This window comes from Streptomyces sp. NPDC007164 (assembly GCF_040634135.1).
GTDB classification, from domain to species: domain Bacteria; phylum Actinomycetota; class Actinomycetes; order Streptomycetales; family Streptomycetaceae; genus Streptomyces; species Streptomyces sanglieri.
This window is the reverse complement of record NZ_JBEYFB010000015.1, coordinates 57,672-115,342: the sequence shown is the minus strand read 5'-3', so window position 1 is coordinate 115,342 and position 57,671 is coordinate 57,672. Positions and strand designations below refer to the sequence as shown.

46 protein-coding genes and 2 pseudogenes (2 of these 48 cut by a window edge) are annotated in these 57,671 nt (G+C 70.9%); 34 read left to right on the top strand and 14 right to left on the bottom strand.

Annotation, left to right across the window (positions count from 1 at the left end; genetic code table 11):
* Window positions 1-196 carry the start of an EamA family transporter gene (locus ABZ622_RS20530; protein WP_360545052.1) on the bottom strand. 671 nt of this gene lie to the left of the window's left edge, so only the first 196 of its 867 coding nucleotides appear in the window; the start codon lies at window positions 194-196; the stop codon falls past the left edge of the window.
* A 62-nt stretch (window positions 197-258) separates the two neighbouring features.
* On the opposite strand from ABZ622_RS20530, the gene ABZ622_RS20525 reads away from it, so the two are divergent.
* From ABZ622_RS20525 to ABZ622_RS20500, 6 genes are all read left to right on the top strand, one after another.
* The gene (locus ABZ622_RS20525; protein WP_360545050.1) at window positions 259-1,113 is read left to right on the top strand and encodes a MurR/RpiR family transcriptional regulator; all 855 of its coding nucleotides are present in this window, start codon (window positions 259-261) and stop codon (window positions 1,111-1,113) included.
* Between the two features lie 276 nt (window positions 1,114-1,389).
* On the top strand, window positions 1,390-2,343 hold the full coding sequence (locus tag ABZ622_RS20520; protein ID WP_360545048.1) for an ABC transporter substrate-binding protein: 954 nt from the start codon (window positions 1,390-1,392) through the stop codon (window positions 2,341-2,343).
* A 1-nt stretch (window position 2,344) separates the two neighbouring features.
* The gene (locus ABZ622_RS20515) at window positions 2,345-3,331 is read left to right on the top strand and encodes an amino acid ABC transporter permease (RefSeq protein WP_360545046.1); all 987 of its coding nucleotides are present in this window, start codon (window positions 2,345-2,347) and stop codon (window positions 3,329-3,331) included.
* Entirely contained in the window at window positions 3,328-4,098 is a 771-nt protein-coding gene (locus ABZ622_RS20510) for an amino acid ABC transporter ATP-binding protein (RefSeq protein WP_360545044.1), read from the top strand. The genes ABZ622_RS20515 and ABZ622_RS20510 overlap by 4 nt, the downstream gene beginning before the upstream one ends.
* Complete coding sequence (locus ABZ622_RS20505; RefSeq protein ID WP_360545042.1) at window positions 4,098-5,348, top strand: M20/M25/M40 family metallo-hydrolase; 1,251 nt, start codon at window positions 4,098-4,100, stop codon at window positions 5,346-5,348. Before ABZ622_RS20510 ends, ABZ622_RS20505 begins: the two co-directional genes overlap by 1 nt.
* Before the next feature lie 28 nt (window positions 5,349-5,376).
* Window positions 5,377-6,276 carry a MurR/RpiR family transcriptional regulator gene (locus ABZ622_RS20500; RefSeq protein WP_360545040.1) on the top strand — a complete coding sequence of 300 codons (900 nt, stop codon included), beginning with the start codon at window positions 5,377-5,379 and terminating at the stop codon, window positions 6,274-6,276.
* A gap of 40 nt (window positions 6,277-6,316) precedes the next feature.
* Here ABZ622_RS20500 and ABZ622_RS20495 read toward each other — a convergent pair whose 3' ends face one another.
* From ABZ622_RS20495 to ABZ622_RS20480, 4 genes and pseudogenes are all read right to left on the bottom strand, one after another.
* Entirely contained in the window at window positions 6,317-7,537 is a 1,221-nt protein-coding gene (locus tag ABZ622_RS20495) for an MFS transporter (protein ID WP_360545038.1), read from the bottom strand.
* Between the two features lie 50 nt (window positions 7,538-7,587).
* Window positions 7,588-7,730 (bottom strand): annotated as a pseudogene (locus ABZ622_RS20490) (diadenosine tetraphosphate hydrolase); the annotation flags it as partial.
* A gap of 37 nt (window positions 7,731-7,767) precedes the next feature.
* Window positions 7,768-8,643, bottom strand: a complete 876-nt coding sequence (locus ABZ622_RS20485; RefSeq protein ID WP_360545036.1) for a phosphotransferase — start codon at window positions 8,641-8,643, stop codon at window positions 7,768-7,770.
* 30 nt (window positions 8,644-8,673) lie between these two features.
* Complete coding sequence (locus tag ABZ622_RS20480) at window positions 8,674-10,521, bottom strand: serine hydrolase (protein WP_360545034.1); 1,848 nt, start codon at window positions 10,519-10,521, stop codon at window positions 8,674-8,676.
* Between the two features lie 182 nt (window positions 10,522-10,703).
* Between ABZ622_RS20480 and ABZ622_RS20475 the strand changes: the two genes are divergently transcribed.
* Genes ABZ622_RS20475 through ABZ622_RS20465 form a run of 3 tightly spaced genes read left to right on the top strand, consistent with a single transcriptional unit; the run spans window position 10,704 to window position 14,527 of the window.
* Entirely contained in the window at window positions 10,704-11,813 is a 1,110-nt protein-coding gene (locus tag ABZ622_RS20475; protein ID WP_360545032.1) for a nitronate monooxygenase family protein, read from the top strand.
* Window positions 11,810-13,360: an acyl-CoA synthetase gene (locus tag ABZ622_RS20470; protein WP_360545030.1), complete on the top strand. Its 1,551-nt coding sequence runs from the start codon at window positions 11,810-11,812 to the stop codon at window positions 13,358-13,360. Before ABZ622_RS20475 ends, ABZ622_RS20470 begins: the two co-directional genes overlap by 4 nt.
* A gap of 60 nt (window positions 13,361-13,420) precedes the next feature.
* Window positions 13,421-14,527 carry an ionic transporter y4hA gene (locus ABZ622_RS20465; protein WP_360545028.1) on the top strand — a complete coding sequence of 369 codons (1,107 nt, stop codon included), beginning with the start codon at window positions 13,421-13,423 and terminating at the stop codon, window positions 14,525-14,527.
* Window positions 14,528-14,568: 41 nt separating this feature from the next.
* Here ABZ622_RS20465 and ABZ622_RS20460 read toward each other — a convergent pair whose 3' ends face one another.
* Entirely contained in the window at window positions 14,569-16,986 is a 2,418-nt protein-coding gene (locus ABZ622_RS20460) for a penicillin acylase family protein (protein WP_360545026.1), read from the bottom strand.
* Between the two features lie 150 nt (window positions 16,987-17,136).
* Here ABZ622_RS20460 and ABZ622_RS20455 point away from each other — a divergent pair, with 150 nt between their 5' ends.
* Complete coding sequence (locus tag ABZ622_RS20455) at window positions 17,137-18,636, top strand: acyl-CoA synthetase (protein WP_360545024.1); 1,500 nt, start codon at window positions 17,137-17,139, stop codon at window positions 18,634-18,636.
* Between the two features lie 61 nt (window positions 18,637-18,697).
* On the opposite strand, the gene paaK is transcribed toward ABZ622_RS20455, so the two are convergent.
* Window positions 18,698-20,005, bottom strand: coding sequence for a phenylacetate--CoA ligase PaaK (gene paaK / locus ABZ622_RS20450; RefSeq protein WP_360545022.1), 1,308 nt, complete (start codon window positions 20,003-20,005; stop codon window positions 18,698-18,700).
* 172 nt (window positions 20,006-20,177) lie between these two features.
* Here paaK and ABZ622_RS20445 point away from each other — a divergent pair, with 172 nt between their 5' ends.
* Window positions 20,178-21,695, top strand: coding sequence for an alpha/beta hydrolase (locus tag ABZ622_RS20445; RefSeq protein WP_360545020.1), 1,518 nt, complete (start codon window positions 20,178-20,180; stop codon window positions 21,693-21,695).
* A 26-nt stretch (window positions 21,696-21,721) separates the two neighbouring features.
* On the opposite strand, the gene ABZ622_RS20440 is transcribed toward ABZ622_RS20445, so the two are convergent.
* Complete coding sequence (locus ABZ622_RS20440) at window positions 21,722-23,350, bottom strand: FAD-dependent monooxygenase (protein ID WP_360545018.1); 1,629 nt, start codon at window positions 23,348-23,350, stop codon at window positions 21,722-21,724.
* Between the two features lie 268 nt (window positions 23,351-23,618).
* Between ABZ622_RS20440 and ABZ622_RS20435 the strand changes: the two genes are divergently transcribed.
* The 7 genes from ABZ622_RS20435 (at window position 23,619) to ABZ622_RS20405 (ending at window position 28,924) form a co-directional block, all read left to right on the top strand.
* Entirely contained in the window at window positions 23,619-24,740 is a 1,122-nt protein-coding gene (locus ABZ622_RS20435) for a SchA/CurD-like domain-containing protein (RefSeq protein ID WP_360545016.1), read from the top strand.
* A gap of 76 nt (window positions 24,741-24,816) precedes the next feature.
* Entirely contained in the window at window positions 24,817-25,251 is a 435-nt protein-coding gene (locus tag ABZ622_RS20430) for a cupin domain-containing protein (RefSeq protein WP_360545014.1), read from the top strand.
* Window positions 25,248-26,516 carry a beta-ketoacyl-[acyl-carrier-protein] synthase family protein gene (locus ABZ622_RS20425; RefSeq protein ID WP_360545012.1) on the top strand — a complete coding sequence of 423 codons (1,269 nt, stop codon included), beginning with the start codon at window positions 25,248-25,250 and terminating at the stop codon, window positions 26,514-26,516. Before ABZ622_RS20430 ends, ABZ622_RS20425 begins: the two co-directional genes overlap by 4 nt.
* Window positions 26,513-27,763 carry a ketosynthase chain-length factor gene (locus tag ABZ622_RS20420; protein WP_360545010.1) on the top strand — a complete coding sequence of 417 codons (1,251 nt, stop codon included), beginning with the start codon at window positions 26,513-26,515 and terminating at the stop codon, window positions 27,761-27,763. The genes ABZ622_RS20425 and ABZ622_RS20420 overlap by 4 nt, the downstream gene beginning before the upstream one ends.
* 15 nt (window positions 27,764-27,778) lie before the next feature.
* Window positions 27,779-28,036, top strand: coding sequence for an acyl carrier protein (locus tag ABZ622_RS20415; RefSeq protein ID WP_360545008.1), 258 nt, complete (start codon window positions 27,779-27,781; stop codon window positions 28,034-28,036).
* 1 nt (window position 28,037) lies between these two features.
* Window positions 28,038-28,517 carry an SRPBCC family protein gene (locus ABZ622_RS20410; protein ID WP_266918450.1) on the top strand — a complete coding sequence of 160 codons (480 nt, stop codon included), beginning with the start codon at window positions 28,038-28,040 and terminating at the stop codon, window positions 28,515-28,517.
* A gap of 74 nt (window positions 28,518-28,591) precedes the next feature.
* The gene (locus tag ABZ622_RS20405) at window positions 28,592-28,924 is read left to right on the top strand and encodes a TcmI family type II polyketide cyclase (protein WP_360545006.1); all 333 of its coding nucleotides are present in this window, start codon (window positions 28,592-28,594) and stop codon (window positions 28,922-28,924) included.
* Window positions 28,925-28,995: 71 nt separating this feature from the next.
* Here ABZ622_RS20405 and ABZ622_RS20400 read toward each other — a convergent pair whose 3' ends face one another.
* The 3 genes from ABZ622_RS20400 to ABZ622_RS20390 form a co-directional block, all read right to left on the bottom strand.
* Window positions 28,996-30,072: a methyltransferase gene (locus tag ABZ622_RS20400; RefSeq protein WP_360545004.1), complete on the bottom strand. Its 1,077-nt coding sequence runs from the start codon at window positions 30,070-30,072 to the stop codon at window positions 28,996-28,998.
* Between the two features lie 35 nt (window positions 30,073-30,107).
* Window positions 30,108-31,175: a right-handed parallel beta-helix repeat-containing protein gene (locus ABZ622_RS20395; RefSeq protein ID WP_360545002.1), complete on the bottom strand. Its 1,068-nt coding sequence runs from the start codon at window positions 31,173-31,175 to the stop codon at window positions 30,108-30,110.
* Between the two features lie 136 nt (window positions 31,176-31,311).
* Window positions 31,312-32,940: an acyl-CoA synthetase gene (locus tag ABZ622_RS20390; protein WP_360545000.1), complete on the bottom strand. Its 1,629-nt coding sequence runs from the start codon at window positions 32,938-32,940 to the stop codon at window positions 31,312-31,314.
* 166 nt (window positions 32,941-33,106) lie between these two features.
* Here ABZ622_RS20390 and ABZ622_RS20385 point away from each other — a divergent pair, with 166 nt between their 5' ends.
* From ABZ622_RS20385 to ABZ622_RS20355, 7 genes and pseudogenes are all read left to right on the top strand, one after another.
* Window positions 33,107-33,907, top strand: a complete 801-nt coding sequence (locus ABZ622_RS20385; RefSeq protein WP_266918456.1) for a crotonase/enoyl-CoA hydratase family protein — start codon at window positions 33,107-33,109, stop codon at window positions 33,905-33,907.
* 15 nt (window positions 33,908-33,922) lie between these two features.
* Window positions 33,923-34,867 (top strand): OB-fold domain-containing protein, encoded by a 945-nt coding sequence (locus tag ABZ622_RS20380; RefSeq protein ID WP_360544998.1) that lies wholly within the window; start codon window positions 33,923-33,925, stop codon window positions 34,865-34,867.
* Window positions 34,868-35,923, top strand: a complete 1,056-nt coding sequence (locus ABZ622_RS20375) for a thiolase domain-containing protein (RefSeq protein WP_360544996.1) — start codon at window positions 34,868-34,870, stop codon at window positions 35,921-35,923. It begins immediately after the preceding gene.
* Window positions 35,913-37,079: a thiolase domain-containing protein gene (locus tag ABZ622_RS20370; protein ID WP_360544994.1), complete on the top strand. Its 1,167-nt coding sequence runs from the start codon at window positions 35,913-35,915 to the stop codon at window positions 37,077-37,079. Before ABZ622_RS20375 ends, ABZ622_RS20370 begins: the two co-directional genes overlap by 11 nt.
* 102 nt (window positions 37,080-37,181) lie before the next feature.
* Window positions 37,182-37,423 (top strand): annotated as a pseudogene (locus ABZ622_RS20365) (DUF397 domain-containing protein).
* 326 nt (window positions 37,424-37,749) lie between these two features.
* The gene (locus ABZ622_RS20360) at window positions 37,750-38,250 is read left to right on the top strand and encodes a hypothetical protein (RefSeq protein ID WP_018550733.1); all 501 of its coding nucleotides are present in this window, start codon (window positions 37,750-37,752) and stop codon (window positions 38,248-38,250) included.
* Window positions 38,251-38,399: 149 nt separating this feature from the next.
* Window positions 38,400-40,793 (top strand): glycoside hydrolase family 95 protein, encoded by a 2,394-nt coding sequence (locus ABZ622_RS20355; protein WP_360544992.1) that lies wholly within the window; start codon window positions 38,400-38,402, stop codon window positions 40,791-40,793.
* Here the strand turns inward: ABZ622_RS20355 and ABZ622_RS20350 are convergent.
* Window positions 40,769-42,982: a terpene synthase family protein gene (locus ABZ622_RS20350; RefSeq protein ID WP_360544990.1), complete on the bottom strand. Its 2,214-nt coding sequence runs from the start codon at window positions 42,980-42,982 to the stop codon at window positions 40,769-40,771. The two genes, ABZ622_RS20355 and ABZ622_RS20350, sit on opposite strands and share 25 nt — an antisense overlap.
* Window positions 42,983-43,367: 385 nt before the next feature.
* Here ABZ622_RS20350 and ABZ622_RS20345 point away from each other — a divergent pair, with 385 nt between their 5' ends.
* Together ABZ622_RS20345 and ABZ622_RS20340 are read left to right on the top strand one after the other, a co-directional pair.
* Complete coding sequence (locus ABZ622_RS20345; protein WP_360544988.1) at window positions 43,368-44,699, top strand: N-acetylmuramoyl-L-alanine amidase; 1,332 nt, start codon at window positions 43,368-43,370, stop codon at window positions 44,697-44,699.
* Between the two features lie 68 nt (window positions 44,700-44,767).
* Complete coding sequence (locus ABZ622_RS20340; RefSeq protein ID WP_360544986.1) at window positions 44,768-45,037, top strand: hypothetical protein; 270 nt, start codon at window positions 44,768-44,770, stop codon at window positions 45,035-45,037.
* A gap of 56 nt (window positions 45,038-45,093) precedes the next feature.
* Here ABZ622_RS20340 and ABZ622_RS20335 read toward each other — a convergent pair whose 3' ends face one another.
* Window positions 45,094-46,281, bottom strand: coding sequence for an ROK family transcriptional regulator (locus ABZ622_RS20335; protein ID WP_360544984.1), 1,188 nt, complete (start codon window positions 46,279-46,281; stop codon window positions 45,094-45,096).
* A gap of 165 nt (window positions 46,282-46,446) precedes the next feature.
* Between ABZ622_RS20335 and ABZ622_RS20330 the strand changes: the two genes are divergently transcribed.
* The 6 genes from ABZ622_RS20330 to ABZ622_RS20305 all read left to right on the top strand — a co-directional run bounded on the left by ABZ622_RS20330 (window position 46,447) and on the right by ABZ622_RS20305 (window position 55,193).
* Window positions 46,447-47,931, top strand: coding sequence for a sugar ABC transporter ATP-binding protein (locus ABZ622_RS20330; protein WP_360544983.1), 1,485 nt, complete (start codon window positions 46,447-46,449; stop codon window positions 47,929-47,931).
* A complete protein-coding gene (locus ABZ622_RS20325; protein WP_360544981.1) occupies window positions 47,928-48,941 on the top strand; it encodes an ABC transporter permease in 1,014 nt (337 codons plus the stop codon). Before ABZ622_RS20330 ends, ABZ622_RS20325 begins: the two co-directional genes overlap by 4 nt.
* Complete coding sequence (locus ABZ622_RS20320) at window positions 48,938-49,945, top strand: ABC transporter permease (protein WP_360544979.1); 1,008 nt, start codon at window positions 48,938-48,940, stop codon at window positions 49,943-49,945. Before ABZ622_RS20325 ends, ABZ622_RS20320 begins: the two co-directional genes overlap by 4 nt.
* On the top strand, window positions 49,942-51,156 hold the full coding sequence (locus ABZ622_RS20315; RefSeq protein WP_360544977.1) for an ABC transporter substrate-binding protein: 1,215 nt from the start codon (window positions 49,942-49,944) through the stop codon (window positions 51,154-51,156). The genes ABZ622_RS20320 and ABZ622_RS20315 overlap by 4 nt, the downstream gene beginning before the upstream one ends.
* Window positions 51,153-52,025 (top strand): sugar phosphate isomerase/epimerase, encoded by an 873-nt coding sequence (locus ABZ622_RS20310; protein ID WP_360544975.1) that lies wholly within the window; start codon window positions 51,153-51,155, stop codon window positions 52,023-52,025. The genes ABZ622_RS20315 and ABZ622_RS20310 overlap by 4 nt, the downstream gene beginning before the upstream one ends.
* Before the next feature lie 72 nt (window positions 52,026-52,097).
* A complete protein-coding gene (locus ABZ622_RS20305) occupies window positions 52,098-55,193 on the top strand; it encodes a ThuA domain-containing protein (RefSeq protein WP_360544973.1) in 3,096 nt (1,031 codons plus the stop codon).
* Window positions 55,194-55,261: 68 nt separating this feature from the next.
* Here ABZ622_RS20305 and ABZ622_RS20300 read toward each other — a convergent pair whose 3' ends face one another.
* Entirely contained in the window at window positions 55,262-56,398 is a 1,137-nt protein-coding gene (locus ABZ622_RS20300; RefSeq protein WP_266918481.1) for an aminoglycoside phosphotransferase family protein, read from the bottom strand.
* Between the two features lie 231 nt (window positions 56,399-56,629).
* On the opposite strand from ABZ622_RS20300, the gene ABZ622_RS20295 reads away from it, so the two are divergent.
* Window positions 56,630-57,671 carry the 5' portion of a hypothetical protein gene (locus ABZ622_RS20295; protein WP_360544970.1) on the top strand. It continues 458 nt past the right edge of the window, so 1,042 of the gene's 1,500 nt are visible here — the first part of the coding sequence; it begins with the start codon at window positions 56,630-56,632; its stop codon lies off the right edge, out of view.

The following is a 57,671-nucleotide window of genomic DNA, read 5'->3' as shown; positions in this document are numbered from 1 at the left end:
GCCAGGCTCCGGCCTCGGGTATCGGTGTGAAACAGACCATGACCGCCGCGCAGCCGGTGTACGCGAGGTTGATGAGGGTGAAACCGACGAGTTTGTCGGTGATGCGATGGGCCATCGCGTTCCACAGGGCATGTAGAACGGCGGCAGTGAGCACGGCTGCGGGTACGGCCGTGCCCGCAGGGAGGAACGAAGGCATGACGAAAGGACTCCAGGCGGCAGCAGACTATCTGGAATGAGGTTCCGCGCTACTCTAATCACATGGAACAAAATTCCGCCGACGAGTACCGGCTCGGCGCTCACGTACGGGCCAAGCTGCCGGAGCTCCGCGAGACCGAGGCCCGCGTCGCCCAGGTGATCCTCGACCAGGGGGCCGACCTCGTCCGGCTCAGCGTCAGTGACGTCGCCGCCCTGGCCGGCACGGCACCGTCATCAGTCGTCCGTGCCTGCCAACGCCTCGGCTACCGTGGCTACCAGGAACTGAAGATCGCGGCGGCGCGCCAGAGCCCCACCCGGGCACCGTCGCCGGACCCCCATGGCGACCCGGCCGCCCGCGCCCTGGCCGACACGATCCACGCCTCCCGTGAAGCCCTCGACGACCTCGCCACCACGCTGACCGCCGACCGGCTGCTCGCCGCGGCCACCGCGCTGGATGCCGCGCCCCGCATCGTGGTCGCGGCGGCCGGCCTCTCCGCGGCCGTGGCCGCCGACGCCGCCTACCGCCTGCGTGCCCTCGGGTGCGTCGTCGACGCCCCTGCCGACCCGCTTACCGCCCAGCTCGCCGCCGCCCAACTGCCCTCGGGTGCGGTCTGCCTGGCCATCAGCCACACCGGCGCCACCCGCAGTACGGTCGACACCGCTCGCCGGGCCCGCCGCGCGGGCGCCGAGACCATCGGCCTCACCAGCTACGCACAGTCGCCCCTGAGCGAGACCTGCACGCACACTCTCGTCGCCGGGGGGCAGGACCTCGTCTTCGGGCTGGAGACCACGGCCAGCCGGATCGCCCACCTCGTCACGGTCGACGCGCTCACCCAGACCCTGCTCACCCTTCGCGCGACCACGGCGGAACAGGCCCTCCGGCTCTCCGCCGACGTCACCGCCGACCACACGTACTGACCTGGGCGGCCGGCCGTGGGTGCCGCATGTCGCACGCGTTACATATGCGCCTGGCGGTCGGCATTCTGAAACGAGTCTCCGGTGCGGGGTGTGTCGCGAGGGTCGCGCCAAAGGTCACGGATTCCATCGATAGTGGATCGTTTCGCCACCGGAGTCGACTGTTATCGACCTGTTATGCGCATTACAGTGTGGCCAAAATGAACCCTGCGTGTAACGTGCGGGCATCTGGTCGGCGGTTGAACCAACCGCACGGCAGTTCCGCGAGAGGGGTCCGTCTTGCCTACCCGCCCAGTCCGCCGCGCAGTAGCGGCCACCGCACTGCTGATCGCAGCGTCCACGGCGCTGTCCGCATGCGGAAAGGACCGCGCCGTCGACGACGCCGCCTCCACCGGCGATGTCGCCGTCGCGGGTGTGCACGTCACCCGCGACGCGAAACTCCACGCCGCCCTGCCCCCGGCCATCAGGTCCAGCGGTACGGTCCGGGTGGCCACCGACGTACCGTATGCACCGTTCGTCATGTTCAAGGCCGAGGGGCGGCCCGAGCTCACCGGGCTCGACCATGACCTCGGCCAGGCGCTCGGTGCCAAGCTGGGGGTGCGATTCGCCTTCACGGCACAGAAGTTCGACGGCATCGTGCCCGGCATCCAGGCCGGCAAGTTCGACGCGGTCATGTCGGCCATGACCGACACCAGGGAGCGCCAGCGCGTCCTGGACTTCGTGGACTACTCCGTATCGGGCTCGGGGATCCTCGTGGCCAAGGGAAACCCGGACCGGATCGCACGGCTCGACGATCTCTGCGGCAAGAAGGTCGCCACCCAGGCGGCCAGTCACCAGCTGGAAGTGCTGAAGAAGCACCAGTCCACGTGCGCCGAAGCGGGCCGGGACGCCGTCTCCATCCAGACGTTCCCGAAGGATTCCGACGCCCAACTGGCCCTGCGCTCAGGGAAGGTGGTCGCCGATCTGGTGACGAAGCCCGGCGCCGGCTGGTCGGCGAAGACCGCCGACGGCGGCCGTGCCTTCGAGGTCGTCGAGGATCCCGCCGCGGGCGGCGGCTACGAGGCGACACCCAACGGCATCGGTGTCAGCAAACAGCTTCCCGGGCTGACCGACGCGATCCAGAAGGCCCTGCAGGCACTCATCGACGACGGCACGCTCGGCAAGATCTGCGACAAGTACGGCGCCGCCTCCATCGCCGTCAAGCAGGCCACCAGGAACGCGGCGGTGTCCTGACATGGCCGCCCTCACACCCGCCGGGGCCGTACGCGGCGCCCCAGCCACCGCAGCGCCTGCCCGGCAGAGCCTCACCGTCGTACCGATCCGGCACTGGGGCCGATGGCTGGCCGCCGCGGCAGCCCTCACCGCCCTCGTCGGCCTGACCGGCTCCCTCGCCGGGAACAAGAACCTGCACTGGGACATCGTCGGGCACTACGCCTTCGCCGACCTCGTCTTCGACGGCCTGGCCACCACTCTGTGGCTCACCGCGGCAGCCATGGCCGCCGGCCTCGGACTGGGCGTACTGGTGGCCGTGATGCGCCTGTCGTCCAACCCGGTACTCCGCGCCCTGGCCCATGTGTTCGTCTCGGTCTTCCGCGGCACCCCGCTCCTGGTCCAGATCATCTTCTGGGGATACGCGGGTGCCCTCTACAAACACATCCTGATCGGCATCCCGTTCACCCACATCACGTTCCTGGACCTGGACACCAACACGGTGCTCACCCCCGCCGTCGCCGCGCTCCTGGCGCTGGGACTGAACGAGGCCGCGTACGCGAGCGAGATCGTCCGAGCGGGCATCCAGTCCGTCGACGCGGGACAGGCGGAGGCCGCCCAGTCGCTCGGCATGCGCCCGGCCCTGACCACCCGGCGCATCGTGCTGCCCCAGGCCATGCGGGTCATCATCCCTCCGCTGGGGAACGAGACGATCAACATGCTCAAGATGACCGCGCTGGTCTCGGTGATCTCCGCCCACGACCTGATGTCCAACATCCAGGACGTGTACGCCCAGAACTACCAGGTCATCCCCATGCTCATGGTCGCCGGCATCTGGTACCTGATCCTCGTCACGGCACTGGGCCTGCCGCAGTCCTGGCTGGAGCGCCGCTACGGCCGTGGCACCGCACCCGCCACCCCTGCCGCCGGGCCGCTGCGACGCCTCGTCACGGGCGCCGCACTCCGGATCTCCCGGACCGCCCCCGCCGCAACGACCGACACGAAGGGATGACTGTGGAAACGCCGATGGTGCACGCCGAGGGCGTGCGCAAACACTTCGGGAAGGTCTCCGTGCTCCGGGGCGTCGACCTGACCGTCGAACGCGGGCGCGTCTGCTGCCTGCTGGGCCCCTCCGGCTCGGGGAAATCCACGTTCCTGCGCTGCATCAACCATCTGGAGAAGATCGACGGAGGCAGCCTCTCCGTCGACGGCGCCCCGGTCGGCTACCGGCAGCAGGGCGACCGGCTGTACGAGCTGAAGGAACGCGAGATCGCCCGCGCCCGCCGCGACATCGGGATGGTGTTCCAGCGGTTCAATCTCTTCCCGCACATGACAGCGCTGGAGAACGTCATGGAGGCGCCCGTGAAGGTCGCGGGCGTCACCAGGGCCGAGGCACGTGCCGACGCCCTGCGGCTGCTGGACCGGGTCGGCCTCGCCGACCGTACCGAGCGCTATCCGGCCCAGCTGTCCGGCGGCCAGCAGCAACGCGTCGCGATCGCCAGAGCGCTCGCGATGAAGCCCAAACTGATGCTCTTCGACGAACCGACGTCGGCCCTGGACCCGGAACTGGTCGGGGAAGTGCTCGACGTCATGCGGCAGTTGGCCGCGGAAGGGATGACGATGGTCGTCGTCACGCACGAGATCGGATTCGCCCGGGAGGTCGCGGACACGGCCGTCTTCATGGACGGCGGTGTCGTGGTCGAGGCCGGTGACCCCCGGCAGGTACTCGGCGATCCCCGGCAGGAACGCACCCGCACCTTCCTGTCGAAGGTCCTGTGATGCCCGAAGCACGGCAGCGGGATACGGCGGCCCTGCTGCTCTCCGACGCCCTCGCCCTCCAGCCCCGCTACCTGGCGGACCTGGAACATCTGGTGTCCATCGACTCCGGTTCGTACAGCCCCGAGGGGGTCAACCGGGTCGCGACATGGACCGGGCGTCGCCTGACCGGCCTGGGGTTCGAGGTGGACCGGAAGCCCGTCGCCGTGCCCGGCAGGGACATGCGCTTCGGCGACCTGGTGGTGGGGCGGCTGCCCGGCCGGATCCCTGCAGAACAGGGCGGACGGCGCATCCTTCTCGCCGGACACCTGGACACCGTCTTCGACGACGGGACGGCGGCGCGACGCCCCTTCACCCGTGACGGCCCGCTCGCCCACGGCCCCGGAGTCAGCGACGACAAGGGCGGCCTGCTGGCCGGCCTCACCGCCGTGGAGATCCTGCTGCGCCGCGGGCTGAAGGACTTCGCGGAGATCGTCTTCCTGGCCACCCCCGACGAGGAGATCGGCTCACCGGCCAGCCGCCGGGTGACCGCTGAGCTCGCCTCGGCCGTCGACTACGGGCTCGGCCTGGAGTGCGCCCGGGAGAACGGCGACCTCGTCATCGCCCGCAAGGGGGTGGCGGGCTTCCTGATCACCGTCACGGGACGGGCCGCCCACGCCGGCATCGAACCGGAACGAGGAGCCAACGCCGCACTGGCCGCCGCTCATCTGTTCATCGCCTGCCAGGAGATGAACGGACGGTGGGACGGCGTCACGGTCAATGTGGGGATGATCCGGGCCGGCAGCCGTGTCAACATCGTCTGCCCCGAGGCCGAGTTGCACGTGGAGGTGCGGTCCTCGACCCAATCGGGCATCCAGCGCGCCCGGCAGGCCATCGTCGTGGCCGCCGCCCAGCTGTCCGTACCGGGCACCCGGGCCACGGTGCGGCAGACGGAAACCTGCCCGGCCATGGAGGACACCCCGGCGGCCCGCGCCGTGTTCGCCCGCGCCCGGGAGGCCGGGGCGGAGCTCGGCCTCGACCTGGGGGCCGCCGCCACCGGTGGCGTCGGCGACGCCAACACCATCGCCGGAGCAGGGGTGCCGACGCTCGACGGCCTCGGCCCGGTCGGCGGCGGTGACCACAGCCCGGAGGAGTGGCTGGACGTGACGACGGTCCCGCACCGGGTCGCCCTGCTCGCGGCACTGATCACGGCTCTCGGCTCCACGACGGCAGCCGGCCCGGATGCCCGGAGCACGCCGGTCCACGTAATCTGAACCCCTTCAGAAAGGTGGCACCCGGCCCATGTCCTCACTCGCCGAAGAGATCCGGCAGCGGTTCGGTGACCTCAGCCCCGCCGAACGCAAGGTGGCCCGGGTGCTGCTCGCCGGCTACCCGTCGGCCGGTTTCGAGACGGTGGCCACGCTCGCCGAACGTGCCGCGGTGAGCGCGCCCACGGTGATCCGCTTCGTCAACCGGCTCGGCTACAAGGGCTTCCCCGACTTCCAGGCGGCGCTGCGCGGAGAACTGGAGGAACGCAGCGCCTCACCTCTGCGGCTCTACAGCACACGGGGATACGGCGCCGCGCCACCCGGCGCACCGGACGAGGACGGGCGGGACCCGGCGCACCCCGAGGGCGGACAGGACGTGTTCAGCTCCGAGGTCGCCCGCACGCTGCGGGAACTGCCGCCCCACGACGTGCAGGCGGCGATCTCCCTGCTCTGCCACCCCAAGCGCCGCGTCATCCTGGCCGGCGGCCGGTTCACACATCTGCTGGCGCAGTACCTGGGGCTGCACCTGATGCAACTGCGTGGCGACGTGGTCATCCTGCCGGACCGCGACGTGGAGCGGACCGCGGTCCTGGCGGGTCTCGGGCGGCAGGACGTCCTCGTGGTCTTCGACTACCGGCGCTACGAACCGGACAAGGTCGTCATCGCCGAGCTGGCAGCACAGTGCGGGAGCAAGGTCGTTCTGTTCACCGACGCCTGGCTCTCGCCGGTGACCAGCCTCGCCGACGTCGTCCTGCCCAGCCATGTCGCCGCGCCGTCGCCGTACGACAGCATGGTCCCGACGCTGGCCACCGTCGAGACGGTGCTCGCCGGGGTGCTCGGGCAGCTCGGCGAACAGGGACGCAACCACCTGGAGCACAGCGAGGACGTGTCCCGCCGGGCAGGCATCCAGCCGGACGACTCCGGGCCGCTCTGAGAGGGCGGTTGCGCCGTCCCGCACACGCCTTCCCGCACGTTCAGACGCGATTGACGCGGTACACGTCCCGTACGCAGAGGTTGAGGACCGTGGTGGCCACGATGGCACCGGCACAGATCAGGAGTACGGTCCGGTCGGCCCAGGCATGCGCGGCGAGGGCGGTGACGAGGTAGCCGAGAGGGATGGCGATCCGCTCCCCGACACCGTTGAACGAGCTCATCCGGCCGAGTTCCTCCTGGGGCACGTGCTGCTGGAGCGCGGTGTTCCACGCCACGATGGCGACGTCCAGCCCGACGCCCGCGAGTAGGGCGGCGAGCAGCACCCAGGGCAGGGCCAGCCCGAAGCCCAGTGCCGCCGGTGGCAGACAGAGCCCGGCGCCGGTGATTACGGCGACGGCCAGCAGCCGGTACGGCCTCCAGCGCAGGCACACTACTGTCCCCGCCAGCAGCCCGAAGGCGAACGCGCCCTGGACGAGCCCCCAGGAACGCGCCCCCGAGTAGTGCTCGGCAGCGATCACGGGACCAAGAAGCTGGAAACCGGCCAGCCACGCGGCGACCACCACCGTCCCGGCGGCGGTGTACGTCCACAGCCAGGTGCGGGACCGGAAGCCGGACCAACCGGCGCGCAGGTCGGCCAGGGCGCTGCTCGTCGTGACCGGTGCGCTCAGCCGCAGGCCGAGCAACAGGAGCGCCGCGATCAGGAAGGAGAGCGCATCCCAGGACAGGGCCCAGGCCGGTCCGCCGACGGCGACGATCAGCCCCGCGACGACGGGGCCGAGCACCTTGACCGCGTTGCCGGGAAGCCGGAGCAGCGCAACGGCCTGTTGCAGATGCTCCGCGGCGACCACCTGCCCCACCGCACCCACCGCGGCCGGTGCTGTGAAGGCCACGGCGATCCCCGACACGAATCCGCACGCGGCGATCGCGGCGGTCGTCGCATGGTGTGTGGCCACCAGCGCCGCGAGCACCCCCTGAGCGCTCGCGGCCAGGAGATTGCCCAGGAACAGGATCCGGCTGCGCGAGATCCGGTCCGCGAGAACGCCGCCCACGAGGGTGAAGACGATCGTCGGGACGGAATTCGTGGCCAGCACGACACCGAGCGAGCCCGCTCCACCGCCCTGCCCGATCACCGCGTAGGCGAGCGCGAGGGGCGCCATCGCGGAACCGGACGCCGAGACGAGGTTGGCGAGCACGAACCGCCGGAAGGCGGGAACCCGCAAGGGGGCCAGACGGGTCACGGCCGGCCGGGCGGTGCTCTTCACATCTCTCCCGCGACCGGTGCGCCGGTGGCGGCCGGGCCGGTGGTCCGCCGGTCGTCGACCAGGAGCACCGAGTACCCCGGCAGGAACTGCACGTCCCCGATCACCGCGAACCGCGAACCCGGCCGACGCGGACGGTCGGGTTCGCGCCTCTCAGCGCAGTGCCTGTTCGATCGGTCCGCCGGTTCGAAGTCATTGCGGGAACCTACCTCGGTCCCTGTGGCGCGCCTCCGTCAGAGACGTCGCTCGGCCAGATCCAGCCAGTGCTCCACGTCGCCCGGTGCGAAGTGCCGGATGGCCCAGTCGGTCATCCGCAGACTCATATGGGCCCAACAGGGGCGCAGAACGTCTTCGGGCAGAGCGTCCAGGATGTCGTCGAGGCGGCGGACGACCCCCGGCGCCTGCTCCCGCGCGTGCAGCCCGAAGCGCAGGGTGACCAGGTCGAACCGGCGGTCTCCCCGCCCGGCGCCGTCCCAGTCGATGACCCCGGTGACCGTGCCGTTCACGGCCAGCAGATTGCCATGGTGAAAGTCCTGGTGCACGACGTCGTCCCCGGCCAGGCGGGGAGGGCGACCGGCACCGACCGACCTGATCCGGCGCTCCAGGGCAGCACTGCGCCGACTGTGCCGACGCGGCGGCCCGTGAAGGCAGTAGCCGGGGCCGTCGTCGAGCAGATACAGGTTCATCGAAGGGATGTCGCCGTGCCCGGCCAGCAGCCCCGACTGCGACTCGTTGAGGGCGAGTGCCTGATCCAGACCGCGGTGGTCCAGCAGCTCCGGCGGTGCGCCCGGAAGGAGTTGCTGGACCAGAACCACCGCACCGTCCACCTGGAGCGCCAGCTCTGTCGAGGGACAGGGATACCCCCGGCCGCGCAGCACCTCGCACACCGCCAGGGGCCCCGCCCGCAGCGCGTCGAGCCGGGTGTCCGGCCGCCACTTCAGTACGGACCGGTGGCCGTCGGGCCACCGGACGTATGCGGCCCCCACCTCGCCGCCCGGACAGGGGCCCTCGACCACCAGCCGTACGCCTGTCCGGGCGTGCACGGCGTCCGTCATGCGGTCGGCGTCCAGGCGCTCGGCGCGCATCCAGCTCTCAGGTGACGTGGTCATCGGGACATTGTCCGGCACGGCCCGTGCGGCTCAGTCCGCCGACGCCGTCCAGCCGAGCGCCTCGATGCGCGCGGTGTCGCCGGACCGGCTCTCGTCGAAGAGTGTCCGGTTTCCGTCCTCGACCCGGACGGCATCCACGTACGCCCCTCGCCCGACGTACAGCTGGTCCGTCGTGTACCGCCACCTCAGCCGGACCTCCTTGCCGCGCCAGGCGGCGAGGTCCGCGTCGAGGCGGTGCCATACCCGGCCGGACCAGCCGGAGACCGCGCCGGTGGGGTGCGGATCGGGCGCGGGGCGGGGTTTCTCCGACGTCGGGACGGTGGTGAACGGGACCGGCTGCCAACTCGCCCCGGCGTCCGCCGACGCCTCCAGGAACAGGGAGTCGGAGCCGGGCTCGGTGTCCCACCACAGGGCCGAGCTCAGCCGGCCGTGCGAGGAGGTGAGGCGCAGCGGCGGCAGTGTGAGCGTGGCCGAGGCGGCGCTCGCCATGCCCGAGAACCAAGCCGTACGGCCACGGGCGGGGCGGACCGCGACGGCGCGCGCCATCTGATTCGCGGTGGCGACGCGCGGGGCGCTGCCGGAGCGCCAGCTGCGCACGGGGTGAACCGAGTTGCCGAGGACGATCAGGAACGAGTCGGTCGTCGGGTCCAGTACGAGACTGGTGCCGGTGAAGCCGGTGTGGCCCGCGGTGCGCGGGGTGGCCATCGCACCCATGTACCAGTGCTGGTAGAGCTCGAAGCCGAGACCGTGCTCATCGCCGGGGAACGCGGTGTTGAAATCGGTGAACAGCAGGTCGACCGATTCGGCGGAGAGGATTCGCGCGCGGCCGTAGACCCCGCCGTTGAGCAGCGTACGGGCGAGGATCGCCAGGTCCCAGGCGCAGGAGAAGACTCCGGCGTGGCCCGCGACCCCGTCCAGGCTGTACGCGTTCTCGTCGTGCACCTCGCCCCAGACCAGTCCGCGGTCCAGCCCGGACCAGGGCTGCCGGGCGTCCTCGGTCGCGGCGATCTTCGGCTTCCAGGAGGCCGGCGGGTTGTACCGGGTGCGGTGCATCCCGAGCGGTGCGGTGATCTGCTCACGGAGCAGGACGTCCTGCGTGCGGCCGGTGATCTTCTCCAGGACCAGTTGCAGCGAGATCAGGTTGAGGTCGGAGTAGAGGTACACCGTGCCCGGCGGACTGGCGGGCACCTCGTCCCACAGCAGTCGCAGTTTCCCCTCCCGGGTCGGTGCCTTGTACAGCGGGATCCAGGCGCGGAAACCGGATGTGTGCGTGAGCAGTTGACGGATCGTGATGTCCTGCTTGCCGCCGCCCGCGAAATCGGGCAGGTACGAGGCGACCTTCGCCTCCAGGGCCAGCGTTCCGCGCTCGATCTGCTGCACGGCCAGGATCGAGGTGAACAGCTTCGACACCGAAGCCAGGTCGAAGACGGTGTCCTCGGCCATGGGGATCTGCTGGTCCGGCGGGAACTCCACGCCGGTGTCCGACTTCTCGTCGTACGCCGCATAGCGCACGGCCTTGCCGATCGGCCGGTGCAGGGCCACCGTGCCGCCCCGTCCGGCGAGCAGCACCGCTCCCGCGTACCAGGGGTGCTTCGGGGAGGCGGAGAGGAACTTCTCCGCGTCCGTGACCAATTGGTCCAGGGGCTCCTGGAGCAGCCCGGCGCGTTCGGCCGGACCGCGCCGCAGCGTCGGCCTGCCGTGTCCCGACGCGGAACCCCCGGCTCCTGTGCTCATGTCCGACGCCCCCGCCCCCGACTCCATGGCCGACGCCTGCTCCGCGAACGGAATCGGCGCCAGGGCGAGTGCCCCGCCCAGGGCCAGCATCCCACCGCCCAGCCTCCGTCGGCTGATCCCTCTGCCCGCCGCGTCCTCGGTCATCCGGAACCCCTTCTCACTGCGCGAAAGTAACTTTCGAAAATTCGTCCGGCAATGAAACTTCCTGCCGCCGCAGAGATTACTGTCACCCCTGCCGTCACGGAGGACCCCTGCGCCACAAAGAATCTGACACTGCATCAGAAAATCTCTTCCCTCAAGTGACCGGCTGCGGCATCCTGCGCCCCATGGAGACGGAGCTGAGCAAGAAACTGGGAGTCGAGCACGCCATCTTCGGCTTCACGCCGTTCCCCGCGGTGGCCGCGGCCATCACCCGGGCCGGCGGATTCGGCGTACTCGGCGCGGTCCGCTACACCGCCCCCGACGACCTCGCGCGCGACCTCGACTGGATGCAGGAGCACACCGACGGCAAGCCGTACGGCCTCGACGTCGTCATGCCCGCGAAGAAGGTGGAGGGGGTGACCGAGGCCGATGTCGAGGCGATGATCCCGGCCGGCCACCGGCAGTTCGTCCAGGACACCCTCGCCAAGCACGGCGTGCCGGAACTCGCCGAGGGCGAGGCGTCCGGCTGGCGCATCACCGGCTGGATGGAGGAGGTCGCGCGCAACCAGCTCGATGTCGCCTTCGACTATCCCATCAGGCTCCTCGCCAACGCCCTCGGGTCACCGCCCGCCGATGTCGTCCGGCGCGCCCATGACCGGGGCGTGCTCGTCGCCGCCCTGGCCGGGAGCGCCAGGCACGCCCGCCACCACGCCGACGCGGGCATCGACATCGTCGTCGCCCAGGGCTACGAGGCGGGCGGCCACACCGGCGAGATCGCGTCCATGGTCCTGGTCCCGGACGTGGTCGACGCCGTCGGACCACTGCCCGTCCTCGCCGCCGGCGGAATCGGCAGCGGCGAGCAGATCGCCGCCGGACTGGCCCTCGGCGCCCAGGGCGTCTGGCTCGGCTCCCTCTGGCTGACCGTCGAGGAGGCCGACCTGCACTCCCGCGCGCTGACCCGCAAACTCCTCGCCGCCGGCTCCGGCGACACCGTCCGCTCCCGCGCCCTCACCGGCAAGCCCGCACGCCAGCTCCGTACCGAATGGACCGACGCCTGGGACGACCCGGCCGGGCCCGGCACCCTGCCCATGCCGCTCCAGGGGCTGCTGGTGGCCGAGGCCGTGTCACGCATCCAGAAGTACGAGACCGGCGCACTGCTCGGCACCCCCGTCGGCCAGATCGTCGGCCGGATGAACAGCGAACGCAGCGTGCAGGCCGTCTTCGACGACCTGACCCGCGGCTTCGAGCGAGCCGTGGACCGGATCAACCGCATCGCCGGACGGAGCGCCTCATGAGTCAGCCGCCCAACGGCTTCTGGGCCCAGGCCACCGCCGACCCCGGACGCACCGTCCTGATCGCACCCGACGGCGAGCACTGGACGGCGGGCCGGCTGCACGCCGCCGCGAACCGCCTCGTCCACGGACTGCGGGCAGCCGGGCTGCGAAAGGGCGACGCGTTCGCGGTCGTGCTGCCCAACGGCGTCGAATTCTTCACCGCCTACCTCGCCGCCTCCCAGGCCGGCCTCTACCTGGTCCCCGTCAACCACCACTTCGTCGGCCCCGAGATCGCCTGGATCGTCGCCGACTCCGGCGCCAAGGTGCTCATCGCCCACGAGCGGTTCGCACCGGCCGCCACCGAGGCCGCCGACGAGGCGGGACTGCCGGCGAGCCACCGCTTCGCCGTGGGCGCGGTCGGCGGCTTCCGCCCGTACGCCGAACTGCTCGAAGGGCAGCCCGGAGAAGCCCCCCGGGACCGCACCCTGGGCTGGGTCATGAACTACACCTCGGGCACCACGGGCCGCCCGCGCGGCATCCGCCGTCCGCTCTCCGGCAGGCTCCCCGAGGAGAGCCACCTCGGCGGATTCCTCGGCATCTTCGGCATCAAACCGTTCGACGACAACGTCCACCTGGTCTGCTCGCCGCTCTACCACACGGCCGTTCTGCAGTTCGCGGGCGCGTCCCTGCACATCGGGCACCCGCTGGTCCTGATGGACCGGTGGACACCCGAGGAGATGCTGCGGCTCATCGACACCCACCGCTGCACCCACACCCACATGGTCCCGACCCAGTTCCACCGCCTCCTCGCCCTCCCCGACGAGGTGAAACGGCGGTACGACGTCACGGCCATGCGGCACGCCATCCACGGCGCCGCACCCTGCCCCGACCATGTCAAGCGCGCCATGATCGACTGGTGGGGGAGATGCGTCGAGGAGTACTACGCGGCCAGCGAGGGCGGCGGCGCCTTCGCCACCGCCGAGGACTGGCTGAAGAAGCCGGGCACCGTCGGCCGGGCCTGGCCCATCAGTGAACTCGCCGTCTTCGACGACGACGGCAACCGGCTGCCGCCCGGCGAGCTCGGCACCGTCTACCTGAAGATGAACACCGGCGGCTTCAGCTACCACAAGGACGAGACCAAGACGAAGAAGAACCGCATCGGCGACTTCTTCACCGTCGGCGACCTCGGCATCCTCGACGAGGACGGCTACCTCTTCCTCCGCGACCGCAAGATCGACATGATCATCTCCGGCGGGGTCAACATCTACCCCGCCGAGATCGAGGGCGCCCTGCTCGGACACCCCGCCGTCGCCGATGTCGCCGTCTTCGGCATCCCGCACCCCGACTGGGGCGAGGAGGTCAAGGCAGTCGTCGAACCGGCGGCGGGACACGAGGCGGGGGAGGAGCTCGCCGCCGCGGTCCTGCGCCACTGCGAACAGCGTCTCGCCGGATACAAGCGCCCCAGAAGCATCGACTTCATCGATGTGATGCCCCGTGACCCCAACGGCAAGCTCTACAAGCGGCGGCTGCGCGACCCGTACTGGGAGGGCCACTCCCGGGCCGTGTGAGCCGCCGTCCGGCCGCCGCCCGACGAGCGCCCCCGTACCGGCTCTGGCAGGGTGTGGCCCATGAACGCGAGCGCTACGGTCCGGTCACTGGCGACCCGGTGGACGGTGGTCGTGCCGGTCGTCGCCGCGCTCGCGCTGGTCTTCAGCTGGGGCCGGGAACTGCCGGCGTTCGCCGTCGCCGTGGTCGCGCTCTGCCTCGCGGGCGCCGTCCTGGCCGCCGTGCACCACGCCGAGGTCATCGCCCACCGGGTCGGCGAACCGTTCGGCTCGCTCGTCCTGGCCGTCGCCGTCACCGTCATCGAAGTGGCCCTCATCGTCACCCTGATGGTGGGAGGCGGCCCCAAGACGTCCGCGCTCGCCCGCGACACCGTCTTCGCCGCGGTGATGATCACCTGCAACGGCATCGTCGGGCTGTCCCTGCTGGTCGGCGCCGTCCGCTCCCGCGTCGTCGTCTTCAACGCCGAGGGCTCCGGGGCCGCCCTCGCGACCGTCGCCACCCTCGCCACGCTCAGCCTGGTCCTGCCGACCTTCACGGTCGGCAAACCCGGCCCCGAATTCTCCACCGCCCAACTGACCTTCGCCGCCGTCGCCTCACTCCTGCTGTACGGGCTGTTCGTCGCCGTACAGACGGTGCGGCACCGCGAGTACTTCCTGCCCCTCACCCCCGAGGGCGAGCTCAAACCCGACGAACACCGCGCGACACTGCCCGGCCGGGGCGCCACCGCGCTGAGTCTGGTGATGCTGCTGGTCGCGCTGGTCGCGGTCGTCGGTGACGCCAAGTCCGTCTCGCCGACCATCGAGTCGGGGGTGGAGGCGGCCGGAATGCCCCAGGCGGTGGTCGGTGTCGTGATCGCACTGCTGGTGCTGCTGCCGGAGACCCTGGCGGCGGTACGGGCCGCCCGCCGCGACCGGGTCCAGACCAGTCTCAACCTCGCCCTCGGCTCGGCGATGGCGAGCATCGGCCTGACCATCCCGGCCATCGCTCTCGCCTCGATCTGGCTCGACGGACCGCTCCACCTCGGCCTCGGCGCCACCCATATGGTGCTGCTCGCCCTCACCGTGATGGTGGGCGCGCTGACCGTCGTACCGGGACGGGCCACCCTGCTCCAGGGCGGCGTCCATCTGTCGATCTTCGCCGCGTTCGTCTTCCTCGCGATCAGCCCCTGACCGCCCGCCGGACGGACAGGGGCCGATCGCGCCGCGAGGAACTACCGGCGTTGGTGGACCCGTACGACCCGCAGCGCGGGCGAACGCAGGATGTCCCGCTCGCAGAACCGGGACGTCACCCACCGCTCCGCCGAGTACAGCCCGGTCTGGTCGCTGTAGTGCGCCGATCCCGGGTCGGAGGACTGGGAGTACGTGAGCAGGGTGCGCGCGACCGGGCACCCGCTGCCGTCCCAGCCGACCGCCTGGATGTAGCTGGAACCGGCCGACACCTCCCGGTAGCCACCGGAGGCCGCGTCCCACAGCGGCTCCGTCTTGTTCCAGATGCCGAGCGACTCCGTACCGCCACCGATCGGGATGCGCCTCCCGTTCCGCTCCACCGACTGGTGCCGGCCCAGCGGGGCGTCCAGTGCGATCCCGGCCGCCCGCAGTTCGGCCACCGTGTCGGCGAGCGCCGTGGCGACGCCGGGCGCCGAGGTGTTCAGCGTGTTCGGCGTCCCGACCGGATCGGCGGGGGAGAAGGGCACCTTCCACAGCTCGGCCCCCGCGACCGCGGCCGTCGCCCGGCGCCAGAACCGGTCGAAGAGCAGCGCGCCCCGGCTGCCGGTGTCGACCTTCCGGTCCCAGCGCCGCAGCACGTCGCACGCCGCCGACACGTCGACCGCCCCGCCGTCACTGCCGACCGCGCTGCCACCGGGCAGCGCCGCACAGGCCGCCGCCAGGTCCCCGGCGGCCAGATCACCGGCCGGTGCGCGGTTCGCGAACTGCTGGTGCTGCAGATCGGCCACGGTCAGCCGGCCCTTCGCCGCCATCGCGGACACGTCCTCGATGGCGCCCCGGGTCCGCAGCGAGCGCTGCGTGCCGATCGTGCCGAACACCCGCTCGTAGCCGGTCAGCGGCGCGGCCGCGTTCGTGAGCCAGGCACTGTCGTTGGAGTTCTCCACGTACGGGGCGTCCTTCACGGTGGGCATCCGGCCCGGACCGAAGATGCCCGGCTGCACCGCGTCCCGGTCCGACCCCGGCGCGCAGCCGCTCCGCGAACCGTCCAGCACCGCCAGCCCGGACGAGGGATACGTCGCCCTGCCCAGCGCGGTGGAACAACGCTCCGCGAGCTCGTCCGTGATCCTCGGCAGCACCTGCGACTGCGAGAAGAACGAGTGCCCGGACGAGTCGGCGGCGATGGTGTTCACCCACGGCAGCCCCTGGGTACGGCGCAGTGCCGCCGCGATGTCCGCGGTGCTGCGCGCCAGGCTGAAGCCGAGACCGGCGTCCGCGAACCGCAGATTCACCGAGTTCGGGTCGTTGAGCGCGTACACGGTCGTCGCCGTCCAGGGCAACGGCAGCCCGGCACCGAGCGAGGTGACCACCGGCCCGTAACGGGTCGACCACTGGGTGCGGGTCACGGCCCCGCCGCCCTTCACCGGGACCGAGACCGTCCGCTTCGTCATCCGCTCGGGCCTGCCATCCACCAGATACACGGTCGGATCGGCCGGATCGAGGGTGAGCTGATGGAGATTGAGCGGCACCCCGGTGGCGACGGTGTGGCTCCACGCGATGTTCGCGTTGTGCCCGATCGACATGGTCGGTGCGCCGAGCAGTGAACCGCCCGAGACGTTCAGCTCGCCGGGAATCGTCTGCTGGGACTGCCAGAACCGCCGCCCGCCCTGCCACGGGTAGTGCGGATTGCCCAGCAGCAGACCCCGCCCGTTCGCCGTCGTGTCACCGCGGAACGCGACCGCGTTGGAGCCCATGTCCGCGTTCTGCGTCGACAGCAGCCGCCGGGCCGCCTCCGCCACGTCACCCGGCGACGGGACCTCGGGCACCTGTGCCGGCCCGGTGGGCGGCCGGGCTCCGGTGATGCCGTCGATGCCGCGCCCCTGACCGCCGAGCACCGAGAGCGCGTAGCCGCGCGCCACCACGTCCAGCGCCGTCACCGGCCGCACCCAGTCGGCGCCCCGGCAGGCCGGGTCCTCGATCCGGTTCTGTGCCAGCCACGCGTTGTAGCCGGCCGCCCAGCCGCGCTCCAGCTCCCTGACGTCATGGCTCTGACCCGCCGGAGCGGGCGTCTTCAGCAGCTTCTCCAGGGTGTGGCTCTCGCGGACCGAGCGGAAGTACAGATCGCTGGAGAGGTTCTTCGTCGCGGAGGACAGCGAACCGTCCGCAGCCGCGTCCGGACCGAAGTACCGGGACCGCTCGCCGCGCAGGGTCACGAAGCCGTCGGCGAGGTTGCACACCTGGTCGGCGGCCTGGGCCCAGCCATTGCCGAAGCCCAGGCTCGCGTAGTCCTTCGCCACGATGTGCGGGATGCCGTACTCGGTGTACCGGATGGTGGCGGACAGCCCGCCACTCGACGGACGGTGGGAGCGCGGGCCGTCGGCCGCGGCGGGCGGCAGCGACGCCGAAACGGTGAACAGCGCGAGGCCCGATATCGCGAGAAGTCTCAGACGGTTGCGGAGAGGCAACGGATCTCCCAACTGCGCGGGTGTGAAAGGCGGTTGCCCGAGGATTCGGACCGCCACGCGCCACTCAGCCAGCACCCGGGCACCCCTGTCAACATCCACACCGCCATCAGGACCCTTGACCCCCGGGTTCCGGCCGCACAGGATCACGCCATGACAGGTGTACGGAGCAGCACAGTCGACGGAGTCGTGGCCCGCAGTGCCCGGCGCACCCCCGACCGCATCGCCCTGCGGTACGCGGACAGGTCATGGACGTACGCGGAACTCGACGCGGCCGTCAGCACCGCAGCCGCCGTCCTCGGCGGCGAGCACGGACTGCGCCCCGGCGACCGGGTCGCCTGCTACGCGCACAACTCCGACGCGTATCTGATCGGCTACCTCGGCTGCGCCCGCGCGGGCCTGGTCCACGTGCCGGTCAACCAGAACCTCACCGGCGACGACCTGATGTACATCCTCGAACAGTCGGGCAGCGCCCTCGTCCTCACCGACCCGGACCTCGCCGAACGGATTCCGGCCGCGTTCCCCGTACGCCCGCTGCGCAACGCACCGGACTCCCTGCTGGCCGCGACCGCCGTCCCGCGCCCCTTCGTCCCGGAACGCGAACCGGGCGCGGCGGACCTCGTCCAGCTGCTCTACACCTCGGGCACCACCGCCCTGCCCAAGGGCGCGATGATGACCCACGGCGCACTGGTGCACGAGTACGTCAGCGCGATCACGGCGCTCGACCTGCGGGCCACCGACCGGCCCGTCCACTCGCTGCCGCTCTACCACTCCGCGCAGATGCACGTCTTCCTGCTGCCCTACCTCGCGGTCGGGGCGCAGAACACCATCCTCGACGCACCCGACGCGGACCGGATCTTCGACCTTGTCGAGACCGGGCAGGCGGACAGCGTCTTCGCCCCGCCGACCGTCTGGATCGGCATCTCCCGGCACCCCGGCTTCGCCACCCGGGAACTCGGCGGTCTGCGCAAGGCGTACTACGGCGCGTCGATCATGCCCGTACCCGTGCTGGAGCGGCTCCGCGAACGACTGCCCGCGCTCGCCTTCTACAACTGCTTCGGACAGAGCGAGATCGGCCCGCTCGCCACCGTCCTGGGACCGGACGAGCACGAGGGCCGGATGGACTCCTGCGGCAGGCCCGTGCTCTTCGTCGAGGCCCGGGTCGTCGACGAGGACGGCAAGGAGGTCCCGGACGGCACGGCCGGCGAAGTGGTCTACCGCTCACCCCAGTTGTGCGAGGGCTACTGGGACAAGCCCGAGGAGACCGCCGAGGCCTTCCGCGACGGCTGGTTCCACTCCGGCGACCTCGCGGTGCGCGACGCCGACGGCTTCCTCACCGTCGTCGACCGGGTCAAGGACGTCATCAACTCCGGTGGCGTCCTGGTCGCCTCCCGGCAGGTCGAGGACGCCCTCTACACCCACCCCGCCGTCGCCGAGGCCGCCGTCGTCGGACTGCCCGACGAGCGCTGGATCGAGGCCGTCACCGCCGTCGTGGTGCTGCGCGGCGACGCGACCGCGGCCGAACTCATCGACCACGCCCGCGAACGGCTCGCCCACTTCAAGGCCCCGAAGAAGGTCCTCTTCGTGGACGAACTGCCGCGCAACGCCAGCGGGAAGATCCTCAAGCGGGAGCTGCGCGACCGGTTCGCGTAGGGCGTCGGCCGCCTTCGGGTCCGGGGCGGTCGGCGAAGGAGCGGCGGGCAGGTCCGGCCCGTCACTCCGGGGCCCCGGCCCCGTCCCCGCCGCGCTCGTCCACGATCCGCCGGAACTTGCCGACCGAGCGCTCCAGCGTCTCCGGATCGACGATCTCGACCCCGACCGACACCCCGATCCCGTCCTTGACGGCCGCCGTGATCGACGCCGCGGCCGCCGCCCGCTGATCCGGGGTGGCCTCCGCGCGCGCCTCCGCCCGTACCGTCAGCGCGTCGAGACGGCCCTCGCGGGTCAGCCGCAGCTGGAAATGCGGCGCCACCCCCGGGGTGCGCAGCACGATCTCCTCGATCTGTGTCGGAAAGAGATTCACACCGCGCAGGATCACCAGATCGTCGCTGCGCCCGGTCACCTTCTCCATCCGCCGGAACACCCGGGCCGTGCCCGGCAGCAGCCGGGTCAGGTCGCGCGTCCGGTAACGGATCACCGGCATGGCCTCCTTGGTCAGCGAGGTGAAGACCAGCTCGCCCTCCTCTCCCTCGGGCAGCACCTCGCCGGTGAACGGGTCGACGATCTCCGGATAGAAATGGTCCTCCCAGATGTGCAGCCCGTCCTTCGTCTCGACGCACTCCTGCGCCACACCCGGCCCCATCACCTCCGAGAGCCCGTAGATGTCGACCGCGTCGATCGCGAACCGCTCCTCGATCTCGCGCCGCATCTCCTGCGTCCACGGCTCGGCACCGAAGATCCCGACCTTCAGGGAGGTCGAGCGCGGATCGACACCCTGCCGTTCGAACTCGTCCAGGAGGGTCAGCATGTACGACGGGGTCACCATGATGATCTCGGGGCGGAAGTCCTGGATCAGCTGGACCTGGCGGGCGGTCATGCCCCCCGAGGCGGGGATGACCGTGCAGCCGAGCCGTTCCGCCCCGTAGTGCGCGCCCAGTCCGCCGGTGAACAGCCCGTACCCGTACGCGACATGCACCTTCTGCCCGGGGCGCCCCCCGGCGGCCCGGATGGAACGGGCCACCACGTCGGCCCAGGTGTCCAGGTCCCGCCGGGTGTAGCCGACGACGGTCGGACGGCCCGTCGTCCCGCTGGACGCGTGGATCCGGCTCACCTGTTCCTCGGGGACGGCGAACATGCCGAAGGGGTAGTTGTCCCGCAGGTCGGCCTTGGTCGTGAAGGGGAAGCGGGCGAGATCGGCGAGCGTACGGCAGTCGTCCGGGCGCAGCCCGGCCCTGTCGAACGCCGCCCGGTAGTGGCCGACGTTCTCGTACGCGTGGTGCAGGGTGGCCCGCAGCCGCTCCAGCTGGAGTGCCGCCAGTTCGTCCCGGCCCAGCCGTTCCGCCTCGTCCAGCAGGGACGTCATCGGGATCTCCCTCTTCCGAGCAGGCGACCGATCATTCGGTCGATCTTTCGGTAGCAGTAATTCAGTATGTTCCGTCCGATGGCAAGAGGGGCGACGCAGCTGATCCACATCGCGGCTTCGCTCATACCGAACACGGCTGCGCCGCCCCTCGGGCGCTGTTTGGATGGCGGGCATGCCGATCTTCCACGCACACGACGGGACCGAACTCGCCTACCGCCTTCTGGGAAAGGGCGCACCGCTGATCTGTCTGCCCGGCGGACCGATGAGGGCCGGTGCGTACCTGGGAGACCTCGGCGGACTCTCCGCCCACCGGCAGCTCGTGGTGCTCGATCTGCGCGGCAGCGGAGACTCCGCGACACCCGAGGACCCGACGAGCTACCGCTGCGACCGGCTGACCGAAGACATCGAGGCGCTGCGGAAACACCTCGGCGAGGAGCGCGTCGACCTGCTCGCCCACTCCGCGTCCGGGAACCTCGCCGCGCTGTACGCGGCCCGGCATCCACAGCGGCTGCGCACGCTCACACTCGTCACCCCCGGCACCCGGGCCGTGGGCATCACGGTCACCGACGGAGACTGGCGCGAAGCGAGCGAACTCCGCCGCGGTGAACCGTGGTTCGCCGACGCGCACGCCGCCCTGGACGACTTCCTCGCGGGCCGCTCCCCGGACCGCGCCGCCGTCGCGCCGTTCGCCTACGGGCGCTGGGACGAGACCGCCCGGGCCCACGCCGCGACGGGTCCCGGACAGACCAACTCCGCTGCCGCGCCCGTGTTCTACCAGGACGGCGTCTTCGACCCGGCCGCCACGAACGCCGCCCTGGCGGCGGTCACCGCACCGGTCCTCGTCCTCGCCGGGGAGTACGACGCGGGACCGACTCCGGACCGGGCCGCCGAACTGGTCGCGCTCTTCCGGGACGCCGAATTCGTCGTGCAGCGCGGCGCCGCGCACTTTCCCTGGCTGGACGACCCGGGTGCCTTCGTCCGTACGGTGGCGGCCTTCCTCGATCCGGAAGTGCACAGTGTGCAGGCCGGCGGCACCAGACTCGCCCATCGGGTGTGGGGGGATCCGTCCGCGCCACCCGTCGTGCTCGCCCACGGTCGCTGCGGCGACAGCCGCACCTGGATCCCGATCGCCGAACGCCTCGCGGCCGAACACCGGGTGTACGCCTTCGACTTCCGCGGCCACGGGCTCAGCGACTGGCCCGGCCGCTACTCCTTCGAGCTGTTCCGGGACGACCTGCACGCCTTCCTGGAGGCCCGCAACCTGGCCGGAGCCACCGTGATCGGGCATTCCATGGGCGCCGCTGCCGCCTGTCTGCTCGCCGAACGGGAACCCGGGCTGATCGGCAGGCTCGTCCTGGAGGAGATGCCGCCGCCGTTCCCGCTCGATCCGCCGCGCGACTGCGCCGAACGGCCCGACGGGGAACTCGACTTCGACTGGCCGGTGGTGCCGTCGACCGACGCCCAGCTGAACGCGCCGGATCCCGACTGGTCGGAACGGCTCGGCGCGATCACCGCCCCGACCCTCGTCATCGGCGGCGGCCCCACCAGCCGGATCGCCCAGGAAAGGCTGATCTGGATGGCGGGGCGCATACCGGACGGCCGGTTCGTCACCATCGACGCCGGACACCTCGTACATACCGACCGGCCGGAAGAATTCCTCGCGGAGCTACGGGCGTTCGGCCTGTCCTGAGTGTGCCGCGGGCGCCGGCGACGGGGTCAGACGCGGTGCAGCAGGGCGGTCAGGACCTCGTGGAGGGTGCTCTCGGCATCCGCCGCGGGGCCCGTCGACCGCCAGGCCACGAAACCGTCGGGACGCACCAGCACGGCACCCTGCGCCGTCGTCCCGTGGAGCTCGGCCCAGTCCGCGCCGTTCTCCGGCTCCAGATCGGCGCCCGGGCCGATTCCGTACGCCTGGAGCCGTACTTGGAGCCGGTCGGCGACCCGCGCGGCCGCCCGCCGCCACGCCACGTCCGCACCGTCGGTGAGCAGCACCGGCGTCTGCTCGTACAGATCCAGTGTGGACTTGCGCTCGCCGCCCTGATGGACCCACAGATGCGGCGCGCGACTACCCGGTTCACCGTTCAACTGCACTCCCTGCGGCACCACCTGCTGCTCGGGATCGGTGCCCAGCACCGCGCCGCGGACATAGCGGTAGCCCAACGCCACACTGAGCATGCCGCCCTGCTTCCCGCCGCCCACGCCCGGCGCCGCCGAGTACCCCGGGTGGCTGTGCTCGCCGGAGCGCGCCGAGGCCCGTGCGCTCGTCGCCCGCGCCACCGGCAGCCGCTCCGCCTCGTAGGTGTCCAGCAGGCCGGGGCCCGCCTCGCCCTTCAGCACGGTGGCGAGCTTCCATGCCAGGTTGTGCGCGTCCTGGATGCCGGTGTTGGAGCCGAACGCCCCGGTGGGCGACATCTCGTGCGCCGAGTCACCGGCGAGGAAGACCCGGCCGGAGGAGTACCGCTCGGCGACCCGCTCCGCGGCGTGCCACGGCGCCTTCCCGGTGATCTCGATGTCGATGTCCGCGGCGCCGACCGCGGTACGGATGTGCTCGGCACACCGCTCGTCGGTGAAGTCCTCCAGCGTTTCGCCGAGTTGGGGATGCCACGGCGCGTGGAAGACCCACTCCTTCTTGTTGTCGACCGGCAACAGGGCACCGTCCGCTGCGGGGTTGGTGAGATAGCAGACGATGAACCGCCGGTCGCCCAGCACATCGGCGAGCTGCCGGGAGCGGAAGGTGATGCTGACGTTGTGGAACAGGTCGCCGGGGCCCGTACGGTCGATGCGCAGCTGCTCACGGATGGGACTGCGCGGCCCGTCCGCCGCGATGAGGTAGTCCGCGCGCACACTGATGTGCTCGCCGGTCTCCCGGTTCTTCAGCGCCGCGTCCACCCCTGCCGGGTCCTGGTCGAAGCTCTGCATCTCGGTGGAGAACCGCAGGTCACCGCCCTGCTCCCGGGCCTGCTTCAGCAGCACCGGCTCCAGGTCGTTCTGGCTGCACAGGCACCAGCCGGTCGGGCTGAACCGGGCGATCCCGCCACCCGGGTCGATCTCCTTGAACAGCCACTCCTGGTCGTCACCGGTGAGCGAACCGGCTTGCAGGATGCCGTGGTTGTCGGCGAGGACCGACGCCGCCCGCCGGATGCCCGCCTCGGCGCCCGCCGTACGGAACACCTCCATCGTGCGGACGTTGTTGCCGCGGCCTCGCGGGTGTGTCGAGGTGGCCCGGTGCTTCTCGACCAGCAAATGCTCGATACCGAGCCGGCCGAGGAATAGCGAGGCGGACAGGCCCACCAGGGAGCCGCCCACGATGAGGACCGGTACGCGAATGTCGACGTTCTCGTTCATCAGTTGCTCCAGCTCGGACGCCGTTCGGATGCATTGTTCAATGCCCTGGTGAGAGCGGTTCGGACGCCCGCTCACCTGAACGGTTCATAAATCTCGCGCCACCCGGACCAGCGTTTCACGATCGGTCACGGAGACGACGCCCGCGGTCATGGGGGGCGGACCAATCACATCCGCCGGGAGAGTCCCCGCTCCGAATCCACTCGCCAACCGACGGTTGACGGTTTGCCACCCGGCTCGACCACGAAACCGTCTCGAAGGAGATCGAAAGATGACCACCACCCTCTCGGAACGGATCTCCCAGTCCGCCTTCGACGGTTCCCGCCTGCGTGTCGTGCTGCTGCTGGACCTCTACGACGGGGCCCAGAAGGAGTTCCTGGAAGCGTACGAGCACCTGCGCAATCAGGTGGCATCCGTCCCCGGGCACATCAGCGACCAGCTGTGCCAGTCCATCGAGAACCCTTCCCAGTGGCTGATCACCAGCGAGTGGGACAGCGCGCCCCCGTTCCTCGCCTGGGTGAACAGCGAGGAGCACGTGGCGACCGTCCAGCCGCTGCACAACTGCGTGCGTGACACCCGGTCGCTGCGCTTCAGCGTGCTGCGGGAGACCGGGAGGGCCTTCGAGGTGGCGCCCGAGCCGGCCAAGGGCCGCCTCCAGGCGTCCCCGCGCCTGGGCGACGGGGTGGTGCGCCACGCGCTCACCTTCACCGTCAAGCCGGGCACCGAGGACATCGTGGCGAAGATCCTCGCCGACTACGACTCCCCCAACGCACGGGTCGACGAGGACACCCGACTGCGCCGCACCTCGCTCTTCATGCACGGAAACCGCGTCGTGCGGGCCGTCGAGGTCGAGGGCGACCTGCTCGCCGCACTGCGTCACGTCGCCCGGCAGCCCGAGGTCAGGGCCGTCGAGGAGGCGATCAACCCGTATCTGGAGCAGGACCGGGACCTCAGCGACCCGGACTCCGCCCGGATGTTCTTCACCCGGGCGGCGCTCCCCACCGTCCACCACGTCACCGCCGGCCGGCACAAGGCCGAGGACGTCCGCCGGCACGCGCTCTTCTACCAGGCCAAGGAGGGCTGCGGCATGGCACTCGCCCGGCTCCTGGCCGAGCACGACGAGGAGGCGGCCGACGACCCGGCGAGCATCATCGACAGCAGCACCATCTTCCAGCGTGACGACGTCGTCGTCCGCCTGCTCGAAGCGGTCGAACCCATCGACGCGCAGCCCGCCCAGGCGGTGGGCATCGACGGCGCCGGCAAGGTGGCCAGGCTCGGGCGTCTCCTCGACGGCGGCAACAACGCCGTGCCCACGGACGAGCAGGGCATCTCGCGCTTCCTGGAGCGGTCCGAGATGACCCTGATCACAGATCGGCGGGCCAAGGAGTCCTGAACCGCGCATCCGCACCCTGGGGGGTTCTCGCTCAACCCGTCATTACAACGCGCAATGCGCCAGGAGGAAAGCAGTCATGACCATGCACCGGCCACGCATCGTGGACCTCAGTGAGACGCAGCCCAACCGCAGGCGTGGAGGAGACCTCCGCGCCATGCTCACCCCGACGGCGGTGGGAGCCACCAGTGGCTTCATGGGGCTGGCGATCGTTCAGCCCGGCGACCGCATCGGCGAGCACTACCACCCGTACTCCGAGGAGTTCGTGTACGTCGTGAACGGGCTGCTGGAAGTGGATCTGGACGGTGAACCGCACCGGATGCGGCCCGACCAGGGCCTGCTGATCCCTCCCCATGTACGTCACCGATTCCGCAACGTGGGCGATGTCGAGGCCCGCATGGTCTTCCACCTCGGCCCGCTCGCCCCGCGCCCGGAGCTCGGCCACGTCGACACCGAGCACACCGAATGCGCCGACCGCGTCGCACCTCCGGAACGAACGGAGGCCGCCTCATGACCCGCCGCGTGGCGGTCACCGGCGTCGGCGTCGTCGCCCCGGGCGGCATCGGCGCGCCGGCCTTCTGGGACCTCCTCGCGAACGGACGCACCGCGACCCGGGGCATCACACTCTTCGACCCGGCCGGCTTCCGCTCCCGGATCGCCGCCGAGTGCGACTTCGACCCGGCGGCGCACGGGCTGGACACCGACACCGTCGAGCGGTCGGACCGCTACATCCAGTTCGCGATGGTGGCGGCCAGGGAGGCCCTCGGTGACGCGGGCCTCGACCCGGAGAAGGTGGACCCCTGGCGCATGGGGGTGTCGCTGGGCACCGCCGTCGGCGGCACCACCCGGCTGGAGCACGACTACGTCGCGGTCAGCGAGCGCGGTGCGCGCTGGGACGTCGACCACCTGCCCGCCGGTCCGCACCTGGAGCGGGCCTTCTCACCCAGCTCGCTCGCCTCGGCGGTCGCCGAGCAGGTCGGTGCGCACGGCCCGGTGCAGACCGTCTCCACGGGCTGCACCTCCGGCCTGGACGCGATCGGGTACGCCTTCCAGTCCATCGAGGAGGGCCGCGTCGATGTGTGCATCGCCGGGGCGTCCGACTCACCGATCACCCCGATCACCGTGGCGTGCTTCGACGCGATCAAGGCCACCTCGGCGAACAACGACGACGCGGAGCACGCCTCCCGGCCGTTCGACGCGCGCCGCGACGGCTTCGTGATGGGCGAGGGCGGGGCGGTCCTCGTCCTGGAGGAGCTGGAACACGCCCGGGCCCGCGGCGCCACCGTGTACTGCGAGATCGCGGGCTACGCCACCTTCGGCAACGCCTACCACATGACCGGGCTGACCGCGGAGGGCCTGGAGATGGCCGAGGCGATCAACCGGGCGCTGGGCCACGCCCGCATGGACGGCTCCCAGATCGACTACGTCAACGCGCACGGCTCGGGCACCAAGCAGAACGACCGGCACGAGACGGCCGCCGTGAAGCGGGCACTGGGCGCCCACGCCTTCGACATCCCGATGAGTTCGATCAAATCCATGGTCGGCCACTCGCTGGGGGCGATCGGGGCGATAGAAATCGCGGCCTGCGTGCTCGCCCTGGAGCACCAGACCGTGCCGCCCACAGCGAACTACGAGAGCCCCGACCCCGAGTGCGACCTCGACTACGTGCCCCGCACCGCACGCCCGATGAAGCTGCGCAGCGTCCTCTCGGTGGGCAGCGGTTTCGGCGGCTTCCAGTCCGCGGTAGCCCTGACCCGAACAGGTGGGAGGACACCATGAAAACCCGCAAAGCCCGGCGCACCGTCGTCACCGGCATCGGTGTGGTCGCCCCCAACGGCAACAACACCGAGGCCTTCTGGAAGCGGACGCACGAAGGAATGAGCGTCCTGGACCGGGTCACCCGCGAGGGCTGCGAGCACCTGCCCCTGCGGGTCGCGGGCGAGGTGCGGGGATTTGAGGCGGTCGAGCTGATCGAGGAGCGCTTCCTCGTCCAGACCGACAAGTTCACGCACTTCGCGATGGCCGCGGCGGACATCGCACTGGACGACGCCCGGCTCGGCCGCGCCGACTACGAGAACACGCCCTTCGACATCGGCGTGGTCACCGCGGCCGGGTCCGGCGGCGGCGAATTCGGCCAGCGGGAACTCCAGCGGCTGTGGGGACAGGGCTCCACCTATGTGGGCCCCTACCAGTCGATCGCCTGGTTCTACGCGGCCAGCACCGGCCAGATCTCGATCCGCGGCGGCTTCAAGGGGCCGTGCGCGGTCGTGGCCAGCGACGAGGCCGGCGGTCTGGACGCACTGGCGCACGCCGCCCGTTCGATCCGCGGCGGCACCGAGGCGGTGGTGGTCGGCGCGGCGGAGGCCCCGCTGGCGCCCTACTCGGTCGTCTGCCAGCTCGGGTACGAGGACCTGAGCACCGTCGAGGATCCCACCCGCGCCTACCGGCCGTTCACCTCGGACGCCTGCGGCTTCGTGCCGGCCGAGGGCGGCGCCATGCTGGTGGTCGAGGAGGAGCAGTCGGCGCGCCGGCGCGGCGCCAAGGTGCGGGCCGAACTCGCCGGGCACGCCGCCACGTTCACCGGAGCGTCCAGGTGGGAGGAGTCCCGGGAGGGCCTCGCCCAGGCGATCATCGGCGCCCTGCGGGAGGCCGACTGCGCGCCGGACGAGATCGACGTCGTCTTCGCGGACGCCCTCGGCGTACCCGCGGCCGACCGCGCCGAGGCGCTGGCGATCGCCGATGCGCTCGGTGCGCACGGCAAGCGGGTGCCGGTGACGGCGCCCAAGACCGGGATCGGCCGGGCCTACTGCGGTGCGCCGGTGCTCGACACGGCCGCCGCGGTGCTCTCCATGGAGAACGCGCTCATACCGCCCACACCGAACGTCTTCGAGGTGTGCCACGACCTCGATGTCGTCACCGGCTGTGCCCGCCCCGCCGAACTGCGGACGGCGCTGGTGCTCAGCCGCGGGCTCATGGGCTCGAACGCGGCGATCGTGCTGCGGTGCTCCACCGACCCCCGAACGTGAGAAGGAGAAGTCCTCATGACCGACCGACTGACCTACACGGAACTCGCCGTCCTGATGAAGAAGGGCGCCGGAGTCACCGTCGACCCGCGCGACATGGAGCAGCGGCCCGCATCGGCCTTCGACGAGTACGGCCTGGACTCGCTGGGCCTGCTCGGCATCGTCGGTGTGCTGGAGAACCGGCACGGCCGGGCGCTGCCGGCCGACGCCGACCGCTGCAAGACCCCCCAGGAATTTCTCGACCTCGTCAACAACAGCCTCATGACAGGAGCCTGACGTGCCCGGACACACCGAGAACGAAATCACCATCGCCGCCCCCCTGGACCTGGTCTGGGACGTGACGAACGATCTGGAGAACTGGCCGCGGCTGTTCAGCGAGTACGCCGCCGTCGAGATCATCGAGCGGGACGGCGACAGCACCACCTTCCGTCTGACGATGCACCCCGACGAGAACGACAAGGTGTGGAGCTGGGTCTCCGAGCGGACCGTGGACCGTGGTGGTCGCACGGTCCGCGCCCGTCGTGTCGAGCCCGGTCCGTTCCAGCACATGAACATCCGTTGGGAGTACTCGGAGGTGCCCGGCGGCACCAGGATGCACTGGACCCAGGACTTCGCGATGCGTCCCGACGCCCCCGTCGACGACGCCTGGATGACCGACAACATCAACCGCAACTCCAAGGTCCAGATGGAGCTGATCCGGGACAAGATCGAGCAGCGCGACCGGGAGCGCCGCACCGCCCCGGTCGGGGCCAACTGACCCGCCGTCCGCCGACGGCCCGCCACCCCGCCCCCGGGCCGGGTGGCGGGCCGGAACCAGAAAGGCATCTCCCGATGCACCACGCTCTGATCGTCGCCCGGATGGCACCGGGTTCGGCGCCGGACATCGCCGAACTGTTCGCGGCCTCCGACAGCGGCGAACTGCCCCACCTCGTCGGTGTGACCAGGCGCAAGCTGTTCCAGTTCGGCGACGTGTATCTGCATCTGATCGAGTCGGAGCAGCCGCCGGGCCCCGAGATCGCGAAGGTGACCCAGCACCCCGAGTTCAAGGACATCAGCGAACAGCTCACCGCCTACGTCAGCGCGTACGACCCGCAGACCTGGCGGAGTCCCAAGGACGCCATGGCCCATGAGTTCTACCGGTGGGAGCGCGGCACCCCCGCTTGAGACGGACGATCGCCCCGGGTCCGGCCCATCGGCCGGACCCGGGGCGATTCGCGTGCCCGGGGGAGGGACGGTCAGTCGGGGACCACGCACTCGAAGGCGTGCAGGTAGGGATTGACCGCGACGATGTCGCCGATCAGCAGCCCGGCGTCCGAGATCCGGGTGACCAGGCTGTCCCTGGTGTGCTTGGCGCCGCCGACGTTCAGGAGCAGCAGCAGGTCCATCGCGGTGGTGAACCGCATCGAGGGGGTGTCGTCGACGAGGTTCTCGATCACGACGACCCTGGCGCCCGGGCGGGCCGCCGCGACGATGTTGCGCAGCGTCCGGCGGGTGCTCTCGTCGTCCCACTCCAGGATGTTCTTGATGATGTAGAGATCGGCCTCGACGGGGATGGCCTCGCGGCAGTCCCCGGCGACGATCCGGGTCCGGTCCACGAGCGCGCCCTCGTCCCGCAGCCGCGCGTCGGCCCGGGCCACCACGCCCGGCAGGTCCATCAGCGTGCCGTGCAGCGACGGGTGCTTCTCCAGCAGGCTCGCCAGTACGTGCCCCTGGCCGCCGCCGATGTCGGCGACCGCGGACACCCCGGTGAGGTCGAGGAGTTCGGCGACGTCCAGCGCGGACTGCATGCTGGAGGTGGTCATCGCGCGGTTGAACACCTGCGCGGACTCGTGGGCGTCCTGGTGGAGGTAGTCGAAGAACCCCTTGCCGTGCACGTCCGCGAAGACGCTCCTGCCGGTGCGTACGGCGTCGTCGAGGCGGGGCCAGACGTCCCAGGTCCAGGGCTCGGTGCACCACAGCGAGATGTAGCGCAGGCTGTTGGGGTCGTCCTCGCGCAGCAGGCGCGACATCTCCGTGTGGGCGAACTCCCCGTCCGGGGTCTCGGTGAAGATCCCGTAGCAGGACAGGGCGCGCAGCAGCCGCCGCAGCGGCACCGGCTCGGCCTTCACCAGTGCCGCGAGCTCCTGCGCGGTGGCGGGCGTCTCGCCCAGCGCGTCGGCGACGCCCAGACGGGCGGCGGCGCGCACGGCGGCGGCCCGGGCCGCGCCGAAGACCAGTTCACGCAGTTGCATGGCCGGCTGCGGGGGAGTGACGGGGTGCGGGAGGGCGGCGTGTACGGGGGAGGGAGTGGGGTTGGGGCTCACAGTGGTCATGCTGTTTCGCTTCTCCTCGTGCGGGGGTGCACCGCTCAGCACATGCCGGTCGGTGCGGACTTGGCGCAGACGTTGTCGGTGAAGGAGTTGCCCTTGCCGGTGTCTCCATTGGCGAGGTCGGCCGGCTTGTTGCCGAGCGCGACATTGCCGCTGATGGTGTTGCCGGTGTTCTTCGTGCCCACGAAGCTCTTGAACAGGACGACACCGCCGGACATCGGGCTGGTGCCGGAGTTGTCGCGGATCGTGTTCGAGCGCACCTTGGTGTCCGCTGCGCCGGTGAGCACGATGCCGGTGCCCTGGAGGGCCGGCAGCCGTTCGGTCTTGGCACAGGACTTGTTGTTGCCGGTGATCTCGTTGGACTCGATCGTCATGGCGCCGGCCTGCGGCTTTCCTTCGTCGCCCACGACGAATACACCGGTGCAGTTGCCGGTGAGGCTGTTGTCGTGGACCGACATGTTCCGCACCCGCCTGGCGGTGAATCCGATCCGGTTGTCGGTCAGTGTGTTGTCCCGGAGCTCCGTGCCCCGGGTGTCGGTGGCGCCGCCCTCCGCGTCGACGGTGTTCGCCACGAAGATGCCCGCGTCGCCGTTGGCGCGGGCGGTGTTGCCGATGAACGCGCCGCGGGTGGAGCGCTCCTGGGCGATGCCCCAGACACCGTTGTGTTCGGAGGTCACCTGCCGGACGGTCAGGTGGTCGGTCCAGGAGGCCCAGACGCCGTTCTTCTTGAATCCGGTGACGGTCAGCGACTCGATGTGGACGCCGTCCACGGTCTTGCCCGCCCGGCCCTGGACGCAGATTCCGTTGCCGGCCTTCGCGCAGGCGTCGGCGGCCCGCGCGTCGGGCTCCGGAGGCCGGACGACGGTCCGGCCGCCGGAGCCGCGCAGGGTCACGTCGGGCTTGGTGACCAGCACGCTCTCCCGGTACGTGCCGGGCAGCACCACAACGGTGTCACCCGGCTGGGCGGCGTCCACCGCCTTCTGGATCGATTCGCCCGGGTGGACCATGTGCGCGGTCTCGGCGGAGGCGGAGTGGATGGCCAGGCCGAGACCCGCGGCAGAGACGACCGCGACAGGGACCAGGATCTTGATGGTTCGTTTCTTCATGAGCCGAAGCTATGGGCGATCTCCCCCGGTTGCCACATAGGGTGAGCGGATGGGTTCGGGGCGTGGCCGAATGGGTTACGCGGGCTCCGCCGCGCGGTGACCGGGCCGGGTCCGGCCGTGCGGGTGTTCCCGGCTCTCACGCCCCGGGTTCGCGCCGCGGTGCGACGACCGAGCGGGCCCACCGGTAGTCGGCCTTGCCGCTCGGTGAGCGCTGGATCCGGCGGGCGATCACCAGCCGGCGGGGGATCTTGTAGCCCGCCAGCCGGGTCCGGCAGTGGGCCTGGAGGTCGTCGAGTGAGGGCTCGGCCGCCCCCTCGCGCAGCTGCACCACCGCCGCGACACGGTTGCCCCACCGTTCGTCGGGCACCGCGGCGACCAGCACGTCGTACACGTCCGGATGGGCCTTCAGCGCCTGCTCGACCTCCTCGGGGTACACCTTCTCGCCCCCGGTGTTGATGCACTGCGAGCCGCGGCCGAGGACCGTGACGATCCCGTCCTCGTCGACCGTCGCCATGTCACCGAGCAGGACCCATCGCTCCTCGCCCCGGCTGAAGAAGGTCTCCGCGGTCTTCTGCGGGTCGTTGTAGTACCCGAGCGGTACGTGCCCGCGCTGGGCGATCCGCCCCGGCGCACCCGGCGCCACCGGCTCGTACGTCGCCGGATCCACCACCGCCGTACGGGAATTGACCTGGAGCCGGAATCCGTTCTCCGGGCCCGAGTCGGCCGTCGCCGTGCCGTTGAACCCGGACTCCGAGGAGCCGAAGTTGTTCAGCAGCATCACCGTCGGCACCAGTTCCTGGAACTCCGCGCGCACCGAGTCGGACATGATCGCGCCCGAACTGGACACCGAGAACATCGACGAGCAGTCGGTGCCCTTCAGCGGGCCCTTCAGCGCGTCGATGAGCGGCCGCAGCATCGCGTCGCCCACCAGCGACACGCTGGTGACCTTCTCCTTCTCGATCGTACGGAGCACCTCGTGCGGCACGAACTTGCGGTGGACCACGACCCGCTGCCCGAAGTTGAAGCCGATGAAGGCGGTGAGCGTCGAGGTGCCGTGCATCAGCGGGGGAGTGGGGAAGAAGGTGATCCCGTCACCGCCCGCGGCGACCCGCTCGGCGAGCTCCTGCGGTGACTTCACCGCCTCGCCGGTCGGCGCGCCCCCGCCGAGGCCGGAGAAGAAGAGGTCCTCCTGGCGCCACATCACACCCTTGGGCATTCCGGTGGTGCCGCCGGTGTAGATGATGAACTGGTCGTCGGCCGACCGCGGCGGGAACCCGCGCTCCGGGCTGCCGGCCGCCTCCGCATCCGTGAAGGCGACCGCGTCCGGACCGCGGACACCCGCCTCCGGAACCCCCACCCGTACGAGATGACGCAGGCCCGGCGCCTTCGGCGCGGCGGCCGCGACCCGCTCGTCGAACTCGGCGTCGAAGACCAGCGCGGCGAGATCCGCGTCACGGTAGAGGTAGATCAACTCCTCTTCCACGTAACGGTAGTTCACATTGACCGGAACGATGCGGGCCTTCAGACAGGCCAGCACGGTCTGGAGGTACTCCACCCCGTTGTAGAGGTGCAGCCCCAGATGCTCGCCCGGGGTGATGCCCGCCTCGATCAGGTGGTGGGCCAGGCGGTTGGCCGCCGCGTCCAGCTCCGCGTACGTCAGCCGTCGCTCCGCCCCCGTGCCGGGATGGTCGAGGTAGACGAGCGCCTCGCGTTCCGGGACCGCGTCGACGACCGACTCGAACAGGTCGGCAAGGTTGTACTCCACCGTTCCTCCTGACCCCGGAAGCTGACTGGCTCGGCGGTCATTAGAGCGCCGGGAGACGCAACTGGGAAGGGTGCCGTCGAAGAAATCTGACTAGCTGTCAGAAAACTATTGAACTGGGCCACCGCCTACTGCAACCTGTTCTAGGTCTTTAGACGGGAGGCGGACAATGGGTGGTACGGAACACCTCGCCGTGCGGCGCGAGGGCGCCACACTGGTGCTCACCCTGAACCGGCCGGAGGCGAAGAACGCCCTGTCGCTGCCGATGCTGGTCGGGCTATACGACGGCTGGCTGGCGGCGGACGAGGATGACACGATCCGCTCGGTGATCCTCACCGGCGCGGGCGGCTGCTTCTGCGCGGGCATGGACCTCAAGGCCCTGGCGGGCAAGGGAATGGAGGGCGAGCAGTACCGGGACCGGATGACCGCCGACCCCGATCTGCACTGGAAGGCGATGCTGCGCCACCACCGCCCCCGCAAACCGGTCATCGCCGCCGTGGAGGGCCACTGCGTCGCGGGCGGCACCGAGATCCTCCAGGGCACCGACATCCGGATCGCCGGAGCGGGCGCCACCTTCGGGCTCTTCGAGGTGCGGCGCGGCCTCTTCCCCATCGGCGGTTCCACGGTCCGGCTGCCGCGCCAGATCGCCCGCACGCACGCGCTCGAAATGCTTCTCACCGGACGCCCGTACAGCGCCGGGGAAGCGGCCGGCATCGGACTGATCGGCCGGGTCGTCCCGGACGGCACCGCACTGGAGGAGGCCCTCGCCGTCGCCGAACGGATCAACGCCTGCGGACCGCTCGCCGTCGAGGCCGTCAAGGCCTCCGTGTACGAGACCGCCGAGATGACCGAGACCGAGGGGCTGGCCGCCGAACTCAAGCGCGGCTGGCCGGTGTTCGCGACCGAAGACGCCAAGGAAGGCGCCCGCGCCTTCGCCGAGAAGCGCCCGCCCGTCTACCGGCGCACCTGAGCCCAGGAGGCAACCGTGCCCGAAGCCCTCAGCGCACCGCTGGTGGTCGAATTCCCCTTCACCCGCTCCCTGGGCCCCGTACAGAGCGCCTTCCTCACCGGACTGCGCGAACGCACCGTCCTCGGGGTCCGCACCGCAGAGGGAAAGGTCCTGGTCCCGCCCGTCGAGTACGACCCCGTCACCGCCGAGGAGCTCCGCGAACTGACCGAGGTCGCCACCACCGGCACCGTCACCACCTGGGCCTGGAACCCCGCACCCCGCCCCGCCCAGCCCCTCGCCACCCCCTTCGCCTGGGTCCTGGTCCGCCTCGACGGCGCCGACACCGCGCTGCTGCACGCCCTCGACGCACCCGGCCCCAAGACGGTGCGCACCGGCATGCGGGTACGGATCCGCTGGGCCCCCGAACGGACCGGCGCGATCACCGACATCGCCTGCTTCGAACCGTACGACGGCGACGGCACCGGGCGATCCGCCCCGCACGACGGCGAGTTCACCGACCCCGTCACCGGCATCGTCACCCCCGCCCGGCTCGACTACCGCTACACCCCCGGCCGCGCCCAGAGCGCGTACCTCGACGCGCTCGGCGGGCAGCGGATCGTCGGCGAACGCTGCCCGTCCTGCCACAAGGTGTACGTACCGCCCCGCGGCGCCTGCCCCACCTGCGGGGTCGCCACCACCGAACAGGTCGAGGTCGGCCCGCGCGGCACCGTCACCACCTTCTGCATCGTCAACATCAAGGCGAAATCCCTCGACATCGAAGTCCCCTACGTCTACGCGCACATCGCGCTCGACGGCGCGGACCTCGCACTCCACGCCCGCATCGGCGGCATCCCGTACGACCAGGTGCGCATGGGCCTGCGCGTCGAACCCGTCTGGACCGAGAGCGGGCGGCACCCCGACCACTACCGGCCGACCGGCGAACCGGACGCCGACTACGACGCGTACAAGGAGCTGCTGTAAATGCGAGACACGGCGATCGTCGCCTTCGCGCAGACCGACCACGTGCGCCACACCGACGAGCTCTCCGAAGTCGAGATGCTGATGCCCGTCCTCCACCGGGTCCTCGACGCGACCGGGCTCAAGGCCAGCGACATCGGCTTCACCTGCTCCGGCTCCAGCGACTACCTCGCGGGCCGCGCCTTCTCCTTCACCATGGCACTCGACGGCGTCGGCGCGTACCCGCCGATCTCCGAGTCTCATGTGGAGATGGACGGCGCCTGGGCGCTGTACGAGGCCTGGGTGAAGATCCAGACGGGGCAGGCGGACACCGCGCTCGTCTACTCCTACGGAAAGTCCTCGCCCGGCGAGGTCCGCGACGTCCTCACCCGCCAGCTCGACCCGTACTACGCCGGCCCGCTCTGGCCGGACTCCGTGGCGCTCGCCGCCCTCCAGGCCCGGGCGCTGATCGACGCGGGCGACACGGACGAGGCAGCCCTCGCCGCGATCGCCCACCGCAGCCGCGCCGCCGCGGCGGACAACCCGCACGCCCAGCTCAGGGAACCGGTCCCGGCCGGCGAATACGTCGTGCAGCCGCTGCGCACCGGCGACTGCCCGCCGGTCGGCGACGGCGCGGCCGCCGTGATCCTCGCCGCCGGTGACACCGCACGGGCCCTGTGCCCCCGCCCCGCCTGGATCCGCGGCATCGACCACCGCATCGAGGCGCACTCCCTCGGGGTGCGGGAGCTGACCGAATCACCGTCCACCCGGCTCGCCGCGACCCGCGCCGGGGTCTTCGAACGGCCCGTGGACACCGCCGAGCTGCACGCCCCGTTCACCTCCCAGGAGGTGGTGCTGCGCAAGGCACTCCGGCTCGACGACAGCGTCCACGTCAACCCGTCCGGCGGCGCGCTCGCCGCCAACCCCGTCATGGCCGCCGGGCTGATCCGCCTCGGCGAGGCCGCTGCCCGCATCCACCGCGGCGAGTCCGACCGGGCCCTCGCCCACGCCACCTCCGGGCCCTGCCTGCAGCAGAACCTGGTCGCCGTCCTCGAAGGGGAGAGCGCTCATGTCCAGTGAGCCCGTGGCCGTCGTCGGCATCGGCCAGACGAAGCACGTGTCCGCACGCCGGGACGTGTCCATCGCGGGACTCGTCCGCGAGGCCGCCGTCCGAGCCCTGGAGGACGCGGCCCTGACCTGGGCGGACATCGACGCCGTCGTCATCGGCAAGGCACCCGACTTCTTCGAGGGCCTGATGATGCCGGAGCTGTACCTCGCCGACGCCCTCGGCGCGGTCGGCAAACCGATGCTCCGGGTGCACACCGCGGGCTCCGTCGGCGGCTCCACCGCACTCGTCGCCGCCAACCTGGTCTCCGCCCGGGTGCACCGCACCGTCCTCACGCTCGCCTTCGAGAAGCAGTCCGAGTCCAACGCCATGTGGGGGCTCTCGCTGCCCATCCCGTTCCAGCAGCCGCTGCTCGCCGGAGCGGGCGGCTTCTTCGCCCCGCATGTACGGGCCTACATGCGCCGCACCGGCGCGCCCGACACGGTCGGCTCCCTCGTCGCGTACAAGGACCGCCGCAACGCGCTGAAGAATCCGTACGCGCACATCCACGACCCGGACATCACCCTGGAGAAGGTCCGGGCGGCACCGATGCTCTGGGACCCGATCCGCTACTCGGAGACCTGCCCGTCCTCCGACGGGGCCTGCGCGATGATCCTCACCGACCGTGCCGGAGCGGGTCGTTCGCCGTACCCGCCCGCCTGGATGCACGGCGGCGCGATGCGCAGCGAGCCGACGCTCTTCGCGGGGAAGGACTTCGTCTCGCCGCGGGCGGGCCGGGACTGCGCCGCCGATGTGTACCGGCAGGCGGGCATCGGCGACCCGCGACGAGAGATCGACGCGGTGGAGATGTACGTGCCCTTCTCCTGGTACGAGCCGATGTGGCTGGAGAACCTCGGCTTCGCCGACGAGGGAGAGGGCTGGAAGCTCACCGAGTCCGGCGTCACCGAACTCGACGGCGACCTGCCGGTGAACCCGTCGGGCGGAGTGCTCTCCACCAATCCCATCGGCGCCTCCGGCATGATCCGCTTCGCCGAAGCCGCGTTGCAGGTGCGGGGACGGGCCGGTGAACACCAGGTCGCGGGGGCCCGGAAGGCGCTCGGCCACGCGTACGGGGGCGGGGCGCAGTTCTTCTCCATGTGGCTGGTCGGAGCCGAGCCGCCCAGCAGCTGACACCGCGCGGTCCCGGGCCGCCGGGAGCCCCCTTCGCGCCCTGTCCGCGACCGCCGGGGGTGACTACCCTTTGGCCCGGGACGACAAGTGGGAGGAGCCGACGTGGCGGAGCGCACCACGACCCAGCAGCCCTTCGCGGGCTGGGACAAGCCGGATCTCGATCTCAGCAACGCGCAGTGGAGATCGGGCAGTCAGGGCGCGGGGGACGTCCAGATCGCCTTCGTCGAGGGATTCATCGCGATGCGCAACGCCGGGAAGCCGGCAGCCCGTCGATCGTCTTCACGCCGGCCGAATGGCGCGCCTTCGTGGTGAACGCCCGCGACGGCGAGTTCGACCTCACCTGAGGGCGCCCCGTGCGGTGATCCGGTGGCCGGCCGCGATCACCCGATCGGCGGTACGGCGGTACGGAACGCCACCGACGGGATCGCACACCGTGGGCGGTGTGGGCGCTGAGAGTGACGCGAACCCTGCCGCGCGGACCCCGGCCGGAGCCGGACCCCGGCCGCCAGGTCTTCACGACCGTGCCCGGGGGTGCCGTGCCGGCGGGCATCGGGCTACTCACCGGCCCGACGACCTGGTCGTCGCGTGCGGCGGGGCCGCGCACCGGCCGGCGCCCGGGCCTGCGCGGACCCGGCTCCGCAAGGTGAGCCCGGACACGTAACATGTCTGCATGTCCTTCCTCCGCCGCCGTAGCGCCGCCACACCCGCGGGCCCCGACTTCGACGTCCTGGCCATGGACCCGGGGGACTGGCCCGGAAACCTCGGCGCCGGTCTGCTGCCCGCGCCCGACGGAAGCTGTCAGGGTGTCTTCCTGCGCTACGACCTGTTCGGCGGACGCGGCCCCGCGATGATCATCGGCAACCTCCCGGAGGGCTCGCCCGCCCGCGAGACCGAGGAGGGCCAGGTCCCGTTCGAGGTCGCCCAGCTGCTGCTCGCGCTGGAGAACGACGAGCCGGTCGAGGTCACCGGCACGGAGGACATGCCCGTGATGCAGGGCGACAACCTGCTGATCGTGCGCCGCGTCAAGCTCTCCGAGAGCCGGATCTCCTGCGTCCAGTTCGACCGCAGCGACGGTGTGCTCGTCACCATCGCCAGCTGGGACCGGCCGATCACCGACGATCTGTACACCCTGCTCAAGCCCCTGCCCGCCGAGTTGTTCCAGCAGGGCTGAACCCGCCCCTCCCGCAGGCCGTCCGCACATTCCGGGCGGCTGCGGGGCGCGTATCCCGAGATCCGTCCAAGTGCTCGCGGCCTCCGTCCAAGAGGCCGCTTTGTCATGCTCCTTGTCGGGTCAGTCGTCGGACCTTTACCGTCGGCCGCATGACATCCGGGATCACGCGACGTACCACCGTGAAGACAGCGATAGGGGCAACCGGTGCGCTGGCACTGGGAGTCCCGGCCCTTTCCGGCACGGCTGCTGCTGCCGGTACCTCCGATGAATCATCGGGAGCCGCCCCCTCGAAGAGACAGGCGGGACCGGCGCTCCGGTACGACGCGCCCGCCGCGGACTGGGAGCGCGAGTCGCTGCCCATCGGCGGTGGCGCCCTCGGCGCGAGCGTGTTCGGGACGCTCGCCTCCGAGCGGCTCACCTTCAACGAGAAGACCCTGTGGACCGGTGGCCCCGGCTCCGCCCAGGGCTACGACTTCGGGAACTGGACCGCTCCCCGACCCGGCGCCCTCGCCGGAGTGCGGCAGCGTCTCGACAGCGAGGGCGCGCTCGGCCCGGATGCCGTCGCCGCCGAACTGGGCCAGGCCCGGCGCGGCTACGGCGCCTACCAGGTCTTCGGCGACCTGAGACTGGATCTGCCGGACGCCCCGGCCGCCCCCGATGCCTCCTACCGCCGCACCCTCGACCTGCGCAACGCCCTCGCCGCCGTTACGTACACCCACCAACAGGTCGTCCACACGCGGGAGTTCTTCGTCTCCCATCCGGGCAGGGTGATCGCGGCGCGCCTCGCCGCCGACCGTCCGGGGCAGGTGTCCTTCACCCTGCGCCACACCTCGCCCCGCGACGACTGCACCGTCACCGCCGACCGGGACCGGCTCACCGTACGCGGCGCACTGAAGGACAACGGTCTGCGCTTCGAGGCCCAGATCCGTGTCCGGACCAGTGGCGGCACCGTCACCGCGGGCACGGACGGCACCCTCACCGTCACCGGCGCCGACAGCGCCTGGTTCTTCCTCGCCGCGGGCACCGACTACGCCGACAGCCACCCCGCCTACCGCGGCGCCGACCCGCACACCGCGGTCACCGCCGCCGTGGACCTGGCAGCCCGGACCTCCTACGAGAAGGTCCGCGACGCCCACGTACGCGACCACCGCGCCCTCTTCGACCGGGTCGCCCTCGACATCGGCCAGGAACTGCCCGACCTGCCCACCGACCAGCTGCTCGCCGGCTACACGGGCGGAACGAGCCCCACCGACCGGGCCCTGGAAGCGCTGTTCTTCCAGTACGGCCGCTACCTGCTGATCGCCTCCTCGCGGGCCGGGTCACTGCCCGCCAACCTCCAGGGGGTGTGGAACAACTCGACCACCCCGCCCTGGTCGGCCGACTACCACAGCAACATCAATCTGCAGATGAACTACTGGCTCGCCGAGGTCACCAACCTCGCCGAGACCACCGCGCCGTACGACCGGTACATCGAGGCGATGCGCGCCCCCGGCCGCAGGACGGCGAAGGAGATGTTCGGGACCGCCGGCTGGGTGGTGCACAACGAGACCAACCCGTACGGCTTCACCGGCGTCCACGACTGGTCCACCGCCTTCTGGTTCCCGGAGGCCGCCGCCTGGCTCACCCAGCAGATGTACGAGCACTACCGGTTCGGCGGCTCCACCGACTACCTGCGCTCCACCGCCTACCCGGCGATGAAGGAGGCGGCCGAATTCTGGCTCGCCAATCTGCGCACCGACCCGCGCGACGGACTGCTCGTCGTCACCCCCAGCTACTCTCCCGAGCACGGCGACTTCACCGCCGGTGCCGCGATGTCCCAGCAGATCGTGCACGACCTCCTCACCAACACCCTGGAGGCCGCCCGCACCCTCGGCGACTCACCGGCCTTCCGCGGCCGGCTGGAGACGGCCCTGGCCCGGCTCGACCCCGGACTGCGGATCGGGTCGTGGGGCCAGCTCCAGGAGTGGAAGACCGACCGGGACGACCCGGGCGACACCCACCGCCATGTCTCGCACCTCTTCGCCCTCCACCCCGGCCGCCAGATCGAACCCGGCAGCGCATGGGCACGGGCGGCCGAGGTCTCCCTCGGGGCGCGCGGCGACGGCGGCACCGGCTGGTCCAAGGCCTGGAAGATCAACTTCTGGGCGCGGCTGCGCGACGGCGACCACGCCCACCGGATGCTCGCCGAACAGCTGAAGAGCTCCACCCTGCCCAACCTCTGGGACACCCACCCGCCCTTCCAGATCGACGGCAACTTCGGCGCCACCTCGGGCATCGCCGAAATGCTGCTGCAGAGCCAGCACGACACCGTCGACATCCTGCCCGCGCTCCCGTCGGCCTGGCCGGACGGATCGGTGCGCGGGCTGCGTGCCAGGGGAGGCTTCACCGTCGACATCGAATGGGCCGCCGGGCAGGCCCGCCGTGTGCTGATCACGGCGAGCCGTACCCGCGAAGTGACCGTCCGCAGCACGCTGTTCGCGAGCGGCGAGAAGGTCTTCAAGGCCCGCGCGGGCAGCCGCTACACCCTGGTCGCCGAGGGCTGAGCGAACAGCGCGGTCACCCGCGCCGCCGAGACACCGAGCCCCGTGGGACCGCTGATGTGCCACGGGGTTCCGGTGCCGCGCAGCAGATCCTGCTCGCGGTAGCGCCGGCAGTCCCGGTGCCAGATCAGGATGCCCGCGAGCCAGTGCTTGAGCTCCAGCACGTACCCCGCCAGCACCTCCCGCGCCTGAGCGTCCAGATCGAAGTCGTCGTAGAGCACCGGGAGTTCCTGCTCGGCGACGTGCAGGAACTGCCTCAGCCGCGACTTCATCAGGTCGTACACGATCGCCACCCCGGTCGGATAGTCCACCCCGAAGAAGTTCTGCACGACCAGGACGCCGTTGTGCACCTCACCCTCGAACTCGATCTCCTTCTGGTACGAGAACAGGTCGTTGAGCAGACAGGCGTAGTCCGCCGCCGCGTTCTCCAGGGAGCGCAGCGGTCCGCTGTGGTAGATCTCCGGCGGAACCTTCCTGCCGTGACCGAGCCGGCACAGGCTCATCGTGAGGTCGGAGCCGAACGTCATGCGCCGCATCTCGACGTAGTCCACCGGGTCAGGGATACGGTTCTGCACCTGGTTCGCCAGCTCCCACACCCAGCTGGCGGTCATGTCCTCGACCGCCTTCCGGAACGCCCGGCGCCCGCTCGCGTCCATCGGCGCCGAGGTACGCGCCCAGAGATCACCGAGCCCCCGTTCCAGGGCGTTGACCGGCTCGGGCGTCCCGGATCCGTCCAGGGGCATGAACAGCGACAGGCGTTCATTGGCCAGTTTGGCCCCCGCCAGATCGCGGGCCCGCCCGTGCACCACCGGGAACCAGTCGTCGCCGTACGTCCCCCAGGTCAGCCACTGCGAGGACAGGTCCAGCTCCTCGGGAGTCGCGTCCGGGTGCAGCCCCGCCGCGCACAGCGGCAGATCGGTCGCGAGCAGCCGTCCCTCGTCCCAGATGTGCGAACCGGGCACCCCCGGCTGTGCCTCCAGGATGCCCATCCGGCCCGCCCAGTCGACGATGCGGACCCGCGCCCCGTCCAGATGCGGACTGAGTGTCGTGCCGAAGGGCAGCTCGAAGTCGGGCAGCAGCGACGGGCCGACGTGCTGGTAGGGCAGATGGGTGTGGCTGCGCAGCCGGGCCGTCTCCGACCGCGGTGTGAACCGGATCGACGCCGCGGCCATCCCGAAGCCGGTGGTGGCCGCCTCGACCGCGCCGTCGTTCATATAGCGGCTGGAGCGCAGGTGCCACTCGTGGCCGCCGGACTGCCAGTCCTGCAGACCCTTCACGTACGCGAGGACCGCCGCGGTCTGCGCCGGGTCGAGTCCCTTCGCCGCGCAGAGCGGCCCGAGTTCGGTGAGCGCGGTGTTCTCGAACTGCTGGAGACGGGAGGTCAGCAGATCGTTCACCGCGTCGGCGGCCTCCTGCGTGGAACAGCCGAGGAAGTGTTCCAGGACGAGCACACCGTTGCTGTTCTCGCCCTCCTCCTCCACCTCCCGCTGGTACGAGAAGAGGTCGTTGCGCAGATGCACACCGTCGGAGAAGGCGTCCCGCAGCACCCGCAGCGCACGCTCACCGGCCACCGCCTCGGGAACCTCCGCGCCCGCCGCGTACTCCACGAGCCCCGCCGACCACGGGGCGCCGCCCACCTTGCGACGCATCTCGATGTACTCGACGGGGTTCGCGATGCGCCCCTCGTTGATGTTGGCGAGTTCCCACAGCGACTCGTTGAGCAGGTTCTCCGTCGCCTCGGCGAACCTGGCCCGCCAGGCGTCGGACATGCTCGGCACCGTTCGCGCCCACAGATCGGCCAGCCCCGCCTCGACCGGATTGGTCGGCTCCGGCATCGGCGCCCCGCGCTCCATCGGCATGAAGGCAGGCAACCGGTCCAGATAACGTTTGCCGCCCTCGCGGTCGGGGGTGCGCTTGAACAGCTCCAGGAAGTGGTCGTCGAAGAAGAAGACCCACACGTACCAGTCGGTGACCAGTGAGAGCGCCTCGGCCGAGCAGTCGGGATGGGTGTACGCACACAGCAGCGCGTAGTCGTGGGAGTCGATGTCCTTCTCCTCCCAGATGCCCGACCCCTCCACCATCCCCATGCTGCGCGCCCACTCCTTGGTGTGGACCCGGGCCTCCTCGACATGGACGTTGAGCCGCGCCGGATACGGAACGTAGAAATCCGGCAGGGTGAAGGGCTGAGCCATGTGCGTACGGCCTTTCCAGGATCACCGCGCGAATGCCGCGCGGACGTGGTCGTGTCCGCGCGAGCACTACCCTTCGGCCGTTCGGGGCACGCACATCCCGGATTAGTCAGATAAAAGACATGCCTGTCGATGGCGTCCCGGTGTGCCGGACAGGGCCTCCGGACGGCGCCCGGGATGCGGACAACGGGCCTTCGGGGGCGCCCGGTTGAATCCTTCCCGCCCAGGTCAGACACCCCGCCAGTGGTCTGGTCCACTGGCTCGACCGGCGACCTCCACGGATCCCTTGACGTGCTGTCATCTCAGGTCGGAGAGTGTGCGCGCACAGCGGATCAGTGGGATCGGAACACGCACGGCTCCATCACGCACGGCTCCAGGAAGGGTTGTCATGACGTCCAAGCAGAGGACCGGACTCGCACTCGCGCTGACAGGTGTCGGCGCACTGAGCATGACGCTGCTCAGCCCCGTGACGCAGGCCGGTGCGGACGGGGTGCGACCGGAATGCCCGCGCAGCCTCGCATGCGACTGGGTACCGGCGGCCTACCAGCAGACGGGTGACGCGGCCGACAAGGAGACGTACGGGAACTACGACACCGCGGACCGGCCGCACACCAACAAGGTCGGATTCATCGTCCTGCACGACACCGAGGAGGACTACGAGACCACCCTGAAGATCTTCAAGAACCCGCTGAAGCAGACCTCGGCCCACTACGTGGTGCGCTCGGGCGACGGGCACGTCACCCAGATGGTCAAGGGCAAGGACGTCGCCTGGCAGGCCGGCAACTGGTACCTCAACAGCCACTCCATCGGCATCGAGCAGGAGGGCGTCGCCGTCGACGGAGCCAAGTGGTACACCCCCGAGATGTACCGCTCCACCGCCAGGCTGGTGCGCTACCTCGCGGCCAAGTACGACATACCGCTCGACCGCCAGCACATCATCGGCCACGACGGAGTGCCGCCCACCAGCGCGTCGGGCACCAAGAACATGCACTGGGACCCGGGCACCTACTGGGACTGGAACCGCTTCATGGCGCTGCTCGGCAGGCCCACCGTGCCGAGCGCCCCCAAGAGCAGCGAACTGGTCACCGTCAGCCCGGACTTCAAGCGGAACCAGCAGGCCTTCCGTGACTGCGAGAAGGGCGTCGACCTGCCGGTCCAGGGCTCCAGCGCCCTCCCGCTGCACACCGAGCCGTCCACCGGGGCGCCCCTCTTCTCCGACCCCGGCCTGCACACCGACGGCTCGCCCGGCACCAACTGCGTCGCCGACTGGGGCAGCAAGATCAGCGCCACCCAGCAGGCCGTGGTCGCCGACCACGCGCCCGGCTGGACGGCGATCTGGTGGTACGGCCGCAAGGCCTGGTTCGAGACCCCGGCCCGCAGCCGGAACACCACGCCCACCTCGGGCCATGTCGTCAGGCCGAAGCCCGGCCGCACCGACGTACCGGTGTACGGGGTCGCCTACCCGGAGCAGTCCGAGTACCCCGCCGACTTCACGGACAAGCGGGTGGGCGCGCCGCTCCAGTACACGATCAAGGCCGGCCAGTCCTACCCCGGCGGCGGCGAGGCGCCCACAGGCTTCTTCTACGCGCCCACGATCGACTCCTCGTACCCGTTCGACCACGCGTACTTCGCCGGCAAGGAGAAGTATGTGACGGTGCAGATCGGCCACCGGATCGCCTTCGTGAAGGCGTCCGACGTGGACATCGTGCGCACCCGCTGAGACCGTTCCGGGGCCGTCGCAGCGGCGACGGAACGCCGGGAATCCGTACCGTCGAGAAGGAGGCATTCATGCACGGACCGACCAGGACCGCCGCCACCGCCGTCGCGGGCGTCGCCTTGGCGCTCGCACTCACCGGCGCCGCAGCCGTCGCCACGATCGCGACGGCCTCGGCCGCCGCCGCGTCCGAGACCGGGGCGCAGGGCTGGGACGTCTCCGGCTCGTTCGACACCCAGCAGGAGTGTGTCACGGCCGGGGACGCGGGCCTCGCCGACGGGAGCTGGGCGCAGTACCGGTGCGTGCTCTTCGAGGCGCGGTGGGACCTGATGACTCCGGCCTGACCGCCCGACGAGTGCCCCTCCTCACGCCTCGCCCGTGCCCGGAGGGGCACTCGGCCTCACCTCGCGACCAGCCGGTTCACCTGCGCGGGAGACAGCGCGTGCTCGATGGCGAGGATCCCCGCCCCGACCGCCGCCGCGTTCTCGCCCGTACGGCTCGGCTCGATCCGCAGCAGCTGGGTGGCCAGCGGATGCGAGCGCCGGTACACCGCCTCCCGGACCCCGGCGAGCAACTGGTCGTGAACGGCGGCCAGCGCGCCGCCCATCACCACCGTGTCCGGATTGAAGAAGTTCACCAGACCGGCGAGCACCTCGCCGACCGCCCGCCCGGCCTCCCGGACCATCCGCACGGCGTCCCGGTTCCCGGACCGCACCAGGCGCACGACATCGCTGCCCGACGTCGCGTCCAGCCCCAGGGCCACCAGCTTCGCCGCCAGTGACGCGCCGCCCGCGACGGCCTCCAGACAGCCCGAATTGCCGCACCGGCAAGGATCGTCGAGATCCCCGACCCGGATATGGCCGATGTCACCGGCACACCCCTGCGCGCCCCGGTGCAGCTTGCCGTCGGCGACGATTCCGCAGCCGATCCCCGTACCGACCTTGATGTACAGCAGATAGCGGCAGTCCGGGAACGCGCGCCGCTGCTCGCCCAGCGCCATCACGTTCACATCGTTGTCGACCAGCGCACGCACCCCGAACCGCGAGGCGAAGAACTCCGGGATCGGATACTGGTGCCAGCCCGGCATGATCGGCGGATCGACCGGACGGCCGGTGGAGAACTCCACCGGACCCGGCACCCCGACGCCGATGGACCGCAGCGTCCTCGGCTCCCGGTGGGTCTCCTCCAGCAGGGCGCGCACGGTGCGCTCCACGTGCCGCAGCACGGAATCCGGGCCGTCCCCGATCGACAGCGGCTCCTCGTGCGAGGCGAGCGTGGCCCCACCGATGTCCATCAGCGCCACCCGGCAGTGCGAGGCCCCCAGATCCACCCCGGCCACCGCGTGCTCACGGGTCCGCAGCGCCAGCCGTCGCGGCGGCCGGCCACCGGTGGAACCGCCGTCGGCGTCCTCGTCCACGAGGCCGTGCGCGATCAGCGCGTCCACCCGCTGGGAGACCGTCGAGCGGGCCATCCTGGTGACCCGGGCGATGTCGGCACGGGTCGCCACCGCCCCCGAGCCGATCAACGCGAGCACCTCGCCCGGCGAGTGCGACGCGGCAGCGGAATTGCGATCCGACGGCGAAGACATGGCAGTCACCCTAGGGACGACTTCCGCTGCTCACAAGGCATCCACTGTTCGGCCATCGGCATAAGTACATGCCAAGTCGCCGTGAAATAAAGGCGCTTGAGCCCTTGACACTCCCAATGCCTGTCACGACTCTGCTCTGCAGACCACTGAGCGAGGAGCAGTTCGATGCTGACGATGCAGGGTGTGTCCAAGAGCTTCCTCGGGGTGCGTGTGCTCGATGGGGTGGGGCTCGACCTCGAAGCCGGAGAAGTGCATGCCCTGGTGGGGGAGAACGGCGCGGGGAAGTCCACCCTGATGAAGATCCTCGCGGGGGAGCACTTACCCGACGCGGGGACCATCACCATCGACGGCACCGACCGCACCTTCGGCCACCCGGCCGAGGCCCAGGCCGCCGGGGTCGGCATCATCCACCAGGAATTCGCGCTCCTGACCCACCGCACAGTCGCCGAGAACGTCTTCCTCGGCCGCGAACCGACCAGGTACGGACTGGTCGACCGGGGCGCCATGGAGCGGCGCACCGCCGAACTCCTCGCCGAACTCGACGAGACCGGCATCACCCCGCGCACCACCGTCCACGAGCTGTCGGTCGCACGCAGACAGACCGTGGAGATCGTCAAGGCCCTCGCCTCGGACGTCCGCATCCTGGTGATGGACGAACCCACCGCCGCACTCGCCGACCACGAGGTCGAGCGACTCGGCTCCCTCGTACGCCGCCTGACCGCCCGCGGGATCGGCATCCTGTACATCTCGCACCGCCTCCGCGAGGTCTTCGACCTCTCGCGGCGCATCACCGTCCTCAAGGACGGCCGCCGCGTCACCACCCTCGACACCCGCGGGACCGACGCCGGCACGGTGGTACGCGCCATGGTCGGACGGGAGCTCGGCGCCTACTACCCGCCCCGGGCCGGCCCCGGGGAGCCCGGCGAGGAACGGCTCACGGTGCGCGGCGGCGGCAACTCCAGGATCTCCGGCATCGACCTGACCCTGCGGGCCGGCGAGGTCGTCGGCGTCGCCGGTCTCCAGGGCTCCGGCCGCACCTCCCTCGCCCGCGCACTCTTCGGCGCCGCCCCCTTCACCACGGGCGCCATGACCGTCGGCGGGGAGCCGCTGCGACCGGCGAACCCCAGGGAAGCCGTCCGGGCCGGGATCGCCCTGGTCACCGAGGACCGCAAGGGGGAGGGCCTCGCACTCCACCAGTCCGTGGCCGACAACGCACTGCTCGTGACCCGTGCCGTCCCCGCGCGCGGCAGACCGGCCGCGCGCCGCGAGGTGACCGCGCTGCTGGAACGCGTACGCCTCCACGCCCATGGCGAGGACCAGCAGGTCCAGTACCTCTCCGGCGGCAACCAGCAGAAGGTCGTCATCGCCAAATGGCTCGCCGCCCGTCCCCGGGTACTCCTCTTCGACGAACCCACCCGCGGTGTCGACGTCGGCGCCAAGGCGGCCATCCACACCCTCGTACGGGAACTGGCCCGCGAGGGCCTCGCCGTACTGATCATCTCCTCCGAACTGCCCGAGCTGATCGGCATGAGCGACCGGATCCTCGTCATGTCCGAAGGACGCCTCGCCGGTGAACTTCCCGCCGGAGCCACCGAGGAGTCCGTCATGTCCGTCGCCACCGGCGGCGGCGCGACGGAGGGAGCGGCATGAGCGCACTGCGGCCCAACCTCGGCATCCGGCCCCCCAGCGCCGCACCGCGCCCCCGCCCGCGCCTCACCGGCCCCGTGGCCGGGGTCTGGCTCGCCGCGCTCGCCGTCACCGTGCTCGGCTGGATCGTCGTCGCCGCCCGCGGCGGGGAATTCCTGACCGTGACCAACGTGGTGACGATCCTTCAGAACTGCGTCGCCCTGGGCCTCGTGGCCGTCGGCCAGTCCGTCGTCATCCTCACCGGATCGCTCGACCTCTCCGTCGCCCACCTCATCAGCCTGGGCACCCTCGTCGCCGCAGAGACGATGCGGAGCGGCAGCGTGCTCGTCGCGGTCATCGCCGTCCTCGCCCTGAGCGCCGCCGTCGGCCTGGCCAACGGGCTGATCGTCACCGGCCTCAAGGTCAACGCCTTCATCGCCACCCTCGGCACCGCCTTCATCCTGCGCGGCTGGATCGAGGACAACTACACCGGCCCCGCGGGCAAGGTCCCCGCCTCCTTCCAGCGCCTCGGCTACGACCGGATCGGACCGGTCCCCGTCTCGCTCTTCCTCCTCCTCGCGGTCGCCGCCGCGCTCTGGCTGATCACCCGCCGCACCCGGCTCGGCCACCACATGTACGCGACCGGCGGCGACGAGCACGCCGCCCGGCTCTCCGGCGTCCGCACCCGGCGCACCGTCGTCGCCGCACACCTCCTGTGCTCGCTGTGCGTCGGCGCCGCGGCGCTCTTCCTCGCCGCACGGCTCGGCGCCGGAGCCCCCTGGGCGGGCACGGAGGCCCGCTACGACCTGGAGTCCATCGCCGCCGTCGTCCTCGGCGGCACCGCGCTCGCCGGGGGACGCGGGGGAGTGGCGGGCACCCTCGGCGGAGTCCTGGTCCTCGCCGTGCTCGACAGCGTCTTCAACCAGCTGTCCGTGGACCCGTTCTTCAAGAACGTCGTCCGGGGCGTCGTCATCATCGCGGCCGTCGCCCTCTACGCCCGAGGCCGCCGCACCCCGAAGGAGCGGACCGCATGACCACCGCCCAGGCACCCGCCGGAGGCCGCCGAGTCCTGCGTGCCCTCACCACCGGCACCCCCGTCTACCTCCTGCTCGCGGTGCTGCTGGCCGCGCTCGCCCTCACCGACCCGGGCTTCTACGAACCCGACCGCTTCCTCGCCTTCGTCAAGCGCGCCGCCCCCCTCGTCGTCCTGGCCGCCGGCCAGTACCTGGTCATCGTCTGCGGCGAGTTCGACCTCTCAGTCGGAGCGATCGTCACCGCCGGGGTGGTCGTCGGCGCCGAACTGTACGGCTCGTTCCCGGCCGCGCCCTGGCCGCTCGTCACCGTGGTCCTGCTGCTCGCCGGAGCCCTGGCCGGACTTGTCAGCGGACTGATCACCACCCTGCTGCGGGTGCCCTCGTTCATCACCACGCTCGGCATGATGCTGATCCTCGAAGGCGCCGTCTTCTTCTGGACCGGCGGCTCACCCCACGGCGCGCTGCCCGCGGAGTTCCGCAGGCTCGGGCGCGGCACCGCGTTCGGCTGGCTGCCGTGGGCCGTACTGGTCTGCGTCGTCGCGGGCCTGCTGGCCGTACGCCTGATGCGTTCCGACTTCGGCCGTACGCTCCTGGCCACCGGCGACAGCGAACGCGCCGCGGCACTGGCCGGAGTCCGGGTCGCCCGCGCCCGGACCATCGCCTTCGTCCTCTCCGGCGTCGCCGCCGCGCTCGCGGCGGTACTGGTCGGCGGCTTCTCCGGAGTCTCGGCACAGGCCGGCCGCGGCTACGAGTTCGAGGCGATCACCGCCGTCGTCCTGGGCGGCGTGCTGCTCGGCGGCGGCCGGGGCTCCGTCGTCGCGGCGATGGCCGGGGCGTTCTCGCTCCAGGCACTGTTCACCCTGCTCAACCTCCAGGGCGTCTCCGGCGCACTGGAATCGACCGTGCAAGGCGCCATCGTCATCGCCGCCGTCGCCCTCGGCGCAGCCGACTGGTCCAGGCTGCGCCGCCGCGGCACCGAACCCCCGGGAGCGAAAACCTCATGAGTACGCGAAAGCTCGGACACGTCCTCGCGCCGGTCGCCGCGCTGCTCGGCGCGGCCCTGCTGGCCGGCTGCACCAGCGACGTCCCGCCCGACGCGCCCGCCGCCGGAGCGAGCGGCGACACGGGCGCCCCGGGCACCGGCAAGCAGTCGAAGTTCTTCGACCGGGCCGAGTACGACCGTCAGCTCGGCCTCGCCGAAGTGACCCCGCAGGGGCCCGCCGCGAGACCGTGGGAGCAGATGCTCCGCCCGGAGCTCGTCGACACCGGCCAGTACAAGAAGAAGGGCTCCGGCGGAATCCATCTCTGTTTCTCCAACGCCGGGGTCTTCAACCCCTGGCGTCAGGTCGGCCTCAAGAACATGCGGGCCGAGGCCGCACTCCACAAGGAGATCACCGGGTTCACCGTGCTCGACGCCCAGGGCAAGGACGACAAGCAGATCTCCGACATCCAGGAGCTCGCCGGCCGGGACTGCGACGCCCTGATCGTCTCCCCGAACACCACGGCCACCCTCACCCCCGCCGTCGAGCAGGCCTGCGCGAAGGTGCCCGTGATCGTCTTCGACCGGGGCGTCGAGACCGACTGCGCCGTCACCTTCATCAACCCGATCGGCGGCTACGGCTACGGGGCGGTCGCCGCCGGCTTCCTCGTCAAGAAGGTGAAGCCCGCGGGGAAGATCCTCGCGCTGCGGATCTCCCCCGGTGTCGATGTGCTGGAGACCCGCTGGTCGGCGGCGAAGCTCGCGTTCGACAAGAGCGGACTCGACGTCGTGGACGTGAAGTTCACCGACGGCGACCCGGCGAAGACCAAGGCGATCGTCACCGACGCCCTCACCCGCCACGGCGACATCGACGGTGTCTGGATGGACTCCGGGGCGACCTCCGTCGCCGCGGTGGAAGCCTTCGAGGACGCCGGCCGGGACGTGCCGCCCATCACCGGCGAGGACCAGCAGGACTTCCTCCAGGCCTGGAAGGAGAAGAAGCTCACCGCGATCGCCCCCTCCTACCCCACCTTCCAGTGGCGCACCCCGGTCATCGCCGCGCTGAGGATCCTCAAGGGGCAGCAGGTCCCGAAGGAGTGGAAACTGCCGCAGCCCACCGTCACCCAGGAGACCCTCGACCGGTACTTCAAGCCCGGCATGCCGCCACTGCACTACGCGATGTGCGGCTGCGAGAACCTCCCCGGATTCCCCGGGAAATGGGGAGGCAAGAAATGACCGTCGCCCTCCCGCTCGGCGCCAACCCGTGGATCTGGCACTCGCCGGTGACCTACGAAACGCTCGGTGACGTGCTGCCGAAGCTGTCCGCATGGGGCTTCGACTGCGTCGAGATCCCACTGGAGAACGAACGGGACTGGGCGCCCGGATCCGTCGCCAAGCTGCTCGACGCCTCCGGTCTCGCCCCCGCCGCGGTGATCGCCGTGATGCCGCCCGACCGCAACCTCGTCCACACCGACCCGGGGACCGTCCGGGTCACCCAGGACTATCTGTACCGGTGCGTCGACGCCGCCCAAGCTCTCGGCGCCCCCACCGTCGCCGGACCCATGTACGCAGCGGTGGGCCGCACCTGGCGGATGGACCGCGTCGAACGCGCCGCCGCGTACGAGGAGTTGCGGGAGCACCTCGCCCCGGTCGTCGCGCACGCCCGCGCGGCGGGGGTGCGGCTCGCCGTGGAACCCCTCAACCGGTACGAGACGAGTCTGCTCAACACCGTGGATCAGACCCTCGAAGCGCTGACCGGGCTCCCCGAGAACGCCATCGGCCTCGCGCTCGACGTGTACCACCAGAACATCGAGGAACGCTCGCTGCCCGACGCCGTGCACCGCGCGGCGGGCCGCATCGTCCACGTACAGGTGTGCGCGAACGACCGGGGCACCCCCGGCGCCGACTCCCTCGACTGGCCGGGCTTCCTCGACGCGCTCACCACGTGCGGCTACTGGGGTCCGCTCTGCATCGAGTCGTTCACCGCGCACAACGACGCCATCGCGGTCGCCGCCTCGGTCTGGCGCCCGCTCGCCGGCACCCAGGACAGCATCGCCGTCGATGGCCTGGCCTTTCTGCGCCACGCCCTCGGCACCACCCCCTGACCCCGCTCGTCCGCAATCCGCAGAGAGGACCCGCTCGTGAGCCGTCACCGATTGCCCTGTCATGTCCGTGACATGCGGCGTACGTTCATCGCGCTGGTGGGCGCACTGCTCCTCGCGCTGACCGCACTGCCCGCGACCGCAGCCACCACCGGCAAGGCCCCCGCCTTCCGCGCCCTGCTCTTCACCCGCGCCGTCGGCTATGTACACGCCTCCATCCCGGCCGGCATCCAGATGTTCAAGGAGGAGGCGGCCGTCGGCAATTTCGAACTCGTCGAGACCGCCGACCCCGCGGTCTTCGACCCGGCGAAGCTCAAGGACTTCGACGTCGTCGTCATGCTGCAGAACTCCGGCATGGTCTGGGACACCGACGCCCAGCGCGAAGCGATGCAGTCCTACGTACGCGGCGGTGGCGGCGTCGTCGCCCTCCACAACACCCTCGACATGGGCATCGAGGAGACCTTCCCCTGGTGGGACGAGGCCATCAACGGCGGCGTCCACATGCCCGCCCACTCACCCGGCGTCCTCCAGGGCACCGCCAAGGTCGCCGACCGTGTCCACCCCTCCACCGCGGGACTCCCCGAACGCTGGGAACGACCCGAGGAGTGGTACAACTTCGACCGGAACCCCCGCGGTGACGTCCACGTCCTGGTCACCGCCGACGAGACCACCTACAACCCCGGCGGCTCCGCCATGGGCGCCGACCACCCGATCTCCTGGTGCCGCAACACCGAGGGCGGCAGGGTCTGGGCGACCGCCATGGGCCACGACACCGCCTCGTACAGCGAAGCCGCCTTCCGCACCCATGTCATGGGCGGCGTCAGGTGGGCCGCGGGCAACAAGCCCGGCGACTGCGGCGGCACCGTCTGGAGCGGCTACGAGAAGGTCGCGCTCGACGACAACACCGCCGACCCGATGGAACTCGACGTAGCCAAGGACGGCCGGGTCTTCTACGTCCAGCGCAGCGGCGAGATCAACATCTACGACCCGGCGACCCACGCCACCACCACCGCCGGAAAGCTCGACGTCTACACCGGCGGCGAGGACGGCCTGGTCGGCATGGAGCTCGACCCGGACTTCATGAAGAACCACTGGATCTACCTCTACTACGCCCCCGCCGGCGCCACCGAGGACGTCAACCGGCTCTCCCGCTTCACGGTCCGGGGCAACACCCTCGACCCCGCCAGCGAGAAGAAGCTCCTCGACGTCCCCGCCTACCGCGACCGCAGCTTCCCCGAGCCCGGACACACCGGAGGCGCCGTCGAGTTCGGACCCGGCCGCACGCTCTACCTCGGCGTCGGCGACGACACCCCGCCCAACCTCGACCCGAACTGGCAGGGATACGCCCCGCTCGACTGGCGCGAGGGCAAACAGATGCTCGACGCCGCCCGCACCGCGGGCAACACCGACGACCTGCGCGGCAAGATCCTGCGCATCAAGCCGAAGGACTCCGGCGGCTACACCATCCCCAAGGGCAACCTCTTCGCCCCCGGCACGGCCAAGACCCGCCCCGAGATCTACGCCATGGGCTTCCGCAACCCGTTCCGCTTCACCGTCGACCCCAGGACGGGCTACGTACACGCCTCCGACTACGGACCCGACCGCGGACTGCCCACCACCGACCGAGGACCCGAGGGCCTCGTCGAGTACAACGTCATCAAGAAGGCCGGCAACTTCGGCTGGCCGTTCTGCCACGGCAACAACCAGGCCTACGCCCCGTACAACCCCGACACCAAGGAGGTCGGCGCCAAATTCGACTGCGCCAACCCCGTCAACCCCTCGCCCAACAACACCGGCCTGACCCAACTCCCGCCCATCCAGCAGCCGGAGATCTGGTACGGCTACGGCGCATCCGAGGAATTTCCCGAGGTCGGCAGCGGCGGCTCCGCCCCGATGAGCGGCCCCGTCTACCACTACGACGGGAAGAATCCCTCCACCACGAAGTTCCCCGCCTACTTCGAGGGCGCGAGCTTCTTCTACGAGTGGTCGCGCAACTTCGTCAAGGAAGTCCGCTTCGACAAGGACCAGAAGGTCCTGAAGATCAATGACTTCCTCTCCACCCAGAAGTTCAACAAGCCCATGGACATGACCTTCGGGCCCGACGGCTCCCTCTACGTCCTCGAATGGGGCAGCTCGTTCGGCGGCGGCAACAACGACTCCGGGCTCTACCGCATCGACTACGCCCAGGGACAGCGCGCCCCGGTGGCCAAGGCGGCCGCCTCCGCCACGGACGGCCCCGTACCGCTGAAGGTCGACTTCTCCAGCGAAGGCAGCAACGACCCGGACGGAGACGCGCTCAGCTACGCCTGGGACTTCGACGGCGACGGCACCTACGACTCCACGGAGGCGTCCCCCAGCCACACCTACACGGCCAGGGGGGACTTCGCCGCCCAGCTGAAGGTCACCGACTCCACCGGCAAGTCCGGCTACGCCAACATCCCCGTCACCGCCGGCAACACGGCACCGAAGGTGACCATCGAATTCCCGGTCAGCGGCAGACTCATCGAGTTCGGCGACAAGATCCCGTACAAGGTCACGGTCACCGATCCCGAGGACGGCCCGGTCGACTGCACCAAGGTGACCGTCAACCCGGCCCTGGGCCACGACGACCACGAGCACCCCACCACCGACATCCCCGGCTGCGAGGGCACCGTGGACACCGGTGATCTGGGCGGCCACCCCGAAGGCGCGGACCTCACCTACGTACTCAACGCCAAGTACACCGACAAGGGTGGCGACGGCGTCTCCGCACTGACCGGCTACGGCCGCGCCGTGCTCCAGCCGAAGCACAAGCAGGCGGAGTACTACGACGCCCAGTCCGGCACCCGGATCGTCGCCCAGGAAGGAGCCGAGAACGGCAAGCGGATCGGAGACGTCTCCGACGGCGACTGGGTCGCGTTCGACCCGATGAGCGTCGAAGGCATCGGCACCGTCAGCTACCGGCTGTCCTCACCGAACGGGGTCGGCGCGATCGAACTCCGCGCGGACTCCGCCGACGGCCCGCTGCTCGCCACCGCCCCGGTGCCCGACACGGGCGGCTGGGACAACTATGAGGCGACCCCACCCGTGCCCGTCCAGGAACTGAAGGGAACCCACAAGCTGTACCTCGTCTTCACGTCCCCGCAGGACAACTCGTTCGACGTGGACGCGGTCGATTTCAAGAGCCCCTGACATACCCCGGCGCGCCGCGGGTCCGGTGTGTCGGCACCGGACCCGCGGCGCGCGTCCCCCCGGCAGGGTCAGCGGGTGCCGACCGCGGCACGCACGGCCCTGCGGGCCATCGCGCAGTCGTCGTGCAGCCGGCGCAGCAACAGCCGCTGCTCCTCGCTCGACGACAGCGCACCCGGGCGCTCCTGACCGGCGCCAGAGCCCGTCGAGTCGCGCATGGCCCGCTGGACGGCCGTCTCGTACGTACGGATCTCGCGGGTCAGCACCAGCATCAGATTCACCAGGAACGCGTCCCGCGCGGCGGGTCCGTCGGCCTGCGCCAGCTGGCTGATCTGACGACGCGCCGCCGGTGCGTCGCCGAGGATCGTCCACAGCGTCGCCAGGTCGTACCCGGGCAGATACCAGCCCGCGTGCTCCCAGTCCACCAGCACCGGACCCGTGGGCGACAGCAGGATGTTGGAGAGCAGTGCGTCACCATGACAGAACTGCCCCATGCCCTGTCGGCCGCCCGCGTGCGCCAGACCGTGCAGCAGCTTCTGTAGATCGCCCAGATCGCGGTCCGTGAAGAGCCCCAGCTCGTGGTAGCGGGCGATCCGCGACGCGTAGTCGAGCGGAGCGTCGAACAGCCCCGGCGCCGGCCGCCAGTTGTTGACCTGTCTGATCGCGCCCAGCGCGGCCCGGATGTCGGCCCGGGGCGGAGCCTCCGAGGGATGCCGGGTCAACGCGGCCACCCGGCCGGGCATCCGCTCGATCACCAGTGTGCAGTTCTCCGGATCGGCCGCGATGAGCCGCGGCACGCGCACCGGTGGACGGTGCCGGACGAACGCACGATATGCAGCTATTTCGTGACGGAACCGCTCCGACCACGCCGGGGAGTGGTCCAGTAAACACTTGGCGACCGCAGTCGCCCGGCCGGTGGAGCCCACGAGCAGCACCGAACGGCCGCTGCGGCGAAGCACCTGGACCGGATTGAACTCGGGGCAGATCCGGTGCACCGAGGCGATCGCCATTCTCAGCTGCGCCCCCTGCGCGCCGGACAGGTCCAGCCGGCCGCTGAGCGGCGGGCCGACCGTCCCGGCCGGCCGACGCGGCCGGACCGTGCCGGGCGCCGGGGGAGCGGCGTGCGGCGAGAGGTACGGGCCACCGCCCGCCCCCAGGGGACGGAGCGGCCGGGGCGGGGCGGTCACGGAGGACGATGCTGTGTACATGGGCGAGACAGATCCCTTCGCGCGCCGACAAGTTGCGTGCGCCGCCCCGGCCGGCGGCCGTTCGGCACCCTGGGGAGTACCTAGGGCTGCCGGGCGGGGTGGCGCTTTCCTACCTGACACCGGCAGGCGGGTGGCAGACCAACTGGCGGACCCTGGCGAACCCTGGCGAATTGTCGCAAGGCCTCTGACAGGGGGTTACTGTCGACACAGCCGAGAACCTGGGGGCTTGACGTGACCGGAGAACCCAACACCCGCCTGTCCGACCTGTTCGGCCTCGCCGGCTGGTCCAAGGGCGAACTCGCGAGAATGGTGAACAGGCAGGCGGCGGCCATGGGCCACCCGCAACTGGCCACCGACACCTCGCGGGTGAGGCGCTGGATCGATATGGGGGAGTCCCCCCGCGATCCCGTGCCCAAGGTGCTGGCTGCCCTGTTCACCGAGCGGCTCGGTCGTGTCGTGACCATCGAGGACCTCGGGTTCGGCCGACGCGGGCGTGTGGGGAAGCGGCGGGAGGCCGGGACGCAGGACAATCCCGACGGACTGCCGTGGGCGCCCGAGCGGACGGCAGCGGTCCTCACCGAATTCACGGGAATGGACCTCATGCTCAACCGACGCGGCTTGGTGAGCGCGGGCGCCGCGCTCGCCGCAGGATCGACCATCACCGGCCCCATGCACGACTGGCTGCACTCCGACCCCGTACTGGCGGCCGACGCGCCAAGGATCGAAGACCCGCTGTACGCGGACCCGGCCGGTTTCGACCGGTACGAGGCCGCGCCCATCGGGTCGGACGAGATCGAGGCGCTCGAACGGTCCGTCGAGGTGTTCCGTGCCTGGGACGCCTCACGGGGCGGCGGACTCCAGCGCAAGGCCGTGGTGGGCCAGCTCAACGAGGTGGGCGGCATGCTCGCCTACCGCCACCCCGATCACCTCCAGCGCAGGCTCTGGGGCGTCGCGGCCAACCTCGCGGTACTCGCGGGATGGATGTCCCACGACATCGGCCTCGAACCGACCGCCCAGAAGTACTTCATCATCGCGGCCCACGCGGCGCGCGAGGGTGGCGACCGCCCCCGCGCGGGCGAGGCGCTCTCCAGGGCGGCCCGTCAGATGGTCCACCTGGGCCGTCCCGAAGACGCCCTGGACCTGATGAAGCTCGCCAAGTCCGGTTCCGGGGACATGGTTCTGCCCCGCACCCAGGCGATGCTGCACACCATCGAGGCCTGGGCACAGGCATCCATGGGCCGCGGCCAGGCGATGCGGCGCACGCTGGGGAAGG

Coding starts and splice junctions, on each gene's coding strand:
- ABZ622_RS20525 (WP_360545050.1), top strand. CDS start 259: ATGGAACAAAATTCCGCCGACGAGTACCGGCTCGGCGCTCACGTACGG.
- ABZ622_RS20515 (WP_360545046.1), top strand. CDS start 2,345: ATGGCCGCCCTCACACCCGCCGGGGCCGTACGCGGCGCCCCAGCCACC.
- ABZ622_RS20510 (WP_360545044.1), top strand. CDS start 3,328: ATGACTGTGGAAACGCCGATGGTGCACGCCGAGGGCGTGCGCAAACAC.
- ABZ622_RS20505 (WP_360545042.1), top strand. CDS start 4,098: ATGCCCGAAGCACGGCAGCGGGATACGGCGGCCCTGCTGCTCTCCGAC.
- ABZ622_RS20500 (WP_360545040.1), top strand. CDS start 5,377: ATGTCCTCACTCGCCGAAGAGATCCGGCAGCGGTTCGGTGACCTCAGC.
- ABZ622_RS20485 (WP_360545036.1), bottom strand. CDS start 8,643: ATGACCACGTCACCTGAGAGCTGGATGCGCGCCGAGCGCCTGGACGCC.
- ABZ622_RS20480 (WP_360545034.1), bottom strand. CDS start 10,521: ATGACCGAGGACGCGGCGGGCAGAGGGATCAGCCGACGGAGGCTGGGC.
- ABZ622_RS20475 (WP_360545032.1), top strand. CDS start 10,704: ATGGAGACGGAGCTGAGCAAGAAACTGGGAGTCGAGCACGCCATCTTC.
- ABZ622_RS20470 (WP_360545030.1), top strand. CDS start 11,810: ATGAGTCAGCCGCCCAACGGCTTCTGGGCCCAGGCCACCGCCGACCCC.
- ABZ622_RS20465 (WP_360545028.1), top strand. CDS start 13,421: ATGAACGCGAGCGCTACGGTCCGGTCACTGGCGACCCGGTGGACGGTG.
- ABZ622_RS20455 (WP_360545024.1), top strand. CDS start 17,137: ATGACAGGTGTACGGAGCAGCACAGTCGACGGAGTCGTGGCCCGCAGT.
- paaK (WP_360545022.1), bottom strand. CDS start 20,005: ATGACGTCCCTGCTGGACGAGGCGGAACGGCTGGGCCGGGACGAACTG.
- ABZ622_RS20445 (WP_360545020.1), top strand. CDS start 20,178: ATGCCGATCTTCCACGCACACGACGGGACCGAACTCGCCTACCGCCTT.
- ABZ622_RS20440 (WP_360545018.1), bottom strand. CDS start 23,350: ATGAACGAGAACGTCGACATTCGCGTACCGGTCCTCATCGTGGGCGGC.
- ABZ622_RS20435 (WP_360545016.1), top strand. CDS start 23,619: ATGACCACCACCCTCTCGGAACGGATCTCCCAGTCCGCCTTCGACGGT.
- ABZ622_RS20430 (WP_360545014.1), top strand. CDS start 24,817: ATGACCATGCACCGGCCACGCATCGTGGACCTCAGTGAGACGCAGCCC.
- ABZ622_RS20425 (WP_360545012.1), top strand. CDS start 25,248: ATGACCCGCCGCGTGGCGGTCACCGGCGTCGGCGTCGTCGCCCCGGGC.
- ABZ622_RS20420 (WP_360545010.1), top strand. CDS start 26,513: ATGAAAACCCGCAAAGCCCGGCGCACCGTCGTCACCGGCATCGGTGTG.
- ABZ622_RS20415 (WP_360545008.1), top strand. CDS start 27,779: ATGACCGACCGACTGACCTACACGGAACTCGCCGTCCTGATGAAGAAG.
- ABZ622_RS20405 (WP_360545006.1), top strand. CDS start 28,592: ATGCACCACGCTCTGATCGTCGCCCGGATGGCACCGGGTTCGGCGCCG.
- ABZ622_RS20400 (WP_360545004.1), bottom strand. CDS start 30,072: ATGACCACTGTGAGCCCCAACCCCACTCCCTCCCCCGTACACGCCGCC.
- ABZ622_RS20395 (WP_360545002.1), bottom strand. CDS start 31,175: ATGAAGAAACGAACCATCAAGATCCTGGTCCCTGTCGCGGTCGTCTCT.
- ABZ622_RS20385 (WP_266918456.1), top strand. CDS start 33,107: ATGGGTGGTACGGAACACCTCGCCGTGCGGCGCGAGGGCGCCACACTG.
- ABZ622_RS20375 (WP_360544996.1), top strand. CDS start 34,868: ATGCGAGACACGGCGATCGTCGCCTTCGCGCAGACCGACCACGTGCGC.
- ABZ622_RS20370 (WP_360544994.1), top strand. CDS start 35,913: ATGTCCAGTGAGCCCGTGGCCGTCGTCGGCATCGGCCAGACGAAGCAC.
- ABZ622_RS20360 (WP_018550733.1), top strand. CDS start 37,750: ATGTCCTTCCTCCGCCGCCGTAGCGCCGCCACACCCGCGGGCCCCGAC.
- ABZ622_RS20355 (WP_360544992.1), top strand. CDS start 38,400: ATGACATCCGGGATCACGCGACGTACCACCGTGAAGACAGCGATAGGG.
- ABZ622_RS20350 (WP_360544990.1), bottom strand. CDS start 42,982: ATGGCTCAGCCCTTCACCCTGCCGGATTTCTACGTTCCGTATCCGGCG.
- ABZ622_RS20345 (WP_360544988.1), top strand. CDS start 43,368: ATGACGTCCAAGCAGAGGACCGGACTCGCACTCGCGCTGACAGGTGTC.
- ABZ622_RS20340 (WP_360544986.1), top strand. CDS start 44,768: ATGCACGGACCGACCAGGACCGCCGCCACCGCCGTCGCGGGCGTCGCC.
- ABZ622_RS20335 (WP_360544984.1), bottom strand. CDS start 46,281: ATGTCTTCGCCGTCGGATCGCAATTCCGCTGCCGCGTCGCACTCGCCG.
- ABZ622_RS20330 (WP_360544983.1), top strand. CDS start 46,447: ATGCTGACGATGCAGGGTGTGTCCAAGAGCTTCCTCGGGGTGCGTGTG.
- ABZ622_RS20325 (WP_360544981.1), top strand. CDS start 47,928: ATGAGCGCACTGCGGCCCAACCTCGGCATCCGGCCCCCCAGCGCCGCA.
- ABZ622_RS20320 (WP_360544979.1), top strand. CDS start 48,938: ATGACCACCGCCCAGGCACCCGCCGGAGGCCGCCGAGTCCTGCGTGCC.
- ABZ622_RS20315 (WP_360544977.1), top strand. CDS start 49,942: ATGAGTACGCGAAAGCTCGGACACGTCCTCGCGCCGGTCGCCGCGCTG.
- ABZ622_RS20310 (WP_360544975.1), top strand. CDS start 51,153: ATGACCGTCGCCCTCCCGCTCGGCGCCAACCCGTGGATCTGGCACTCG.
- ABZ622_RS20305 (WP_360544973.1), top strand. CDS start 52,098: ATGCGGCGTACGTTCATCGCGCTGGTGGGCGCACTGCTCCTCGCGCTG.
- ABZ622_RS20300 (WP_266918481.1), bottom strand. CDS start 56,398: ATGTACACAGCATCGTCCTCCGTGACCGCCCCGCCCCGGCCGCTCCGT.